Annotated in this window: 51 protein-coding genes, 2 pseudogenes and 1 riboswitch (1 of these 54 cut by a window edge); of the genes and pseudogenes, 38 read left to right on the forward strand and 15 right to left on the reverse strand. The window is 69.8% G+C overall.

Annotated features, from left to right (window positions below; genetic code table 11):
• Positions 1-102 precede the first annotated feature (102 nt).
• The 6 genes from OC490_RS18075 to gcvT form a co-directional block, all read right to left on the reverse strand.
• Positions 103-1002 (reverse strand): nucleotidyl transferase AbiEii/AbiGii toxin family protein, encoded by a 900-nt coding sequence (locus OC490_RS18075; RefSeq protein ID WP_262058998.1) that lies wholly within the window; start codon positions 1000-1002, stop codon positions 103-105.
• The gene (locus OC490_RS18080; protein ID WP_262058999.1) at positions 1002-1616 is read right to left on the reverse strand and encodes a type IV toxin-antitoxin system AbiEi family antitoxin domain-containing protein; all 615 of its coding nucleotides are present in this window, start codon (positions 1614-1616) and stop codon (positions 1002-1004) included. Before OC490_RS18080 ends, OC490_RS18075 begins: the two co-directional genes overlap by 1 nt.
• Positions 1617-1877: 261 nt before the next feature.
• Complete coding sequence (locus OC490_RS18085) at positions 1878-3245, reverse strand: L-serine ammonia-lyase (RefSeq protein WP_262059000.1); 1368 nt, start codon at positions 3243-3245, stop codon at positions 1878-1880.
• 93 nt (positions 3246-3338) lie between these two features.
• A complete protein-coding gene (glyA, locus tag OC490_RS18090; protein ID WP_262059001.1) occupies positions 3339-4598 on the reverse strand; it encodes a serine hydroxymethyltransferase in 1260 nt (419 codons plus the stop codon).
• Positions 4599-4612: 14 nt separating this feature from the next.
• Complete coding sequence (gene gcvH / locus OC490_RS18095; protein WP_262059002.1) at positions 4613-4993, reverse strand: glycine cleavage system protein GcvH; 381 nt, start codon at positions 4991-4993, stop codon at positions 4613-4615.
• Between the two features lie 111 nt (positions 4994-5104).
• Positions 5105-6232: a glycine cleavage system aminomethyltransferase GcvT gene (gene gcvT, locus OC490_RS18100; protein WP_262059003.1), complete on the reverse strand. Its 1128-nt coding sequence runs from the start codon at positions 6230-6232 to the stop codon at positions 5105-5107.
• A gap of 153 nt (positions 6233-6385) precedes the next feature.
• Positions 6386-6485: riboswitch (glycine riboswitch) on the reverse strand.
• A 149-nt stretch (positions 6486-6634) separates the two neighbouring features.
• Here gcvT and OC490_RS18105 point away from each other — a divergent pair.
• From OC490_RS18105 to OC490_RS18150, 10 genes are all read left to right on the forward strand, one after another.
• On the forward strand, positions 6635-7324 hold the full coding sequence (locus OC490_RS18105) for an ATP-binding protein (RefSeq protein WP_262059239.1): 690 nt from the start codon (positions 6635-6637) through the stop codon (positions 7322-7324).
• Between the two features lie 64 nt (positions 7325-7388).
• Positions 7389-8174, forward strand: coding sequence for an enhanced serine sensitivity protein SseB (locus OC490_RS18110; protein ID WP_262059004.1), 786 nt, complete (start codon positions 7389-7391; stop codon positions 8172-8174).
• A gap of 152 nt (positions 8175-8326) precedes the next feature.
• Positions 8327-9115: an enhanced serine sensitivity protein SseB C-terminal domain-containing protein gene (locus OC490_RS18115; protein ID WP_262059005.1), complete on the forward strand. Its 789-nt coding sequence runs from the start codon at positions 8327-8329 to the stop codon at positions 9113-9115.
• 343 nt (positions 9116-9458) lie between these two features.
• Positions 9459-10457, forward strand: coding sequence for an ABC transporter permease (locus OC490_RS18120; protein ID WP_262059006.1), 999 nt, complete (start codon positions 9459-9461; stop codon positions 10455-10457).
• A 53-nt stretch (positions 10458-10510) separates the two neighbouring features.
• Positions 10511-12262, forward strand: coding sequence for an ABC transporter substrate-binding protein (locus tag OC490_RS18125; protein ID WP_262059007.1), 1752 nt, complete (start codon positions 10511-10513; stop codon positions 12260-12262).
• Between the two features lie 75 nt (positions 12263-12337).
• Entirely contained in the window at positions 12338-13345 is a 1008-nt protein-coding gene (locus OC490_RS18130) for an ABC transporter permease (protein WP_262059008.1), read from the forward strand.
• A complete protein-coding gene (locus OC490_RS18135) occupies positions 13342-14439 on the forward strand; it encodes an ABC transporter ATP-binding protein (RefSeq protein WP_262059009.1) in 1098 nt (365 codons plus the stop codon). The genes OC490_RS18130 and OC490_RS18135 overlap by 4 nt, the downstream gene beginning before the upstream one ends.
• Positions 14436-15677 (forward strand): ABC transporter ATP-binding protein, encoded by a 1242-nt coding sequence (locus OC490_RS18140; RefSeq protein WP_410098687.1) that lies wholly within the window; start codon positions 14436-14438, stop codon positions 15675-15677. The genes OC490_RS18135 and OC490_RS18140 overlap by 4 nt, the downstream gene beginning before the upstream one ends.
• Before the next feature lie 97 nt (positions 15678-15774).
• Positions 15775-17166 (forward strand): M1 family metallopeptidase, encoded by a 1392-nt coding sequence (locus OC490_RS18145; RefSeq protein WP_262059010.1) that lies wholly within the window; start codon positions 15775-15777, stop codon positions 17164-17166.
• Between the two features lie 23 nt (positions 17167-17189).
• Positions 17190-17861, forward strand: a complete 672-nt coding sequence (locus OC490_RS18150; protein WP_262059011.1) for a trimeric intracellular cation channel family protein — start codon at positions 17190-17192, stop codon at positions 17859-17861.
• On the opposite strand, the gene OC490_RS18155 is transcribed toward OC490_RS18150, so the two are convergent.
• On the reverse strand, positions 17755-18993 hold the full coding sequence (locus tag OC490_RS18155) for an alpha/beta hydrolase (protein WP_262059241.1): 1239 nt from the start codon (positions 18991-18993) through the stop codon (positions 17755-17757). The two genes, OC490_RS18150 and OC490_RS18155, sit on opposite strands and share 107 nt — an antisense overlap.
• A gap of 151 nt (positions 18994-19144) precedes the next feature.
• Between OC490_RS18155 and OC490_RS18160 the strand changes: the two genes are divergently transcribed.
• On the forward strand, positions 19145-20008 hold the full coding sequence (locus tag OC490_RS18160; RefSeq protein WP_262059012.1) for a thioesterase family protein: 864 nt from the start codon (positions 19145-19147) through the stop codon (positions 20006-20008).
• A 27-nt stretch (positions 20009-20035) separates the two neighbouring features.
• On the opposite strand, the gene OC490_RS18165 is transcribed toward OC490_RS18160, so the two are convergent.
• The gene (locus tag OC490_RS18165; protein ID WP_262059013.1) at positions 20036-20623 is read right to left on the reverse strand and encodes a TIGR03086 family metal-binding protein; all 588 of its coding nucleotides are present in this window, start codon (positions 20621-20623) and stop codon (positions 20036-20038) included.
• A gap of 78 nt (positions 20624-20701) precedes the next feature.
• Between OC490_RS18165 and OC490_RS18170 the strand changes: the two genes are divergently transcribed.
• On the forward strand, positions 20702-21679 hold the full coding sequence (locus OC490_RS18170; RefSeq protein ID WP_262059014.1) for a helix-turn-helix transcriptional regulator: 978 nt from the start codon (positions 20702-20704) through the stop codon (positions 21677-21679).
• 140 nt (positions 21680-21819) lie between these two features.
• Positions 21820-22170, forward strand: a complete 351-nt coding sequence (locus OC490_RS18175) for a hypothetical protein (protein ID WP_262059015.1) — start codon at positions 21820-21822, stop codon at positions 22168-22170.
• Between the two features lie 78 nt (positions 22171-22248).
• Here OC490_RS18175 and OC490_RS18180 read toward each other — a convergent pair whose 3' ends face one another.
• A complete protein-coding gene (locus OC490_RS18180; protein WP_262059016.1) occupies positions 22249-22875 on the reverse strand; it encodes a TetR family transcriptional regulator in 627 nt (208 codons plus the stop codon).
• 142 nt (positions 22876-23017) lie between these two features.
• Here OC490_RS18180 and OC490_RS18185 point away from each other — a divergent pair, with 142 nt between their 5' ends.
• Genes OC490_RS18185 through OC490_RS18195 form a run of 3 tightly spaced genes read left to right on the forward strand, consistent with a single transcriptional unit; the run spans position 23018 to position 24736 of the window.
• On the forward strand, positions 23018-23185 hold the full coding sequence (locus OC490_RS18185) for a hypothetical protein (protein WP_262059017.1): 168 nt from the start codon (positions 23018-23020) through the stop codon (positions 23183-23185).
• 50 nt (positions 23186-23235) lie between these two features.
• Entirely contained in the window at positions 23236-23520 is a 285-nt protein-coding gene (locus OC490_RS18190; protein ID WP_262059018.1) for a DUF4190 domain-containing protein, read from the forward strand.
• Positions 23521-23572: 52 nt separating this feature from the next.
• Positions 23573-24736, forward strand: coding sequence for a cysteine desulfurase family protein (locus tag OC490_RS18195; RefSeq protein WP_262059019.1), 1164 nt, complete (start codon positions 23573-23575; stop codon positions 24734-24736).
• Positions 24737-24750: 14 nt separating this feature from the next.
• On the opposite strand, the gene OC490_RS18200 is transcribed toward OC490_RS18195, so the two are convergent.
• On the reverse strand, positions 24751-26331 hold the full coding sequence (locus OC490_RS18200; protein ID WP_262059020.1) for a multicopper oxidase family protein: 1581 nt from the start codon (positions 26329-26331) through the stop codon (positions 24751-24753).
• 300 nt (positions 26332-26631) lie between these two features.
• On the opposite strand from OC490_RS18200, the pseudogene OC490_RS18205 reads away from it, so the two are divergent.
• A pseudogene (locus OC490_RS18205) lies at positions 26632-26796 on the forward strand (cysteine desulfurase NifS); the annotation flags it as partial.
• A 118-nt stretch (positions 26797-26914) separates the two neighbouring features.
• Here OC490_RS18205 and OC490_RS18210 read toward each other — a convergent pair.
• Together OC490_RS18210 and OC490_RS18215 are read right to left on the reverse strand one after the other, a co-directional pair.
• Positions 26915-28618 carry a multicopper oxidase family protein gene (locus OC490_RS18210; RefSeq protein WP_262059021.1) on the reverse strand — a complete coding sequence of 568 codons (1704 nt, stop codon included), beginning with the start codon at positions 28616-28618 and terminating at the stop codon, positions 26915-26917.
• A gap of 212 nt (positions 28619-28830) precedes the next feature.
• Positions 28831-29502, reverse strand: a complete 672-nt coding sequence (locus tag OC490_RS18215; protein ID WP_262059022.1) for an N-acetylmuramoyl-L-alanine amidase — start codon at positions 29500-29502, stop codon at positions 28831-28833.
• Positions 29503-29562: 60 nt separating this feature from the next.
• Here OC490_RS18215 and mnmA point away from each other — a divergent pair, with 60 nt between their 5' ends.
• Entirely contained in the window at positions 29563-30693 is a 1131-nt protein-coding gene (gene mnmA / locus OC490_RS18220; protein ID WP_262059023.1) for a tRNA 2-thiouridine(34) synthase MnmA, read from the forward strand.
• Between the two features lie 52 nt (positions 30694-30745).
• On the opposite strand, the gene OC490_RS18225 is transcribed toward mnmA, so the two are convergent.
• On the reverse strand, positions 30746-31069 hold the full coding sequence (locus OC490_RS18225) for a DUF427 domain-containing protein (RefSeq protein ID WP_019068638.1): 324 nt from the start codon (positions 31067-31069) through the stop codon (positions 30746-30748).
• A gap of 51 nt (positions 31070-31120) precedes the next feature.
• Here OC490_RS18225 and OC490_RS18230 point away from each other — a divergent pair.
• The 17 genes and pseudogenes from OC490_RS18230 to OC490_RS18310 all read left to right on the forward strand — a co-directional run bounded on the left by OC490_RS18230 (position 31121) and on the right by OC490_RS18310 (position 50412).
• Positions 31121-31691 (forward strand): annotated as a pseudogene (locus OC490_RS18230) (TIGR00730 family Rossman fold protein).
• A gap of 7 nt (positions 31692-31698) precedes the next feature.
• Positions 31699-32397 (forward strand): SDR family oxidoreductase, encoded by a 699-nt coding sequence (locus tag OC490_RS18235; protein ID WP_262059024.1) that lies wholly within the window; start codon positions 31699-31701, stop codon positions 32395-32397.
• Complete coding sequence (locus OC490_RS18240) at positions 32394-32795, forward strand: hypothetical protein (RefSeq protein ID WP_262059025.1); 402 nt, start codon at positions 32394-32396, stop codon at positions 32793-32795. Before OC490_RS18235 ends, OC490_RS18240 begins: the two co-directional genes overlap by 4 nt.
• 46 nt (positions 32796-32841) lie before the next feature.
• Positions 32842-33849, forward strand: coding sequence for a methionine synthase (locus OC490_RS18245; protein ID WP_262059026.1), 1008 nt, complete (start codon positions 32842-32844; stop codon positions 33847-33849).
• A 15-nt stretch (positions 33850-33864) separates the two neighbouring features.
• Entirely contained in the window at positions 33865-36057 is a 2193-nt protein-coding gene (gene ligA / locus OC490_RS18250; RefSeq protein ID WP_262059027.1) for an NAD-dependent DNA ligase LigA, read from the forward strand.
• A gap of 270 nt (positions 36058-36327) precedes the next feature.
• Positions 36328-38589 carry a putative bifunctional diguanylate cyclase/phosphodiesterase gene (locus OC490_RS18255; RefSeq protein WP_262059028.1) on the forward strand — a complete coding sequence of 754 codons (2262 nt, stop codon included), beginning with the start codon at positions 36328-36330 and terminating at the stop codon, positions 38587-38589.
• A gap of 221 nt (positions 38590-38810) precedes the next feature.
• Positions 38811-39107, forward strand: a complete 297-nt coding sequence (gatC, locus tag OC490_RS18260) for an Asp-tRNA(Asn)/Glu-tRNA(Gln) amidotransferase subunit GatC (protein ID WP_007384860.1) — start codon at positions 38811-38813, stop codon at positions 39105-39107.
• 5 nt (positions 39108-39112) lie between these two features.
• On the forward strand, positions 39113-40615 hold the full coding sequence (gene gatA, locus OC490_RS18265; RefSeq protein WP_262059029.1) for an Asp-tRNA(Asn)/Glu-tRNA(Gln) amidotransferase subunit GatA: 1503 nt from the start codon (positions 39113-39115) through the stop codon (positions 40613-40615).
• Positions 40612-40854 (forward strand): hypothetical protein, encoded by a 243-nt coding sequence (locus OC490_RS18270; RefSeq protein WP_262059030.1) that lies wholly within the window; start codon positions 40612-40614, stop codon positions 40852-40854. The genes gatA and OC490_RS18270 overlap by 4 nt, the downstream gene beginning before the upstream one ends.
• A gap of 15 nt (positions 40855-40869) precedes the next feature.
• Positions 40870-42384, forward strand: coding sequence for an Asp-tRNA(Asn)/Glu-tRNA(Gln) amidotransferase subunit GatB (gene gatB / locus OC490_RS18275; RefSeq protein ID WP_262059031.1), 1515 nt, complete (start codon positions 40870-40872; stop codon positions 42382-42384).
• Positions 42385-42564: 180 nt separating this feature from the next.
• Positions 42565-42858 (forward strand): hypothetical protein, encoded by a 294-nt coding sequence (locus tag OC490_RS18280; RefSeq protein ID WP_262059032.1) that lies wholly within the window; start codon positions 42565-42567, stop codon positions 42856-42858.
• A gap of 206 nt (positions 42859-43064) precedes the next feature.
• A complete protein-coding gene (locus OC490_RS18285) occupies positions 43065-45335 on the forward strand; it encodes an MMPL family transporter (RefSeq protein ID WP_262059033.1) in 2271 nt (756 codons plus the stop codon).
• Positions 45313-45888 carry a GNAT family N-acetyltransferase gene (locus OC490_RS18290; protein WP_262059034.1) on the forward strand — a complete coding sequence of 192 codons (576 nt, stop codon included), beginning with the start codon at positions 45313-45315 and terminating at the stop codon, positions 45886-45888. Before OC490_RS18285 ends, OC490_RS18290 begins: the two co-directional genes overlap by 23 nt.
• A 35-nt stretch (positions 45889-45923) precedes the next feature.
• Positions 45924-46565: a hypothetical protein gene (locus OC490_RS18295; RefSeq protein WP_262059035.1), complete on the forward strand. Its 642-nt coding sequence runs from the start codon at positions 45924-45926 to the stop codon at positions 46563-46565.
• A gap of 197 nt (positions 46566-46762) precedes the next feature.
• Entirely contained in the window at positions 46763-46948 is a 186-nt protein-coding gene (locus OC490_RS18300) for a hypothetical protein (RefSeq protein WP_200710225.1), read from the forward strand.
• A 53-nt stretch (positions 46949-47001) separates the two neighbouring features.
• Positions 47002-50124 carry a helix-turn-helix transcriptional regulator gene (locus tag OC490_RS18305; protein ID WP_262059242.1) on the forward strand — a complete coding sequence of 1041 codons (3123 nt, stop codon included), beginning with the start codon at positions 47002-47004 and terminating at the stop codon, positions 50122-50124.
• A 36-nt stretch (positions 50125-50160) separates the two neighbouring features.
• Positions 50161-50412, forward strand: a complete 252-nt coding sequence (locus OC490_RS18310; protein WP_262059036.1) for a DUF6191 domain-containing protein — start codon at positions 50161-50163, stop codon at positions 50410-50412.
• Here OC490_RS18310 and OC490_RS18315 read toward each other — a convergent pair.
• Together OC490_RS18315 and OC490_RS18320 are read right to left on the reverse strand one after the other, a co-directional pair.
• On the reverse strand, positions 50369-51523 hold the full coding sequence (locus OC490_RS18315) for a PQQ-dependent sugar dehydrogenase (RefSeq protein ID WP_262059243.1): 1155 nt from the start codon (positions 51521-51523) through the stop codon (positions 50369-50371). The genes OC490_RS18310 and OC490_RS18315 overlap by 44 nt on opposite strands.
• Positions 51524-51649: 126 nt before the next feature.
• The gene (locus tag OC490_RS18320; RefSeq protein WP_262059244.1) at positions 51650-52648 is read right to left on the reverse strand and encodes an aldo/keto reductase; all 999 of its coding nucleotides are present in this window, start codon (positions 52646-52648) and stop codon (positions 51650-51652) included.
• A gap of 76 nt (positions 52649-52724) precedes the next feature.
• On the opposite strand from OC490_RS18320, the gene OC490_RS18325 reads away from it, so the two are divergent.
• The 3 genes from OC490_RS18325 to OC490_RS18335 form a co-directional block, all read left to right on the forward strand.
• Positions 52725-53672, forward strand: a complete 948-nt coding sequence (locus tag OC490_RS18325) for a 2-hydroxyacid dehydrogenase (RefSeq protein ID WP_262059037.1) — start codon at positions 52725-52727, stop codon at positions 53670-53672.
• A gap of 446 nt (positions 53673-54118) precedes the next feature.
• Positions 54119-57097, forward strand: coding sequence for a putative bifunctional diguanylate cyclase/phosphodiesterase (locus tag OC490_RS18330; RefSeq protein ID WP_262059038.1), 2979 nt, complete (start codon positions 54119-54121; stop codon positions 57095-57097).
• A 237-nt stretch (positions 57098-57334) separates the two neighbouring features.
• On the forward strand, positions 57335-57451 hold the 5' end (the start) of the coding sequence (locus tag OC490_RS18335; RefSeq protein WP_200710221.1) for an acetolactate synthase large subunit. The gene runs 1737 nt beyond the window's last position; only the first 117 of its 1854 coding nucleotides appear in the window; it begins with the start codon at positions 57335-57337; the stop codon falls past the right edge of the window.

Consider the following 57451-nt stretch of genomic DNA (forward strand, 5'->3'; position numbering starts at 1 on the left):
ACGTCACTTGGCAGCACGGCACGGCACCAAACGACATGATCACTCACGGTCTCGTGACACGTAGGTCTCGGATTCGCCCTGATGTGGTCGGTCGGGTTTGGTTCATGACCACATGAGGGTTGCCGAACTCCAAGTGAGAGTGAGGGCCTCGCCGTTGAGAAGTGTGTCCGCGAAGGCGGTGACCTGCCGGACGATGTCGGTGAAGCGTTCGGGGTAGCCGGTTGCAGCGAGACCTTGCCGACGGCGCCAGGCGGTGTACGAGGTCTGGCGACGTTCGCCGAGGTCACTGATGGCGGTGCTGAGGGGTTTCAGAGTGATGCCGCGGTGTGCGGCTGTGGCGGTCAGCGCGGTGGTGAGTTCCTGGCCGTCGAGGTCGTTGAGCGTGAGCAGGCGGTAGAGGTCGCCGTAGTCGCGGTCGCGGGTGTTGAGATCGCCGAGTGAGACGGCGGTGGAGAGTTTCTCGGCGATGACGGTAGCGAGCGGGTAGCCGAAGAGTTGGAAGCTTTCCGTGGTGAGGTGCTGCGGGTAGTTGATGGTCTGAGGTCCAGGGGTGACGGGGTCGCCAAAACTGACGTCCAATTGGAGCTTGAGCCGGGCCCGGGCAATGGAGGCGGCCATAGACAGGCGCAGGCCGTGGTACTCGTCCTCCTCGCGGATGGGCACGGTCTTGAGTGTCGCGGGATCGAATACGACTCCGTCGTCGATCTCGGTAGTGGCGATGGCCCCGATCCTGTGGACGATCTCGGTTTCGGTGCCTGGGAACGAGCGGCCGAGGATGTCGATGTCGCGGGTCATCCGGCGTGCGCCGAACTGGGCGAGGAGCAGGCCACCCTTGAGGACGAAGTGGTCGCGGCCGAGGGGCGATGTGGCCAGGCGGTAGAGGAAGCGTTCGAGGACGTACTCGACCATGATCTCGTCTGTTGACCGGCTGGTGCGTCGGGCCAGGTTGCGAAGGTCGTTGTAGACGCGGCCGGCGGTGGTGTCACGCGTGGGGTTGGCCATCAGGCGAGCACCGCCTCAACGGCAGGGCGGATGACGGAGAGAGCGCCCAACTCGCGCGCGACGTCCTGGAGTTCGCCGACGTTACGGCGTCCGCCCCGGCGCAGATAGCGGCCGAGCGCAGACAGGGCGAGGGTCTCGCCGATGCGGCTGCGGTGGCGCATTGCGTCGACGACGCTGCGGGCGGCGCTGTACACGGGGATGGTTTCTCCAGGGGCTGCTTCGAATCGTTCGACGCCGAGGGCGAAGGTCGTCGGGGCGTACTGCGCCACTACGGTGGGCGGGTAGGAGATCGTGGGGCGGCGTGTACCGCGCGGCACGGCGATGTGTACCGCTGTAGGGATGTCGTCGATGAGTTCATACAGGGCCAGGGCGGACTCACCGCACACCACGGCACGCGGAGCCCGCGCGCACACGGCCAGCAGATCGGCGTGCGCTGTCTCTGGTGCGTCTGCCCGTCGGTAGACCCCCCGGGACAGTTCGTCTATCTCTCCCGCCGCGACCAAGGACGTCAGATCACGGGGGGAAAGCAGGGCCTGACGTGCCTGTGCCGTCGTGAACGTTGGGGCGAGGCCGGTCAGGCGCTGCTCCAGGCGTGAGGTCTCCGCAGCACTCATGTATCGAATGGTACCCCTGTGGTGGCCTTAGGGGATCGATTTGATACAGCTTCGGGGTTGTCGGCGACCCGTGCGAAGCGGAGCAGTAATTGCGGGTGTTGCGATTCCCCAGGTCAGGCGCCTGTTCCGTGGGACAACCCAGGGACTATTCAGGGACTTTCACGCCTGTCCCAGGGAGTTTCCATGGACTTTCCGCCGCGTAGGCAGGGAAGGCCCTGACAGCACTGAAAGACAAGAACGCGCTGTTCAGGGCCTATACCGTCAGCACTCGATGATGTTCACCGCGAGGCCCCCGCGCGCGGTCTCCTTGTACTTCACGCTCATGTCCGCCCCCGTCTCCTTCATCGTCTTGATGACCTTGTCGAGGGAGACCTTGTGGGAGCCGTCCCCCCGCATCGCCATCCGTGCGGCGGTCACCGCCTTCACCGCGGCCATGCCGTTGCGTTCGATGCAGGGGATCTGGACGAGGCCGCCGACGGGGTCGCAGGTGAGGCCGAGGTTGTGTTCCATGCCGATCTCGGCGGCGTTCTCGACCTGCTCCGGGCTGCCCCCCAGTACCTCGGCCAGCGCGCCCGCCGCCATCGAGCAGGCGGAGCCGACCTCGCCCTGGCAGCCGACCTCGGCGCCGGAGATGGAGGCGTTCTCCTTGAAGAGCATGCCGATGGCGCCGGCCGCGAGCATGAAGCGGACCACGCCCTCCTCGTCGGCGCCAGGCACGAAGTTGATGTAGTAGTGGAGGACCGCCGGGATGATGCCGGCCGCGCCGTTCGTCGGGGCCGTGACCACCCGGCCGCCCGCCGCGTTCTCCTCGTTCACCGCCATCGCGTAGAGCGTGATCCACTCCATCGCGTGCGCCAACGGGTCGCCCTCCGCCCGGAGTTGGCGTGCCGACATGGCGGCCCTGCGGCGGACCCGGAGGCCGCCGGGCAGGATGCCCTCCCGCGACATGCCCCGCGACACGCACGCCCCCATCACGCGCCAGATCTCCAGCAGCCCGGCCCGGATCTCCTCCTCCGTGCGCCAGGCGCGCTCGTTCTCCAGCATCAGCGCGGAGATCGACAGACCGGTCTCCTGCGTGAGGCGCAGCAGCTCGTCGCCGGTGCGGAAGGGGTACTTGAGGACCGTGTCGTCGAGCTTGATCCGGTCGGCGCCCACCGCCTCCTCGTCGACGACGAATCCGCCGCCCACCGAGTAGTACGTCTTGGACAGCAGCTCGGCGCCCGCCGCGTCGAACGCCCACAGCGTCATGCCGTTCGCGTGGTACGGCAGCGCTTTACGGCGGTGCAGCTTCAGCTGGGAGTCGAAGTCGAACGGGATCTCGTGCTCGCCCAGCAGCCGGATGCGCCCCGACTCCTTGATCCGCTCGACCCGTTCATCGGCCCCCTCCACATCCACCGTGCGCGGCGACTCGCCCTCCAGGCCGAGCAGCACCGCCTTCGGGGTGCCGTGCCCGTGCCCGGTCGCGCCGAGGGAGCCGTACAGCTCGGTGCGGACGGAGGCGACGGAGTCCAGCAGTTCGTCGTTGCGCAGCCGGCGCGCGAACATGCGGGCCGCCCGCATCGGGCCGACCGTGTGGGAGCTGGACGGGCCGATGCCGATCGAGAACAGGTCGAAGACCGAGATGGCCACGGTGACTCCTCAGAACGCGGGACGAGCAAGGTGATGCAAGGGGGCGGGACGCCGCGCACACCTCCCAGTGTGCGCGGCGCCCCCGGAGGCCGACTACAGCCCGGGATACAGCGGGTACTTCTCCGCCAGCGCGGTCACCCGCGCCTTCAGACCTTCCACGTCGTACGACGGCTTCAGCGTCTCCGCGATGACGTCCGCGACCTCGGCGAAGTCCTCGGCCGTGAAGCCGCGGGTCGCCAGCGCCGGCGTGCCGATGCGCAGGCCGGAGGTGACCATCGGGGGACGCGGGTCGTTCGGGACGGCGTTGCGGTTGACCGTGATGCCGACCTCGTGGAGGCGGTCCTCGGCCTGCTGACCGTCGAGTTCGGAGTTCCGCAGGTCGACCAGGACGAGGTGCACGTCCGTGCCGCCCGACAGGACGTCGACGCCTACGGCCTTCACGTCGTCCCGGACCAGTCGCTCGGCGAGCAGCCGCGCGCCTTCCACGGTACGCCGCTGGCGCTCCTTGAAGTCCTCGCCCGCCGCGACCTTGAACGAGACCGCCTTGGCGGCGATCACATGCTCCAGGGGGCCGCCCTGGAAGCCGGGGAAGACGGACGAGTTGAGCTTCTTCGCGAAGGACTGCTTGGCGAGGATGATGCCGCCGCGCGGGCCGCCCAGCGTCTTGTGGGTGGTGGAGGTGACGACGTCCGCGTAGGGGACGGGGTTCGGGTGGAGGCCGGCCGCCACCAGGCCCGCGAAGTGCGCCATGTCGACCCACAGGTACGCCTCGACCTCGTCCGCGATCCGGCGGAACTCGGCGAAGTCCAGCTGGCGCGGGTACGCCGACCAGCCCGCGATGATGACCTTCGGGCGGTGCTCCTTGGCGAGCTTCTCCAGCTCGGCCATGTCGACCAGACCGGTCTGCGCGTCCACGTGGTAGGCGACCACGTCGAACTGCTTGCCGGAGAAGTTCAGCCGCATCCCGTGGGTGAGGTGGCCGCCGTGCGCCAGGTCGAGGCCGAGAATCGTGTCGCCGGGCTGGGCCAGCGCGAACAGGGCGGCCTGGTTGGCGGAGGCGCCCGAGTGCGGCTGCACATTGGCGTACTCGGCGCCGAACAGCTCCTTGACCCGGTCGATCGCGATCTGCTCGGCCACGTCGACGTACTCGCAGCCGCCGTAGTAACGACGGCCCGGGTATCCCTCGGCGTACTTGTTGGTGAGGACCGAGCCCTGCGCCTCCATGACCGCGACCGGAGCGAAGTTCTCCGAGGCGATCATCTCCAGCGTGGACTGCTGACGGCGCAGCTCGGCGTCGACCGCGGCGGCGATGTCCGGGTCGAGCTCGTGCAGGGGCGTGTTCAGGACGGACATGGATCTACGACTCCTCAGCCGGCGGTGAAAGCGGTGTACTCGTCGGCGGAGAGCAGGTCGCCGGGCTCGTCCGTGATCCGTACCTTGAAGAGCCAACCGCCTTCGAAGGGCTCGGAGTTGACCAGCGCGGGCTCGTCCACGACGGCCGCGTTGATCTCCACGACCTCACCGGTGACCGGCGCGTACAGGTCCGACACCGACTTCGTCGACTCCAGTTCGCCGCAGGACTCGCCCGCGGTCACCGTGGTGCCGACCTCGGGGAGCTGGGCGTAGACGACGTCGCCGAGCGCGTTGGCCGCGTACTCGGTGATACCGACCGTCGAGACACCGTCGACGGCGTCCGTCAGCCACTCGTGTTCCTTGCTGTACCGCAGATTCTCGGGGTGGTTGCTCATGGCGTGAATTCTCCTGTACGCGGGGGAGTGCTGGTGAAGGGGGGAGACGCGGAGGGCGTCGTCGAGCAGGGGCGATCCGCCCCGGTCACGGACTCGACGCTACGACGACTGTCACTTCTGGCGCTTGTAGAACGGCAGCGCCACGACCTCGTAGGGCTCGTGACTGCCCCGGATGTCCACACCGACCCCGGCCGTGCCCGGCGCCGAGTGCGCCGCGTCGACGTAGGCCATGGCAATGGGCTTGCCCAGCGTGGGGGAGGGGGCGCCGGAGGTGATCTCGCCGATCACCTGGCCGTCGGCGACCACGGAGTATCCGGCGCGCGGGACCCGGCGGCCCTCGGCGACAAGTCCGACCAGGACCCGGGGCGGCTGCGCGGCGGCGCGTTCGGCGGCGGCCTCCAGGGCCGTACGTCCGACGAAGTCGCCGTCCTTCTCGAACTTCACGACCCGGCCGAGCCCGGCGTCGAACGGGGTCAGCGAGGTCGACAACTCGTGGCCGTACAGCGGCATGCCCGCCTCCAGGCGCAGGGTGTCCCGGCAGGACAGGCCGCACGGGATCAGCCCGGCCGACGCCCCGGCCTCGGTCAGCGCCTCCCACAGCTTCTCCGCGTCACCGGGGGAGACGAACAGCTCGAAGCCGTCCTCGCCGGTGTAACCGGTCCGCGCGATCAGCGCGGGGACGCCCGCGACCGTGCCGGGCAGACCGGCGTAGTACTTGAGGCCGTCGAGGTCGGCGTCGGTGAGCGAGGCCAGGATGCCGGGGGACTCGGGGCCCTGGACGGCGAGCAGCGCGTACGCGTCACGGTCGTCGCGGACCACGGCGTCGAAGCCCTCGGCGCGCTCGACCAACGAGTCCAGGACAATCTGGGCGTTGGAGGCGTTGGCCACGACCATGTACTCGGTGTCGGTCAGCCGGTAGACGATGAGGTCGTCCAGGATGCCGCCGTCGGCCCGGCAGATCATGGTGTAACGGGCGCGGCCGACGCCCACGGAGGCGATGTTGCCGACGAGCGCGTAGTTGAGGAGTCGGGCCGCGTCCGGTCCGGTGACCGTGATCTCGCCCATGTGGGAGAGGTCGAAGAGGCCGGCCTTCGTGCGGACGGCGAGGTGCTCGTCGCGCTCGGAGCCGTAGCGCAGCGGCATGTCCCAGCCGGCGAAGTCGGTCATCGTCGCACCGAGCGAGCGGTGCAGCGCGTCGAGCGCGGTGCGGCGCTTCTCAGGGGTGGCGGTACTGCTCATCGGTCGGTCTCCCAAGGCATGACGGCGAGGTCGTTCCTCCCCATCTGTCATCGGAACCTGAGAGGTTCGCCATGACCGCGCGGAACACGCACGGGACATGGGTTGCACCTTGGGTGGGACCACCGGGACGGGCGGTCCGCTTTTCAGATGTGCCTCGCCCGCGCGGTAACTGGGCCTGAGAGATTCAAGGGAGGGACTTGCTCCTTCGGCGCCCCAAGCAGCAGCTGGTTGGGGACTCTCCCGCGCGGATTCAAGCGGCCGGTATGCAGTTAGGCGCGCACATCATCGCACAGGCTTTGTAACAGGCCTGTGGCCGGAAGAGAACGGAACCGCGAGACACCGTGCATTACCTTCTCTTTACGTTCGGTGGGGAGAACCTTTCCTGACCCCGCAGGGAGGACGATCACGGTGACAAGGACCACGGTGTACGCCACGACCTCGGCCGTAGTGCTGCCCAAGCAGCCCTCGGTCCCGGCCAGGGAGGCATGCCCGGCCCGCCCGGCACCGGTCGTCCGCGACCTCCGCGAGCGGGCCGGCCGCAGCCCGCACGGACTCCGCTTCGGCCCCCGCGACCTCGTCGTCGTCACCGGTCTGCCCGGCAGCGGCAAGTCCACGCTGATGCGGCGCGCGGTGCCGGGCGACGGCGCCCGCGTCGACAGCCAGGACACCCGGGACCGCTGGGACGTCCGGATGTCCCGTATATCGGGGCTGTTCCCGTACGCGGTCTACCGCCCCGTGGTCCGCCTCGCCCACTACGCCGGACTGCACCGCACCCTGCGCTCCGCGTCCGGAGCAGTCGTGCACGACTGCGGCACCCAGACCTGGGTGCGCGGCTGGCTGGCCCGCGCCGCCCGCCGCCGTGGCGGCACCCTGCACCTGGTGTTCCTCGACGTCAGCCCGGACACCGCACTCGACGGCCAGCGCGAGCGCGGCCGGGGAGTCTCGCGGTACGCGTTCCTGCGTCACCGCCGGGCCGCCGCCCGTCTGTTGCGCGCCGTGGAGCGCGGCGACCTGCCGCACGGTGTGGGCTCGGCGGTCCTCCTGGACCGGGACGCGGCGGACGTGCTGCGCCGGATCGACTTCGCGGACTGAGCCGCTAGCCTTTTCTGTCACAGCACGTTTACAGCAGGCGGTTTCACCAGCAGGCGGTAGGTAGATGGACTTCCCGGCGGACTTCCCCGGTCAGGCGTACCCCCACCCGCATCCGCACGGCGGATGGCCCGGCAACGAGCTGGAGGAGGTGCTCTCGGTCTCCCTCGGCCTGCCCTCGGCCGGTGGCCGGATCATCGAGGTGCTGGCCCGCAGCTTCGTCTGGGTCCCGCTGCCCAGCGGCGGCGGCCCGCAGAGCGGTGCCCTGGACCTGCCCACGCTGGACATCGGCGGGCAGGCCTTCGTCCCGGTCTTCAGCTCCGAGGAGCAGTTCCGCCAGGTCGTCGGCTCGCATCTGTCGTTCACGATCGCGCCCGCGGTGGAGTTCGCCCGCGGGCTGCCCCCGCAGGTGGGTATCGCGGTGAACCCGGACGGCGTGGTCGGCATCCCCCTCCCGCCCCCCGCCGTGGCCGAACTGTGCCGCATCGGCCGTACCGCCCTCGACGGCCCGACCAGCGGCGGCCGGGTCCGCCTCTTCGAGCCCGACTGGCAGGACGACCCGGTCGACTTCCTGGCCGCGGCCTCCGCCGAGTTCGCCGGCACCGGCGTGGTCGGCACGGCCCGCCGCTGCCTGGCCGCGATCGAGACCGCCGACCCGGTGATGTTCGTGGGCGTCGAACTCACCAACTGGGAGGGCGACCTGAGGGCGGTCCCGATGGACGCCCTGTCCCGCGCCCTGACCAGGACCGAGGTCAAGTGGCCGGTCAACCTGGTCCTCCTCGACGTGACGCAGGACCCGGTGGCGGACTGGATGAGGCAGACAGTGCGTCCTTTCTATACACAGGGTCACTAGCAATCTCCGCCAGGGGCGACCAACCCAGGGGTGCGGGGAACTGCGCGACAAGCCACGACGCACCTGCACTCGCCAACGGACACTGAGCCCCCACCCATGGGGCGCTTAAGCTGGACCCCAACGCAGGCCAACCACCAGAAGGGGCGGTACACGTGAGCGCCAGCGGCACCGCGACCGGCCAGGTCGAGCACATGCTGCGCCAGGTGACGCCCGGGCGCTACGACGCCTACGAGGCGCTCCTGCGCGCCCTCGCGACCCCCCACTCCGGCCAGATCTGGATGCTCCTGTGGCACGGCCAGTCCGGCTCCCCGGACGCCCAGTACGGAAACATGCACGTCGAGGGCTACGGCTACGCCCCCTGCGTCACCTCCGCCCAGGAGCTCTCGGCCAGCGGCTGGAACCGCTCCTACGAGGTGGTCGACTGCCTGGACGTGGCCCGCACCCTCTATCCGGACCACTTCGGCCTCTGGCTCAACCCGCACGCCCCCGGCGGCGGCCTCGGCATCCCCTGGCTGGACCTGCGCCGGATCGCCACCGGCCTGGAGCGCCAGCCCGCGGGGCCCCTGCGCCTGACGGAACCGGCGATCGAGGTCCCGCAGTTCTACGGCCTGCTCACGCAGAACGCCCACCGTACCCCGGCGGTCCGCACCCTCCGCCGCGCCTGGGTGCAGCCCGCGCTCGGGGCGCCGTATCTCGCGATCGGTCTGGATGTGTACGACACCAGTCCGCCGGCCGTGGACTCGGTGCGCGCGATGATGCAGCAGTCCATCGGCGCGGTCCCGGACGGGCTGCCGGTGTCGACCGTGGCGATGTCCGACGACTACGACCCGGTGGCGCTGTGGCTGCGGGCGAACGCCCGCCCGTTCTACGACCGTGAGGCCCACGCCGCGCCCGCCCAGGCGGGCGGGTACGGGTACCCGCCCGTCCGTGGTGGATACTGAGCCCGCGAGTCCTCTTCCCAGCTTCTCCGCAGGATTTACGTCTACGGCACATTTCTCCGCGCGTAGACGGCGGTGTGGTGCCCCGAAAGACGCCGAGTTTCCGTTGTGTCCCAAGTGTCTGGCGTCCGGGGGGCGTTACCCACTGTTCGGATAACGGAATCCCTAGTTAAGCATCACGGTTGCGCATACTTTCGCCGTCAGACCTGGCGGGTGATCGCAGCCACGCTGAAGACTCGCGACTCAGACACAGGGTCGAGGACCCCGTGTCCACTGCAAGTCGACAAAGCCGCTAATCCGCGGCAGGCGTAAGCCGGTAACCACCGGCGAGAGGGGTCGGGTCACAGTGACCGCACCGATCGAGACCACGGGAGCGGAAGCCGGGGCGCAGCCGGAGGCTGTGCTCGTCGGCGCCGAGAAGGGGCAGATCGAGGGCCGTTCCCTTGGACAGATCGCCTGGACCCGGTTCAAGAAGGACAAGGTCGCCGTCGCAGGCGGCGTCATCGTCGTCCTGCTGATCCTGGTCGCGGCACTCTCCCGTCCCATCCAGGCGATGTTCGGCCTGGACCCCGATGCCTTCCACCAGAACCTGATCGACGCCAACACCTCGCTGCCCAAGGGCGGTTGGGGCGGCATGAGCTGGGACCACCCGCTCGGTGTGGACCCGCAGTTCGGCCGGGACGTCGCCACCCGCATCCTCGAGGGATCCTGGGTGTCGCTGGTGGTGGCCTTCGGCGCCACGATCCTGTCGAACGTGATCGGCACGATCCTCGGCGTGGTCGCGGGGTACTACGGCGGCCGGGTCGACTCGATCATCAGCCGCCTGATGGACACCTTCCTCGCCTTCCCCCTGCTGCTCTTCGCCATCGCCATCTCGGCGACCCTGCAGGGCGGTGCCTTCGGCCTCAGCGGTCTGCCGCTGCACCTGAGCGTGCTGATCTTCGTCATCGGCTTCTTCAACTGGCCCTACCTGGGCCGTATCGTCCGCGGCCAGACCCTCGCCCTGCGCGAGCGCGAGTTCGTGGACGCCTCCCGGGGCATGGGCGCCAAGGCGCCGTACATCCTCTTCCGGGAGCTGCTGCCCAACCTCGTCGGCCCGATCATCGTCTACTCGACGCTGCTCATCCCGACGAACATCCTCTTCGAGGCGTCCCTCAGCTTCCTCGGGGTCGGTATCCAGCCCCCGCAGGCATCCTGGGGCGGCATGTTGCGGGACGCGGTCACCTATTACGAGGTCGACCCCGCGTACATGATCGTTCCCGGCCTCGCCATCTTTGTGACCGTCCTGGCGTTCAACCTGCTCGGCGACGGTCTCCGCGACGCTCTCGACCCCCGCAGCCGCTAGGGCCCGCACCCGAGAGTTCATCAAGTTTCCGACAATGGAGGAAGCAGACCATCATGCGAAGGTCAGCGCTGGCCGCAGTTGCGGCCATCGGCTCTGCGACACTGCTCATGGCAGGTTGCAGCAAGGCCGATGACAACAAGAGTGACAACGGTGGGACGAAGGCGGCTGGGGCCAACGCAGCGACCAAGGACGTCGTCAACGCCTCCACGCACAAGGGCGGGACGGTCACCTACGAACTGTCCGACGTTCCGGACTCGTTCGACCCGGGCAACACGTACTACGCGTACATGTACAACTTCAGCCGGCTGTACGCCCGTCCGCTGATGACGTTCGAGCCCGGCCCCGGTTCCAAGGGGAACACCCTGGTCCCGGACCTCGCCGCGAGCAAGGGTGTCTCCAGCGACGGCGGCAAGACCTGGACGTACAAGCTGCGTTCGGGCCTGAAGTACCAGGACGGCACGGCGATCACGTCCAAGGACGTCAAGTACGCCGTGGAGCGCTCCAACTTCGCGCGTGACGTGCTCTCCCTCGGCCCGAACTACTTCCAGCAGTTCCTGGTCGGCGGCAAGGACTACAAGGGCCCCTACAAGGACAAGAGCGCCGAGGGCCTGAAGTCCATCGCGACGCCGGACGACACCACGATCGTCTTCCACCTGAACACGGCCTTCCAGGAGTTCGACTACCTGGTCGCGGCGCCGCAGACGGCTCCGGTTCCGCAGGCGAAGGACACGGGCGTCGACTACGTCAAGAACATCGTGTCCTCCGGCTCGTACCAGTTCCAGAGCTACCAGGACGGCAAGCAGGCCGTCCTCGTGCGCAACAAGAACTGGGACGCGGCGACGGACCCGCTGCGCAAGCAGTACCCGGACAAGATCGTCGTGAACCTGAAGGTCAACGCCGACACGATCGACAAGGACGTCCTCGCGGGCAACGCGATCGACATGGGCGGTACGGGTGTCCAGGCCGCGACCCAGGCGCAGCTGCTGACCTCCGCCGACAAGAAGGCGGGCACGGACAACACCTTCGGTGGCCGTCTCGTCTACATGGCGATCAACACCAAGGTCGCGCCGTTCACCAACGTCGAGTGCCGCAAGGCCGTCGAGTACGCCATCGACAAGGTCTCGGTGCAGACCGCCGAGGGCGGCCCGATCCGCGGTGAGATCGCCACCACCGTCCTGCCGCCGGACATCACCGGTTACGTCAAGGACGACCAGTACGCCACCACGGGCAACAAGGGTGACGTCGCCAAGGCCAAGGCGGCCCTGACGGCCTGTGGCAAGAAGACGATCTCCACCAACCTGTCGGCCCGCAGCGACCGCCCGCAGGAGATCTCCGCGGCCACCGCGATCATCAACTCGCTCAAGGCCGTCGGCATCAACGCCAGCCTGAAGCAGTACCCGTCGGGCAAGTACTTCACCGACTACGCGGGTGTCCCGAAGTTCACCGAGCAGCAGAACATCGGCCTGATCATGATGCAGTGGGGTGCCGACTGGCCCTCCGGCTACGGCTTCGAGCAGCAGATCCTGAACGGTGCGGCGATCGGCGCCTCGGGTAACACCAACCTGTCGCAGTACGACAACAAGACGGTCAACGAACTCCTCGCCAAGGCCATCGGCACCGAGGACGTCGCCACCCGCAACAGCATGTACGCGCAGGTCGACAAGCAGACCATGAGTGACGCGGTGCTCGTCCCGCTGACCTACTTCAAGGTTCTGCTCGCGCGTCCGGCGAACTACAGCAACCTGGTGTCTACGGCGGCCTTCAGCGGCCAGTACGACTACCTCAACATCGGCACCACGAAGTAGTCGTAGCCCCGGAAGGCAGGTGAAGGCATTGGTGCCCGTGGGCTCAGCGGCCCACGGGCACCAGCGCCGATCCCCGTGATCTCGTACATTCTCCGTCGGACAATCGCAGCGGTGATCCTGCTGCTGGTCGTCTCCGCGGTCACCTTCGGCATCTTCTTCCTGCTGCCACGGCTCGCCGGCCAGACCGCGGACCAACTGGCCCAGCAGTACATCGGGAAGAGCCCGTCGGCGGCGGACATCGCCGCGGTCAAGCACAACCTGGGTCTGGACCAGCCCCTTTACCTGCAGTACTGGCACTTCATCAAGGGGATCGTGGCGGGCGCCACCTACAACCTCGGCCCCACCACGGTGCACTGCGACGCGCCCTGCTTCGGCTACTCCTTCAAGGACCACGTCGAGGTCTGGCCGCAGCTCACCTCCCGCCTTCCGGTCACCATCTCGCTAGCCTCCGGCGCCGCCGTCCTGTGGCTCGTGTCCGGTGTCACGGTCGGTGTGATCTCCGCGCTCAAGCCGCGGTCGTTCTTCGACCGCGCCTTCATGGGCGTCGCACTCGCGGGTGTCTCGCTGCCCATGTTCTTCACGGGCAACCTGGCGATCCTGCTCTTCACGTACCAGTGGCCGATCTTCGGCCGCACCTACGTCCCGTTCACCGAGAATCCCGCGCAGTGGGCCAACACGCTGTTCCCGGCGTGGTGTTCGCTCGCGCTTCTCTACTCCGCCATCTACGCGCGGCTCACCCGCTCGGGCATGCTGGAGACGATGAACGAGGACTTCATCCGTACGGCCCGCGCCAAGGGCCTGCGGGAGCGCAACGTCGTCGTCAAGCACGGTCTGCGGGCCGCCCTGACGCCGATCATCACCGTCTTCGGCATGGACCTCGGTCTGCTGCTCGGCGGTGCGCTGATCACCGAGTCGGTGTTCTCCCTGCACGGCATCGGGCAGTACGCGGTGCAGTCGATCGAGAGCAACGACCTGCCCCCGATCCTCGGTGTGACCCTGCTCGCAGCGTTCTTCGTAGTGATCGCAAATCTTCTGGTGGACCTGTTGTACGCCGCCGCCGACCCGCGGGTGAGGCTCTCGTGACCGACCTTTCGAAGACCGGCGCCGCGGTCGGCGAGCCCGTCAACGCGCCCTCCGACGCCCCGAACGCGTTCCTCGAAGTCCGCGACCTCAAGGTGCACTTCCCGACCGACGACGGTCTGGTCAAGTCCGTCGACGGGCTCAGCTTCTCGCTGGAGAAGGGCAAGACCCTCTCCATCGTGGGCGAGTCGGGCTCCGGCAAGTCCGTCACCTCGCTGGCGATCATGGGCCTGCACCGGCTCGGCGCGCGCGGCAAGAACGTGCAGATGTCCGGCGAGATCTGGCTCGACGGCCAGGAGCTGGTCAACGCCTCGCCGGACGACGTGCGCAAGCTCCGCGGCCAGCAGATGTCCATGATCTTCCAGGACCCGCTGTCCGCGATGCACCCGTACTACAAGATCGGCGACCAGATCGTCGAGGCGTACCGGGTGCACCACAACGTCAACAAGAAGGTCGCCCGTACGCGGGCCATCGAGATGCTCGACCGGGTCGGCATCCCCGAGCCGGCCAAGCGCGTCGACGGCTACCCGCACGAGTTCTCCGGCGGTATGCGCCAGCGCGCCATGATCGCGATGGCCCTGGTCAACAACCCCGAACTGCTCATCGCGGACGAGCCGACGACCGCCCTCGACGTGACCGTCCAGGCGCAGATCCTCGACCTCATCCGGGATCTGCAGAAGGAGTTCGGCTCCGCGGTCGTCCTCATCACGCACGACCTCGGTGTCGTCGCCGAGATCGCCGACGAGGTCCTGGTGATGTACGGCGGCCGGTGCGTGGAGCGCGGTCCGGTCGACGAGATCTTCGAGAAGCCCCAACACCCGTACACCTGGGGTCTGTTGGGCTCGATGCCGCGGATCGACCGGGAGACCTCGGACCGGCTCATCCCGGTCAAGGGCCAGCCGCCGAGCCTCATCAACGTCCCCTCGGGCTGCGCCTTCCACCCGCGCTGCCCGTACGCGGACATCCCCAAGGGCGACGTCACGCGAACCGTGCGCCCCGAGCTGGAGCTGGTCCCCGGCGGGCACTGGTCCGCCTGCCACCTCCCGGCCGCGGACCGCACGCGGATCTGGACCGAAGAGATTGCGCCGAAGCTGTGAGCGATACGAAGAAACCGGCCGCCACCGCGGTCGTCCCGGAGCAGGTGGCCTCCTCGGAGGACCGTGAGGTACTGCTCAAGGTCGAGGGCCTGAAGAAGCACTTCCCCATCAAGAAGGGGATCCTGCAGCGTCAGGTCGCCGCGGTGAAGGCCGTCGACGGCATCGACTTCGAGGTGCGCAAGGGTGAGACCCTGGGCGTCGTCGGGGAGTCGGGCTGCGGCAAGTCGACCATGGGCCGGGTCATCACCCGGCTCCAGGACCCGACGGGCGGCTCGATCCACTTCGAGGGCCAGGACATCACCCGCCTCAACTCGGCCGGGATGCGCCCGCTGCGCCGCGACATCCAGATGATCTTCCAGGACCCGTACGGCTCCCTGAACCCGCGCCACACCATCGGCTCGATCGTCTCGGCGCCGTTCCGGCTCCAGGGCGTGGAGCCCGAGGGCGGGGTCAAGCGCGAGGTCCAGCGCCTGCTGGAGCTGGTGGGCCTGAGCCCCGAACACTTCAACCGCTACCCGCACGAGTTCTCCGGCGGTCAGCGCCAGCGCATCGGCATCGCCCGCGCGCTCGCCCTGAAGCCGAAGCTCGTGGTGGCGGACGAGCCGGTGTCGGCCCTGGACGTGTCGATCCAGGCGCAGGTCGTGAACCTGATGGACGACCTCCAGACGGAGCTCGGCCTGACGTACGTGATCATCGCGCACGACCTGTCCGTGGTCCGGCACGTCTCGGACCGGGTCGCGGTGATGTACCTCGGCAAGATCGTCGAAATCGCCGACAGCACCAAGCTGTACGAGTCGCCGATGCACCCGTACACCAAGGCCCTGATGTCGGCCGTGCCGGTCCCGGACCCCAAGCGCCGGGGTGCCAAGAGCGAGCGCATCCTGCTCAAGGGCGACGTCCCCTCGCCGATCTCCCCGCCCAGCGGCTGCCGTTTCCACACGCGCTGCTGGAAGGCGACGGAGATCTGCCGGACGGCGGAACCCCAGCTGATCGAGTTGCGTCCCGGCCAGCAGGTCGCCTGCCACCACCCGGAGAACTTCGCGGACCAGGCCCCGCAGGACACGGTCCTGCTGACCGCTGCGAAGGAAGCGGTGGAGCTGGTGGGCGAGGCGGTGCTGGAGAAGGCGGCCGAGATTTCCGAGGCGGAGACCCCCACGGCGGAGACCCCCGAGGAGCCTGCTGCCGAGGTGCCCGCCCCCGAAGCGGAATCCGGCGATCAGGAGTCAACTCCCAAGTAGCGCATGACAAGTTGGTAAAGCCATGTCCATGGCGAAACGGGAGAGTGCAGAGTCGAGCGTGTCCGACTGATCGGAAACGCACCCGAAGGGACGACTCATGGCACTCTCCCGTTCGGCACGTTTAGGGGCCCTCGCGACCGCGGCGGCCTCTTTTCTTGTCATAGCCGCCTCCTCCGCCCCCACTCCCGGCGCCGACGGAATCGGTGACACCTACTTCCCCCAGCTCGGCAACGGCGGCTTCGACGCCCGCCACTACGCCCTCGACGTGGCCTACAACCCCGACACCGACCGCCTCGACGGCCGTACGACCCTCACCGCCCGCGCCACCCAGAACCTCTCCTCCTTCGACCTGGACCTGCAGAAACTTGAGGTCACCAAGGTCGAAGTGAACGGCAGACGGGCCCAGTTCACCCGCACCGGCGACGAACTGCGCATCACGCCACGGGACTTCCTCCGCAAGGGCAAGGACTTCACGGTCGCCGTCACCTACGGCGGGGTGCCCGAACCCCTCAACGGACCCATCGTGTTCGGCTCCGACTACGGCTGGATGAAGACCGCCGACGGAGTCTTCGTCGCCTGCGAACCCAACGCCGCCTCCACCTGGTTCCCCTCCAGCGACCACCCGTCCGACAAAGCCACCTACGACATCCGCATCAAGGCCCCCAAGGGCCTCACCGGAGTCTCCAACGGCCGCCTCGTCTCGACGTACGACAAGGGCGACTCGACGTACACCCACTGGCGCGAGAGCAAGCCGATGGCGACCTATCTCGCCACCGCCACCATCGGGAAGTTCGACGTCAAGACGGGGACGACCGCGGGCGGCACCCCGATCTACGTCGCCATCGACCCGGTCCTCGCCAACAGCAACAGCGTCGACGTGTACGCCGTGACGGCCGCCGCCACCGACTACTGGTCGCAGGTCTTCGGGCCGTACCCCTTCGAGGAGACCGGCGCGATCGTCGACGACATGCCGGAGGCCGGGTTCTCGCTGGAGGTGCAGAGCAAGCCCGCCTACTCCGCCGTGCGCAACGAGACGACGATCGTGCACGAGCTGGCCCACCAGTGGTTCGGCGACTCGGTGTCGGTCGCGCACTGGAAGGACATCTGGCTCAACGAGGGCTTCGCGACCTACGCCCAGTGGCTGTGGGCCGAGCACCAGGGCACCCGCACCGCCCACGACTCGTTCCTGGCCGGCTACAACGCCCGCCCCGCCGACAGCGCCTTCTGGCAGACCGTCGTGGCGGACCCGCAGCGCGACACGATGTTCGCCTCCGCCGTCTACCAGCGCGGCGCGATGACCCTCCAGATGCTCCGCGAACGCATCGGCGACACCGCGTTCTTCAAGCTCCTGCCGACCTGGACGAAGCTGCACCGCTACGGCAACGTGAGCACCGAGCAGTTCATCGAGCTCGCCGAGAAGATCAGCGGCCAGCAGCTCGACGACCTGTTCCAGACCTGGCTCTACACGACAGGCAAGCCCACCCTGTGACGACCCACGGGTAACAATGCGGTGTGCTTCAGCAACTGTTCAGCCCCTCCGTCCAGCACACGCTCGACCTCGTCGGCATCTTCGTGTTCGCCATCTCCGGCGCGCTGCTGGCCGTCCGCAAGAACTTCGACGTGTTCGGCATCGCCGTGCTCGCCGAGGTCACCGCGCTGGGCGGAGGGCTGTTCCGGGACCTCATGATCGGTGCGGTACCCCCGGCCGCCTTCACGGACCTGGGGTACTTCATCACCCCGCTCTTCGCCGCGCTCCTCGTCTTCTTCCTCCATCCGCACGTGGAGCGCATCCAGGCCGGCGTCAACGTCTTCGACGCGGCAGGACTCGGCCTGTTCTGTGTCTCGGGCACGGTGAAGGCGTACGACTACGGGCTCAGCCTCACCTCCTCGGCCGCCCTCGGTCTCGCCACCGCCGTCGGCGGCGGTGTACTGCGGGACGTCCTCGCCAACGAGACCCCGTCCCTGCTCCGCTGGGACCGCGACCTGTACGCGGTCCCGGCGATCGTCGGCGCCACCATCTCCGTGCTGTGCATCCACTACGACGCGCTGACCCCCCTCACCAGTGGGCTCGCGATCGTCACCGCTTTCGTGTTGCGCCTGCTCGCGATGCGGTTCCACTGGCGAGCTCCGCGTGCGTGGAACCGGAGGTCGAACGCCCGCGAGGATCCGACGTCGACTTCGTGATCCTCGGGTGGTTCTGGCCCAACTCCAGGGTCAGCCAGCGGAACACGGTCTTCACCTGGGGCCGCCACAGCGCCATGGTGTGCCCGCCGTCGCTGCGCGGCAGGAACACCACGTGCACGCTCGTCGGCGCCTTCGCGATCTGTTCGAGGGCCACGCCCGCCTGGTAGCCGTCGCCGGACTCGCCGGACAGGTACATCGTGATCGGCGGCGGCGTGGCCGCCTTCTTGAGCAGCAGGTAGGGGTTGTTCGCCTCCCGCAGGGCCACGCTCTGCGCGGCCAGCGAGTTGCGTTCGCCGATCGGGTCGTTGTAGCCGGACATGCTCACCGCGGCCTGGTAGCGGTCGGGGTGGGCGACGGCGAGCTTGACCGCGCAGTGCGCGCCGGCCGAGTAACCGGCGACCCCCCAGCCCTTGGGCGCGGGCTGGGCGCGGAAGTTGTCCGTGACCATCTTCGGTACGTCGACGCTGAGCCAGGTGTCGGCGTTGACCGTGCCGGGGATGTTGGCGCACCCGGTGTCCACGCCGGCCAGCAGGTTGTAGCGCGGCGCGACCAGGATGAAGGGCGCGATCCGCCCGCTCCTCATCAGCGGCTCCAGCTGCTGGGTCACGTGCATCGACCCGAACCAGGCCTTGGCGGAGCCGGGCCAGCCCGGCAGCAGTTCCACGACGGGGAACTTCTTGTGGCGGTAGGCCGCTTCCTTGTACTGCGGCGGGGTCCAGACGTAGACCTCGGCGTTCACGCCCGACACCCGGCCCTTGAGCTGGGTGACCTCCACCTGGCCGGCGGAGCTCATACCGGGACCGGTGGCGGGGGAGAAGTCCTGCTTGACCTTGGGCAGCCGGTTCAGCGAGATGTTGCCGGTGCCGTTCTTGCCGAGGTCGGCGGCCTGCTGGACGTGGTTGCCGGTGCCGAGGAGGTCGGCCCAGTTGTCGTACAGGTTGTTCTGGTTGTTGACCATCACGAAGACCAGGGTGACGGCCGTGGCCTGCGCGAACAGCAGCATCAGGGCCCGGGCCGCCACGCGTACGGCCTTGGGGCCGCGCAGCCGCGACCACAGCACGAGCGGCAGTATGAGGGCGACGATCGTCAGCACGACGGCGGTGTAGAGGAACGGAGTCCCGGTGAGGCTCATGTCCCCAAAGAGGGGGATCACGGGCCGTGGGTCACGGACGAGTACGGACACTTACCAAGAAATTGCCGGGCGCTCACCCGACCGGCGGTAGTTTCATATGGCCGCAACACCAAAGCTACCGCTTAGTAATCAACTGTTGTACGGTTCATCCATGCGAGAAGCAGCTTCCGCACCGACGGCCACGCGGGCCGTGATCGGTGACAGCGAGTTCGACCGCGACACGGCGGTCACCCGTCGCGCCCCGGGCGTCTACGACATCGACCTCTCGGCCGGCTGGACGATCATCAACGCCGTCAACGGCGGCTATCTCCTCGCCGTCCTCGGCCGAGCCCTCGCGGACGCGCTCCCGCACACCGACCCGTTCACGATCTCCGCGCACTACCTCACGGCGTCCCAACCGGGCCCGGCGGTCATCCGCACGGACGTGGTCCGCACCGGCCGCACCCTCTCCACCGGCCAGGCCTCCCTCTTCCAGTACGACGACGAGGGCCGCGAGGTCGAACGCATCCGCGTCCTCGCCTCCTACGGCGACCTGGACGCGCTCCCGGACGACGTCCGCACGACGGCGAAGCCGCCCGCGTTCCCGCCCATGGACCAGTGCTTCGGCCCCGAGGACGGTCCTGCCCCCGTCCCCGGCAGCTCGGCGATCACCGACCGCCTGATGCTCAAGCTGGACCCGTCCACCCTCGGCTGGGCCCTGGGCGCCCCCTCCGGCAAGGGCGAGATGCGCTCCTGGTTCGGCCTCGCGGACGGCCGCGACGCGGACCCCCTCTCGCTCCTCCTCGCGGTGGACGCGCTGCCCCCGACCGCGTTCGAGATCGGCCTCAAGGGCTGGGTCCCCACGGTCGAACTCACGGTCCACGTCCGCTCCCGCCCGGCCCCGGGCCCCCTCCGCATCTCGATCACCACCCGCAACCTGGCCGGCGGCTTCCTGGAGGAGGACGCGGAGGTCTGGGACAGCGCGGACCGACTGGTGGCCCAGTCACGGCAGTTGGCGCGGGCGAGACTTGGCTGAGCTCAGGGGTTCGCGTCCCCGCCCGACTCAGCCGACCGGCTTCCGTCCCAGCCAGGCCGCCAACTGGCCGTAGGCGTCCGCCTTTTCGGGTGCGGGCTGCGCCGAGGCGAAGGGGGTGTCCGCGTCCCGTTGTTCGTCCGGCAGGACCCGGCGGGCGATCGTGAGCGCGAACTCGGCCAGTTCCGGGTCGAGTTCGAGGGGGTGGCCCAGGGCCTCGGAGAGGTCCCAGGTGTGGGTGACGTTCTCCATGACGTAGCCGGAGAGGGCCGCCCGGCCCGGTGCCTCGCCCCACGGGACCCGGACCAGCGCGTCCAGCCGGGCGTCGTCCGCCCAGGCGTTGCGGACGCGGACGCGGGCCTCGTCGTACGCGGCCGGCCAGCCCTCGTCGGCGACTCCGTCCACGAAGGGGTGTACGGCCATGCCGTCGCCGCCCTCGCCGACCGTCGCGATGCGCAGGGTGCCGCCGACGAGATGGCTCAGCAGGGTCCGTACGTCGAACTCCGTGCACGGGGTGGGACCGGCGAGCTGCTCCGGTCGTACCGTCCTGATCAGCGCGGCGACCTGCTCGGTGGCGCGGGTGTAGACGGGGCGGGGGTCCGTGGTGTCTGTGTTCATGACGCCGATGCTGGACCCATAACCTGACAGTTTCCGTCAACATTTGCGTCGGCTTTCCGGGCGGCGGATCCTGGGGGAGTGAAGGCCGACCGACTCCTCTCGATCCTGCTGCTCCTGCAGACCCGGGGCCGCGTCCCCGCGCACGAACTCGCCGACCGGCTCGAGGTGTCGGTGCGGACCATCTACCGGGACGTCGAGGCGCTGTCCGCCTCCGGGGTGCCGGTCTATGCCGAGCGCGGGCGGCACGGCGGGATCGAGCTGCTCGCCGGGTTCCGCACCGACGTCACGGGACTGACCGCCGACGAGTCGCGCGCCCTGTTCATCCTCGCCGCGCAGGGCGCCCACGCGGCGCTCGGTCTCGACGCCGCCCTCGGTTCAGCGCTGCGCAAGGTGATGGCCGCGCTGCCGGCGCCGTACCGCCCGGCCGCCGAGGTGACCTCCCGGCGCATCCTCGTCGACGCCACCCGTTGGAAAGGCGGGCCCCAACCCGCCGTGGATCTGGACGTGTTGCAGGACGCGGTCTTCACCGACCGGCGGCTGCGGCTGCGCTATCGGCACAGCGGCGCGAAGGAGCCGAGCACGTACACCGTCGACCCCTACGGCCTGGTCTCCAAGGCGGGCGTCTGGTACCTGATCGCCGACCGCCGTGCGAGCCCCCGCCTCTTCCGCGCCGACCGCGTGCACTCGGCCGCCCTCCTGCCCGACCCGGTGAAGCGCCGCCCCGGCGTCGAACTCGCCGACGCCTGGGAGGAGTTGCGCCGTCAGGTGGAGGAACGCCCCGGCGGACTCGACGTCACCGTCCGGGTCCGCCGCTCCCGCCTCGACATGTTCCTGCGCCTCAACGCCTCCTCGCTGGCCGAACTCCCCGACGACGAGGGGGAGAACGAGTGGGTGACGGTCCGGCTGTCCTACGGTGTCGTCCACGAGGCGCGTCAACTGCTGCAGTTCGCCGACGCGTTGGAGGTCGTATCGCCGCCGGAGGTACGCGCGGAAGTGGCCGCGGCGGCGGCTTCTGTCACGGAGCTGTACCAGCGAGTAGGCAGGCTGTCTTCGTGAACTCGCAGGTCAGAGAGGTCTCTTGGGCTGCCCTTTACTTGGTGCACAGGGTGAGGACAGGGCGCGGACAAGGAAGCCCTAAACGGCGTTGATTGAGTTCCCGCCACAAGGCATCCTCATCGTTTTTGGAGCTGTTTCTCATGAAGCGTGCGCGTCTCCTTCCCGCAGTGGCCCTGCTGGCGCTCTCGCCCCTGGCCCTCGCGGCCTGCGGGTCGAGCGACTCCTCGTCGTCCTCCGGCAGCGCCAACTCCGGCTCCACACAGTCCTGTTCCGCGCCGACCGGCAACGCCACGGCACGGCCCAGCGGTGCCCCCTCCGGTGCGCCCACGGGCGCCGCGGCCTCGGGCCGGCCGACGGGCATGCCGACCGGCAACGCCTCCGGCATGCCGTCCGGTGGTCCCGGTGGCGGCGGCCAGGGCGGCGGCCCTGGTGGCGGGTGCGGCGGCGGCCCGGGCGGCGGCCAGATGAGCGGGGCCCCGCAGCAGGGCTGACCGCGCTCCGTACGACAGGGGCGGCGCACTCGAACACCGGGCGCGCCGCCCCTGTCGTATGTCCGCGGCGTGTACCGCTCAGCCGAGCCAGTGCCGGCGGCCGACGCTGATCAACCGCATCTGGCGGGTGGCGAGTCGAGTCACCCGGTCGCGCTCCTCGTCCGAGGTCTCCCGCGCCTCCATGAAGAGCGAGGCCGTGATGAGCATCTGGTCGACGTAGAGGTGGGCCAGCATCATCAGGTCGGAGTCGTCCCAGCCGCCGGACTCCGGGTCCTTGGCGAGTTCCGCCTTCACCTCCTCGGCGAACCGGGCGAGTTGGTCCCGGATGGCCTCCCGCACCGGCTGGACCCCGCCGTGCCGCTCGCGGGCGAGGAAGCGGACGTGGGCCGGATAGGTGTCCACATGGTCGGCGATCAACTGGACGGCGCGCGCGATGCGTTGGTCGCTGTCCTCCGCCGTCGCCACCGTCTGCCGGATCATCGGGTGCAGGCTGCCGAGCGCCTCCTCGACGAGCGCCACCCCGAGGTCGGCCGTGGAGCGGAAGTGCCGGTAGAAGGCGGTCGGCGCCACCCCGACGGCGCGGGTGACCTCGCGCAGGCCCAGGCTGCTCAGGCTCTGCTCCTCCAGCAGCCCCAACGCGGCGTCCAGCAACGCCTGTCGGGTCTTCTGCTTCTGTACCTGCCGGATGCCGAGGGTGTGACTCATGTCATCCAGTTAACAACTGTTCTCCGGAATTGAAAAGCCGCCGGAGACGCTAGACTCAAAGTCAGTGAACAAGTGTTACTACAACCGTTCACCGAAACGTAACGAGAGTCTTCTCGAGTCATCTCGGAGGGGGATTCATCCCATGCTGGTCCTCGTCGCAGCGCTCCTGCTGTTCGGCGTCGTGATGGGCACCGTGGCCCACGCGTCGTTCGCCTTCACCGCCGTCGCCGCCACCGTCATCGCCGTATGGCTGGGCATCTTCGCGCTCCGCGAGCGGCACGGCCGCCGGAGCCGTACGTCCACCAACTGACCGCCACCCATCCGCTGTCCGCCCACCCGATCCTCGGGAGCCGAACCACCATGCAACTCACCGCACCGGCAACCAGCACCACCACCGATTTCAAGGCCACCGGCCGCCGTGACGCCGACGGCATGGCCGTCGCGTCCTTCATCCTCGGCCTTGTCGGCCTGCTCGTCCTCAACGTCTTCCTCGGCCCCATCGCCATCGCCCTGGCCGGCGTGGCCCTGTGGCGCGGCACCGCCCGTCGCGGCCGGGCCCTCCTCGGCCTCGGACTCGGCATCGCCGATCTGCTGGTCCTCGTCGCCTTCATGCAGCTGGACAGCACGGTCTCCTGGAGCTTCTAGACCTGCCCACCCCTCCGGGGTGCCCGCCGGGGACCGTAGAATCGGCGGCACCATGGCATACCTCGACCACGCCGCGACCACCCCGATGCTTCCCGAGGCAGTCGAGGCGATGACGGCCCACCTGAGCATCACGGGCAACGCCTCCTCCCTCCACGCTTCCGGCCGCAGAGCCCGCCGTACGGTCGAAGAGGCCCGGGAGACCCTCGCCGAAGCGCTCGGCGCCCGCCCCAGCGAGGTGGTGTTCACCTCCGGCGGCACCGAGGCCGACAACCTCGCGGTGAAGGGCCTGTACTGGTCCCGCCGCGACGCCGACCCGGCCCGCACCCGGGTGCTGGCCAGCCCCGTCGAGCACCACGCCGTCCTGGACGCCGTCCACTGGCTGGGTGAACACGAGGGCGCCACCGTCGAGTACCTCCCGGTCGACTCCTACGGCCGTGTCCACCCCGAGGTGCTGCGCGAGGCCATCGCCCGCAACCCGGACGATGTCGCCCTGGCCACCGTGATGTGGGCCAACAACGAGATCGGTACGGTCCTGCCGGTGCGTGAACTCGCCGATGTGGCAGGGGAGTTCGGCATCCCGCTGCACGCCGACGCGGTGCAGGCCTTCGGCCAGGTGCCGGTCGACTTCGCCGCCTCCGGGCTCGCCGCGATGACGGTCTCCGGCCACAAGATCGGGGGACCGTACGGCATCGGTGCCCTGCTGCTGGGCCGCGAGTACACCCCCGTACCCGTCCTGCACGGCGGCGGCCAGGAACGCCATGTCCGCTCCGGCACCCTCGACGTCCCCGCGATCGCCGCCTTCGCGGTCGCCGGCCGCCTCGCCGCCGAACAGCGCGAGTGGTTCGCCCGCGAGATCGGCGCCCTCCGCGACGACCTCGTCACCGCCGTCCGTACGGCGGTCCCGGACGCGATCCTCGGCGGGGACCCGGTGGACCGGCTGCCGGCCAACGCCCACTTCACGTTCCCCGGCTGCGAGGGCGACTCCCTGCTGCTCCTGCTGGACGCCCAGGGCATCGAGTGCTCCACCGGCTCGGCCTGCACCGCGGGCGTCGCCCAGCCCAGCCATGTCCTGCTCGCCACCGGGACCGATCCGGACCTGGCCCGTGGCACCCTGCGCTTCTCCCTCGGCCACACCTCGACGGAGGCCGACGTGGAGGCCGTGGCGAAGGCGATCGGCCCGGCGGTGGAACGGGCACGCGCCGCCGGGCTGACCTGAGAGAACCGCTCCGGCTAGGCCTCCGTCACCATGAGGGAGGCCATCATGCCCTCGTCCTCGTGCTGCAGCAGGTGACAGTGGAGCATGTACATATAGGTGTCGTCGGAGAAGTCGGTGAACTCCATGGCGATCTTGATCGAACCGCCGCCGACCACTTCGTAGGTGTCGTACCAGCCGAGTTGGACCCCAGTCGGATCCTCGCCGTTGATGGAGATCAGCTGATACGGCACGTCGTGCAGGTGGAACGAGTGTTCCAGCTGGGTGGCGTTCTGGATCGTCCAGATCTCCTTGGCGCCGACCGTCGTACTGATCATCGCCATCGCGGCCATGCTCGTGCCCGCCGAACCGTTGATCAGCATGGTGGCGCCGCTCTGGCTCAGCGTGATCGTCCTGGCGGTGAAGTCGCTCGTGTCGTACCGGTCGATGGTGTTGAGGGTGCTGGGCAGGTCGGCCGGGGTGTCGGAGCCGCTGGCCGTGATCGCGAGGAAGTCGTAGGTGCCGCTGCCGCCGCGGATCCAGCCGGTGGTGATCACGGCCTGGAGGGTGGCGTCCGCGGTGAGGTCCATCGTGAACTCGGCGCGGGCGCCGGCCACCAGGCGGATCGTGGTCACCTCGGCGGCCTCGGCTAGATAGCCCTGGTCGGTGGTGATCTGCGTGAGGGTGCCGCCGTCGCTGCGCTGGATGGTGATGATGTCGGACGGCGAGGCGTTCAGCGCGCGGAACCGGGTCCGGGTCTTGGTGGCGGTGAAACCGAGCGTGGTGGAGTCCACGTTGGTCCCGTTGACCAGCAGGGGGAAGGTCGTCGTGCTCAGCCGGTAGCCGGCCGCGTCGTACTTGATGTCTCCGGCGGTGTCCACGGCGAGGGACTGGAAGATGAGCGGGATGTCGTCCACGCCGTAGTCGCTGGGCAGCGCGGCCGACGCGTCCGAGGAGTCCTCGACGATGATCATCCCGGCCAGGCCGTGCACGGCCTGCTTGGCGGTGGTGCCCAGGGCGTGCGGGTGGTACCAGAGCGTGGTGGCCGGGTCCTTGACCGTGAACGTGGGGGACCAGGTCTCGCCGTCGGCGAACGCGACCTGCGGGCCGCCGTCCATCTTGGCCGGGACGTGGGCGCCGTGGAAGTGGACCGTCGTGTCCTCACCGATGTCGTTGGTGATGTTGAGGAGGACCACGTCGCCGTTGGTCCACTTCATGGTCGGGCCCAGGAAGTCCTGGTTGTAGCCCATCGTGGTGCTGGTGACGCCCGAGATCACCTCGTGGGTGCCGGACTTGGCCTCCAGCGTGAAGGTGGTGACGCCGCTGGAGGTGGTGCCCTCCAGCAGATCCGGGATGGTGAGGGTGGAGTCGGCGGCGGACGCCTTGTTCTTCGCCGCGTCGTTCAGCAGGGAGAAGGCACCTCCGGCGGCGGCCACCGCCGCGATGCCGGCCCCGGCCATTCCGCCGAGGAACTTGCGCCGGTGCAGACCCTTGCCGCCCCGGGCCACGCCGGCCTTGCTGTGCTCGCGCTTCTCAGCGGCGGATTTGCGGTGGTTGCCCTTGGCGTCTCTCGTTTCGTCGGACGCGGACGCGGACGCGGGCTCGCTGGTGTGTGTCATGCAGCGGAGATTTGACCTAAGGGCTGTGTAAAAACTGAGTGGTAGTTAGCAGCAGGCAAGGCAAGCTGTGAAAGATAAGACTGCACGGTCTCTCTCCAACTGCCCTTACAGGTAAGACGAGTTGACGTGCCGCAGGTCACCTCCTGACCAGGGGACGCATTGGACACCGCCGTTACTGAAACGACTCATAGCCAAAGTCGAATGTGACCTGGGTCATGCCCCTGTCCGGTGTGCCCGCCTTACGAGTGCCATGTACCGGTCCCAGTCCAGTACCGCCCGGGGGCCGTGTGGTCGGTCCCCGGCACCTCTGCCACTGGCGCCCACTTCATGTTCCCCGGCTGCGAGGGCGACTCCCTGCTGCTCCTGCTGGACGCCCAGGGCATCGAGTGCTCCACCTCCACGGAGGCCGTCGTGAAGGCGATCGCTCCGGCGGTGGAACGGGCCCGTGTCGCCGGGCTGACCTGACACGACCCGCACATGCGAAGAACCGGGGAGAGTCCGCCGACTCTCCCCGGTGCAACGTGTCCGGCGTCCACGGGGGAGGGCGACCCCGGACAGAGGGGAAGCCTCGCTCCCCGTCGAACTAGTCGTCCGTCGCGCTGGCGCTGGCGCTCGCGGTCGCCGTGGCGGTCGAGTCGTCCGTCGCGGTCGCTGAGGCACTGGCGCTCGCGGAGGCGCTCGCACTGGCCGTGGCCGTGGAGTCGTCGGTGTCGGTGGTGGTGCTCGTATCGTCGCCCGTCACCATGAGGCCGGCCATCATGCCTTCGTCCTCGTGCTGCAGGAGATGGCAGTGGAGCATGTACATGTAGGTGTCGTCGGAGAAGTCCGTGAACTCCATGGCGATCTCGATCGAGCCGCCGCCGACCACCTCATAGGTGTCGTACCAGCCGAGCTGGACCCCGGTGGGATCCTCGCCGTTGACTGATATCAGCTGATATGGCACGTCGTGCAGATGGAACGAGTGTTCCAGCTGGGTGCTGTTGGTGATCGTCCAGATCTCCTGGGAGCCCAGCGTGGTGCTGATCATCGCCATGGAGTCCATGCTGGTGCCGGCCGAGCCGTTGATCAGCATGGTCGTGCCGTCCTGGCCGAGTGTGATGGTGCGGGCCGTGAAGTCGCTCGTGTCGTACCGGTCGATGGTGTTGAGGGTGCTGGGGAGGTCGTCGGGGGTGTCGGTGCCGCTGGCGGTGACGGCGAGGACGTCGTAGGTGCCGCTGCCGCCGCGGACCCAGCCGGTGGTGACGACGGCCTGGAGCGTGGCGTCCGCGCTCAGGTCCATCACGAACTCGGCGCGGGCGCCGGCCACCAGCCGGATGGACGTGACATCGGTCGCCTCGGTCAGATAGCCCTGGTCGGTGGCGATCTGGGAGAGCGTCCCGCTGTCGCTGCGCTGGATGGTGATGATGTCCGAGGGGGAGGCGTTCAGCACCCGGAATCGGGTGCGGGTCTTGGTGGCCGTGAAGCTGAGCGAGGCGGAGTCGACGTTCGTGCCGTTCAGCAGCAACGGGTAGCTGAGGTCGCTTTCGAGGTAGCCCGCCAGGTCGTACTTGATGTCCCCGGCGCTGTCGGTGGCGAGGCACTGGAAGATGAGCGGGACGTCGTCCACGCCGTAGTCGCTGGGCAGGTCCGACGAGGCGGTCGAGTCGTCCTCGACGATGATCATCCCGGCCAGCCCGTGCACCGCCTGCTTGGCCGTGGTGCCCAGCGCGTGCGGGTGGTACCAGAGGGTCTTCGCGGAGTCGTCGACGGTGAACGTCGGGGCCCAGGTCTCGCCGTCGGCGAAGGCGACCTGGGGGCCGCCGTCCATCTTGGCCGGAACGTGGGCGCCGTGGAAGTGGACGGTGGTGTCCTCGCCCAGGCTGTTGGTGATGTTCAGCAGGACCGTGTCGCCGTTGGTCCACTTCATGGTGGGGCCGAGGAACGACTGGTTGTAGCCCATGGTGTCGCTGGTGACCCCGCTCAGCACTTCGGCGGTGCCGGTCTTGGCCTCCAGGGTGAACGTGGTGGTGCTGTCCGAGGTGGTGCCCTCCAGGAGGTCGGGGATGGTGAGGGTGCTGTCCGCGGCGGACGCCTTGTTCTTCGCCGCGTCGTTCAGCAGGGAGAAGGCACCTCCGGCGGCGGCCACCGCCGCGATGCCGGCCCCGGCCATTCCGCCGAGGAACTTGCGCCGGTGCAGACCCTTGCCCCGGGCCGCACCGGCCTTGCTGTGCTCGCGCTTCTCGGCTGTGCTCTTGCGGTGGTTGCCCCTGCCGTTCTCTCCGGACGCGGGCTCGCTGGTGTGTGTCATGCGGCAGAGATTTGACCTAAGGACTGTGTAAAGACTGGGGAGCTTTTAGTAGCCAGCGGGGCAAACTGTGAAGGTGGGAGTGCGCGATCATGCTCCAACTCCCCTTGACGAGACGCCGAGTTGACGTACCGCAGGTCACCTCCGGAGCAGGGGACGCATTGGACACCACCGTCACGGAAGCAACTCATAGCCAAACCCGAGTGTGACCAGGGTCACGCTTGCGTCCGGTGTGCCTGCCTTACGAGCGCCATGTACCGGTCCCAGTCCCAGTACCGACCGGGGTCCGTGTGATCGGTCCCCGGCACCTCCACGTGCCCGATGACGTGCTTCCGGTCGACCGGGATTCCGTAGCGCCGGCATATCCCGGCCGTCAGCCGCGCGGAGGCCGCGTACATCGCGTCGGTGAAGGACGACGCCTGCTCCACGAAGCCCTCGTGCTCGATGCCGACACTGTGTTCGTTGTACTCCCGGTTGCCCGCGTGGAAGGCCACGTCCAGCTCGCGGACCATCTGCGTGATGTGCCCGTCCTTGCGCACGATGTAGTGCGCCGCCGCCCTGTGCGCCGGGTCCTGGAAGACCTTCACCGCGCTGCGGAAACCGCCCTGGGTGACATGGATGACCACCATGTCTATCCCGTAGTCGTCCGGCCGGTCCGCCCGCCGGTAGTTCGCCGGGGACGCCGACACCCACTGCGCGCCCCGGAAGTCCACCGCGCCCGCCACCCGCGGCTTCTCCACCCCGGGCAGCCGCCACCACAGCCGCGCCAACTCGTCCCGCGCCAGCGCCGCCGTCCCCACGGCGGCCACGGCACCGCCGATCAGCAGCGCCCGCCGGCCCGTGACCCCTCGCGGTGTCCCCGTGGGCCCGCCCTGTGTCTCCCCCATGCGATCTTCAACGGATACTCGCGGGTCCCGGTTCCCGCCGACCCGTACCCTGGAAGGGTTATGACTGAGACCTCGCAGCGCCCCCGCCCCCTCCGCGTACTCGCCGCCATGTCCGGCGGCGTGGACTCCGCCGTCGCCGCCGCCCGCGCCGCCGAAGCCGGCCACGACGTGACCGGCGTCCACCTCGCGCTCTCCGCGAACCCGCAATCGTTCCGCACGGGCGCGCGTGGCTGTTGCACCATCGAGGACTCACGGGACGCCCGCCGCGCCGCCGACGTCATCGGCATCCCGTTCTACGTCTGGGACCTCGCCGACCGCTTCCGCGAGGACGTCGTCGAGGACTTCGTCGCCGAGTACGAGGCCGGCCGCACCCCGAACCCCTGCCTGCGCTGCAACGAGAAGATCAAGTTCGCCGCGCTCCTCGACAAGGCCCTCGCCCTCGGCTTCGACGCGGTCTGCACCGGCCACTACGCCCAGGTGATCGTCAACGAGGACGGCACCCGCGAACTGCACCGCGCCTCCGACATGGCCAAGGACCAGTCCTACGTCCTCGGCGTCCTGGACGAGCGGCAGCTCGCGCACGCCCTGTTCCCGCTCGGCGACACCGTCACGACGAAGGACGAGATCCGCGCGGAGGCCGAGCGCCGCGGCCTCGCCGTCGCCAAGAAGCCCGACTCGCACGACATCTGCTTCATCGCCGACGGCGACACCCAGGGCTTCCTCGCAGGCCGCCTGGGCAAGGCCGAGGGCGACATCGTCGACGAGTCCGGCACGGTCGTCGGCTCGCACGAGGGTGCGTACGGCTTCACCATCGGCCAGCGCAAGGGCCTGCGCATCGGCACCCCGGCCGCCGACGGCAAGCCGCGCTACGTCCTGGACATCTCCCCGGTCGACAACACGGTGACGGTCGGCCCGGCCGCCTCCCTGGACGTCAGCGGCCTCACGGCCGTCAAGCCGCGCTGGTGCGGCACAGCGCCCTCCGGCCCCGGCATCTACACCGCCCAGCTCCGCGCCCACGGCGGCGAGACCGAGGTCACCGCCGAACTCGTCGACGGCATCCTGGAGGTGACGTTCACCGAGCCGGTACGCGGTGTGGCCCCCGGGCAGGCGATCGTGCTCTACGACGACACGCGCGTGGTGGGATCGGCGACGATCGCCACGACCACGCGGGCGGCGACGGCGATGGCGTGACCCTCCGGGCTGCCCCGGAGGGGACACGATCAATCGCTCACGGCACTTCTGCTCACAGCACTTCTACTTCGTAGAAGCACAGGTGGTCCTTGATCTGCGCCACGTCCGGCTTGGGGTCGGGGTACGCCCACACCAGGTCGGTCGCGTCCGGCAGTGACCAGTAGGACGCGTCGCCCTTGAAGGGGCAGTGGGTGTGGGTCTCGGAGGGGGTCAGGAGGTCCAGGCGTACGTCCTCCGGGGGGAGGTAGTAGCGCACGGGACAGCCGGTCTCCTTCAGGACGAGGGGCCGGTCGCTCTCCGCCAGCACCTGGTCGCCGTGGACGACGCGTACCCGCCGGTCGCCCTGCTCGATCGTGATCGTGTGTCCGTCAGCCATACCGGAAAAGCACTCGCGGGCCCTCGGTTCTTCCCGCGTACGGTGACGGATATGAAGATCTGTGTCTTTCTCTCCGCCGCCGACCTGGACGAGCGCTACACGCGCCCCGCGCGGGAGTTCGCGGAACTGCTCGGCAAAGGCGGGCACACGCTCGTGTGGGGCGGCTCGGACGTCGGGCTGATGAAGGTGGTCGCGGACGGCGTACAGGCCGCCGGTGGACGGCTGGTGGGTGTCTCGGTGACCTTCCTGGCGGCGAAGACCCGCCCGGGCGCCGACGAGATGGTGATCGCGGCCGACCTTGCCTGGGGGTCCCCCCACGCCTTTTAGGCAGTGGGGGAGCAAGAGGCTGCTCCTGGAGAAGGCCGACGGCGTGGTGATCATGGTGGGCGGCACCGGCACGCTGGACGAGGCGACGGAGATCCTGGAGCTGAAGAAGCACGGCCACACCGCCAAGCCGGTCGTCCTGCTCAACACCGCGGGCTTCTACGACGGCCTGAAGACCCAGTTCCGGCGCATGGAGGACGAGGGGTTCCTGCCCGTCCCGCTCACCGACCTGGTGTTCTTCGCGGAGGAGCCGGTGGAGGCACTGGCCTACCTGGAGGAGTCTCTGGGCATCCACTGATGCGAGCATGGCGGGCATGGCTACACATGTGATCACCGGGGCCGGTTCCGGCATCGGCGCGGCCGTCGCCCGCCGACTGCACGCGCGCGGGGACGACCTCGTGCTGCACGCGCGCGACGCGGGCCGGGCGAAGGAACTGGCGGCGAGCTATCCCGGAGCGAGCACCCTGGTGGGCGACCTCGCCGCCCCGGACCGGCTCAGCTGGGCGTTCTCCCACCAGAGCCTCCCCGACCGGGTGGACACGCTCCTGCACATCGCGGGGGTGGTCGACCTGGGCCCGGTGGGCGACCTGACCCCGAAGACCTGGCACCACCAGCTCAACGTCAACCTCGTCGCCCCCGCCGAACTGACCCGGCACTTCCTGCCCCAACTCCGGGTGTCCGGCGGCCATGTGCTCTTCGTCAACTCCGGCGCGGGACTGCGGGCGAGCGCCGACTGGTCCGCGTACGCCGCCTCCAAGCACGGCCTGAAGGCCCTGGCGGACGCCTTGCGCCACGAGGAACACCCCAACGGCGTCCGCGTCACCTCGGTCTACCCCGGCCGCACCGCCAGCCCCATGCAGGCCAAGGTCCACCAGCAGGAGGGCAAGGAGTACGACCCCGCCCAGTGGATCGACCCCGAGTCGGTCGCGACGACGATCCTCATGGCCATCGACCTCCCGGCGGACGCGGAGGTCAACGACCTGTCGGTGCGGCCGGGACGATGAACGGGCCGGAGCGGAGGAACAGGGCGAACGGCCCGGAGATCCGGGACTGGCTCGACGAGGTCTGGGGGCGCACGGAGGCCGCGGTCGTCCTCGAAGGCGGCGACTACAGCGGACCGCTCGCCGGACGCAGGATCTGCGGCGAGGTGTTCGACCCCGAGGACGTCGCGGAACTGCGGGCTCTCACCACGACCGGTGAGTTCGCGAACGACATCTGCCGCTGCCACGGCAGCGTGACCATCGCGCTGCTCGACGCCGAGGCCGAGTTCATCGGGAGCGGCAGCGTGCACGGCGAGACGGACGTCTCCTGGGAGCGCGGCCGATTCCGGAACAACCTGGAGGTGGCGGATCCGGAGGGGCTGGTCGCGTTCTTGGAGCGGCACGGCATCCGGATGCGCTGAAGCCCAGGGGCGTCACCCCTGCCCAAGGGTTCCGTAGGCTGCCCGGGTGAGCAACAAAACTACGTTCAGCTTCGGCGCAGCCACGGGTGTCGGTTCCCTGCCCGGCACCGACGCCCGGGAGGCCGCGAAGACCGCGACCGGGGCCTTCGAGGACTTCCCGTTCCTGCCCGAACTGCCGGCCCGGGGACCCGGCGCGGACATGATCGGGCGGACCGCCGGGCTGCTCGTCGAGGTGTACGCGCGCGTGGAGCCCAGCGGTTGGCGGATCGGGGACCGGCCGGGGCGGGACACGAAGCGGGCGTGGGCGTGGCTGGGGGAGGACCTCGACGCGTTCGAGGAGTTCACGCAGGGGTACGAAGGCCCGATCAAGGTGCAGGCGGTGGGACCTTGGACGCTCGCCGCAAGCCTGGAGTTGAGGAACGGCGAGGCCGTGCTCTCCGACCCCGGAGCCTGCCGCGACCTCGCCGGCTCGCTCGCCGAGGGCCTGCGCAACCACCTCGCCGACGTCCAACGCCGTGTCCCCGGCGCCCAGATCGTGCTGCAACTCGACGAGCCGTCCCTGATCGGCGTACTGCGCGGACAGGTCAGGTCCGCCAGCGGCTACCGCACCTACCGCGCCGTCGACCGCCAACTCGTCGAGGGCACGCTCCGCGACGTCGTCGGGGTGCACGCCAACGGCCCGGTCGTCGTCCACTCCTGCGCACCGGACGTGCCGTTCGCGCTGCTGCGCCGGGCGGGTGCGGCCGGGGTCTCCTTCGACTTCTCCCTCCTCACCGAGCGTGACGACGACGTGATCGGTGAGGCGGTCGAGGCCGGCACCCGGCTCTTCGCCGGTGTCGTGCCGGGCACGGACACCGCATTGTCAGACCCTGCCGGTAGCGTCATGGGTGTCAGGACGCTGTGGCGCAGGCTGGGGCTGCGACCGGGACTTCTCGCGGAGTCGGTCACCATCACCCCGTCGTGCGGACTCGCGGGGGCTTCTCCCGAGTACGCGCGCCATGCTCTCGCCCACTGCGTCCGGGCGGCGAGATCCCTCGCGGACAACCCTGAGTGACGGAAGGACAACACGGTGGCCGGCGACAGGCAGGCGGAGACGACGGTGCCCGCAGAGGCACGGGAGAAGCACGCGCAGCTCGCTGAGCAGATCGAGGAGCACCGCTTCCGGTACTACGTGAACGACGCCCCGGTCGTCAGCGACGCGGAGTTCGACCAACTCCTGCGCGCCCTGGAGGCGTTGGAGGAGGAGCACCCCGAGCTGCGCACGCCCGACTCGCCGACCCAGAAGGTCGCGGGGGCGTACGAGACGGAGTTCACCTCCGTCGTCCACCCCTCACGGATGCTCTCCCTGGACAACGCGTTCGACGACCTTGAGCTGGCGGCCTGGGCCGAGCGCGTCCACAAGGACGTCGGCGCCTCCGACCACCACTTCCTGTGCGAGCTGAAGGTCGACGGCCTCGCCGTCAACCTGACGTATGAGCACGGCCGTCTCACGCGCGCGGCGACCCGCGGCGACGGCCGTACGGGCGAGGACATCACGCCCAACGTCCGGACGATCGCCGACATCCCGGACCGGCTGACCGGCGACCGCGTGCCCGACCTCGTGGAGATCCGCGGCGAGGTCTACTTCCCGATGGAGAAGTTCGAGGAGCTGAACGCCCGCCTGGTCGAGGCCGGCGACAAGCCCTTCGCCAACCCCCGTAACGCGGCGGCGGGTTCACTGCGCCAGAAGGACCCGCGCGTCACCGCCGGCCGCCCCCTGCACATGGTCGTCCACGGCATCGGCGCCCTGGAGGGCTTCGACCCCCTCACCCGTCTCTCCGAGGCGTACGCCCTGCTGAAGACCTGGGGTCTGCCGACGTCCACGCACAACAGGGTGGTCGACGACCTCGACGGCGTACGGGAGTTCATCAGGTACTACGGCGAGAACCGCCACTCCGTCGCGCACGAGATCGACGGCGTGGTCGTCAAGCTCGACGAGATCCCCCTCCAGGGACGCCTCGGCTCCACCTCCCGCGCCCCGCGCTGGGCGATCGCGTGGAAGTACGCGCCCGAGGAGGTCAACACCAAACTCGTCAACATCCGCGTGGGCGTGGGCCGTACGGGCCGGGTCACGCCGTACGCCCAGGTCGAGCCGGTCACGGTGGCCGGCTCGGAGGTCGAGTTCGCGACGCTGCACAACCAGGAGGTCGTCAAGGCCAAGGGCGTCCTCATCGGCGACACGGTGGTGCTGCGCAAGGCCGGTGACGTGATCCCGGAGATCCTCGGCCCGGTCGCCGATCTGCGGGACGGCAGCGAGCGGGAGTTCGTGATGCCGGCCGAGTGCCCCGAGTGCGGTACGCCGCTGCGGCCGATGAAGGAGGGCGACATCGACCTCCGCTGCCCGAACGCCCGTGCCTGCCCTGCCCAGTTGAGGGAGCGGCTCTTCTACCTCGCGGGCCGCAAGGCGCTGGACATCGACCACTTCGGCTATGTGTCGGCCGCCGCCCTCACCCAGCCGCTGGAGCCGGCGGACCCGCCGCTGAAGGACGAGGGCGACCTGTTCGACCTCACCATCGAGCAGTTGCTGCCCATCAAGGCGTACGTCCTCGACCAGAACAGCGGGCTGCCCAAGCGCGACCCGAAGACCGGCGAGGAGAAGATCGCCACGGTCTTCGCCAACCAGCAGGGCGAGCCGAAGAAGAACGCGCTGGCGATGCTGGAGACCATCGCGGCGGCCAAGGACAGCCCGCTCGCGCGCGTCCTCACGGGTCTGTCGATCCGTCATGTCGGCCCGGTCGCGGCCGAGGCGCTGGCCCGCGAGTTCCGCTCGATCGAGCGTATCGAGCAGGCCACCGAGAAGGAGTTGGCGGACACCGACGGTGTCGGTGACATCATCGCCGCCTCCCTCAAGGAGTGGTTCGCCGAGGACTGGCACCAGGAGATCCTCCGCAAGTGGCGGGCCGCCGGGGTCCGCTTGGAGGAGGAGGGTTCCGCCGAGGACGAGGGCCCGCGTCCGCTCGAAGGGCTGACCGTCGTCGTGACCGGCACACTCGAACACTTCACGCGGGACGGGGCGAAGGACGCCCTGCAGAGCCGGGGAGCGAAAGTGACCGGTTCTGTTTCGAAGAAGACGTCTTTCGTCGTCGTAGGTGACAATCCTGGTTCCAAGTACGACAAGGCGATGCAGGTCAAGGTGCCGGTTCTGAACGAGGACGGCTTCACCGTGCTGCTGGAACAGGGCCCCGAGGCAGCCGCCGAAGTCGCGCTTCCGGTCGAGGAGTAGCGAGGAGCAGCGGTTGAAGGCCACCCGATCGGCGCATACCAGATGCATACGGGTGGCCGGGTCGCATTCGGGCAACCGTCTACGACCGCTGCCCGTGGAAGCCTTCTGCGGCCTACTGTTGAGGTGTGCACCTGCCGTGCCCAGCTGCGGTTGGGGCAACCCCCTGCTCTTGGAGAGCCGGGGGAAGGGTTTTCCAAACGCGGTGCCGTTGGTGGAAGTCGGGCATCGGACCGCGTGGCGTGGGCACCGCCGGCTGTGAGAGGGACGGGAATGGAACCGACCGAGAGCGCCCCCCCGGACTCACTCCTGCGCCGGCTCACCGGCGCCTGGCGGGAGAGCCGTTGGGGAGCGCGCCCCGTGGAGCGTCCGGGCAGCACCCAGCCGCGCGCCACCGGACAGTACTCCACGCCGGACGCGCGCCACGACGCACCGCTCTCCGCCAACCACACCTCAGGTCTGCCCGGCGGCGAATCCGGACGGCATCTGACCTGGCCCGCGCTGCCCACGGCGGTGGTGGCCGCGGCCGGCTTCGTCCTGGGCGCCGGCTTCTTCCGGGCGTTCACCGGCGACCACGCGCTCTTCCCGTTCGGCACCGTCGGCTGGTCGCTGGCCGTCCTCACCGGCATCATCGTCGGCCACCTGGTCGCCCTCGGCCGCGCCCGCTGGTGGGGCGGCACCGGCTCGGGCGCCGCCCTCACCCTCGGCGTCCTGCTGCTCTACGGCTGGGTCGCCGCCGGCATGGTCAGCCTCACCGTGGTCGTCCTGGTCGGCATAGCCCGCCGCAACCGCTGGCGCCAGGGCGTGCTGCACGGCGCGGTGGACATATTGGGCATAGCCGCCGGAGCCCTCGTCCTTGGCGCCTTCGGCCGGGTGCCGTCCGTCGAGAAGCCCTGGAACCCGGACACCTGGACGGTCTACACCGCCCCCGAAGTGATCCTGGTCGCCCTCGCCTATCTGGCCGTCACCCGCACCCTGCTCTGGTATCTGCACGCCCCGCGCCACGGCGGACTGCCCACCGTCGCCCGCACCGCCCTGCTCAGACAGGGACTGGTCGCGGTCGCCCTGCTCGGCATCGCCCCGCTGATCTGTGTGGTCGCCGTGGCCCAGCCGGTGCTGCTGCCCCTCTTCTCGATCCCGCTCATCGCCCTCGACTCCACCCTGTGGATGGCCCGCGCCAGGGCCGAGGAGCAGCTGCGCGACCCGCTGACCGGCCTGCCCAACCGGCAGTGGCTCCTGGAGCGCATCTGGACCGCCCTGGACGACGCCGAACGCATCGGCGCCAAGGCCGCGCTCATGCTGATCGACCTCGACCGCTTCCGGTCGGTCAACGACACCCTCGGTCATCTGGCCGGTGACCGGCTGCTGTTGCAGATAGCCGACCGGCTGCGGGTGGCGCTGCCGCGCGGGGCGGAGGCCGCGCGGCTCGGCGGCGACGAGTTCGCCGTACTGCTGCCCGTGGCCGACTCCACGACGTCCGCGACCCGGGTCGCCCGCAACCTCGTCTCGGCGCTCAGCTCCCCGCTCGACCTCGACGGGCTCACCCTCGTCCTGGAGGCCAGTGCGGGCGTCGCCGTCTTCCCCGACCACGCCCTCGACGCCGAGGGACTGCTGCGCCGGGCCGACGTCGCGATGTACCAGGCGAAGCGGGACCGTACGGGCGTAGAGGTCTACGAGTCCAAGCGGGACTCCAACACCCCCGACCGGCTCGGCCTCCTCGGCGATCTGCGCCGCGCCCTCGACGCGCACGAGGTGCAGGTCCACTACCAGCCCAAGGTGCGCTTCGACGGCCAGGTCGCCGGCCTTGAGGCGCTGGTGCGGTGGGTGCATCCGGAGCGCGGGAAGGTGCCGCCGGACGAGTTCATAGCGATCGCCGAGTCGTCCGGACTGATGCCCCATCTGACGGAGTACGTCCTCGACACGGCCCTCGCCCAGGTCGCCAGGTGGCGGGCCCAGGGCCTGTTCGTGCCGGTCGCGGTGAACGTCTCCCCGCGCGATGTGCACACCCCCGGATTCGCGGGCTCGGTCGCCGCGCGCCTCGCCCGGCACGGCGTCCCGGCGGGCTCGCTCCAGCTGGAGATAACGGAACACGTCCTCCTGGAGGACCCCCAGCGCGCCGCCGACACCCTCAACGGCCTCACCGGACACGGCGTGAAGATGTCCCTCGACGACTTCGGCACGGGCTACTCGTCCCTCGTGCATCTACGGCGGCTGCCGGTCAGCGAGTTGAAGATCGACCGGTCGTTCGTGGCGCGGCTCGCGGTGGACACGGAGGACGCGGAGATCGTGCGGTGCACGGTGGATCTCGCGCACTCGCTCGGACTTCTCGTCGTGGCGGAGGGTGTCGAGGACGACGAGACGTGGGAGCGGTTGCGGGACCTCGGGTGTGACGCGGTGCAGGGCTGGCTAGTCGCCGCGGCGATGCCTCCGGAGGACATGACGGCCTGGTTGCTGGCGCGGGGGTCTCGGGGGTGGCAGCGGCCTCGGGCCGCGTTGCCCGCCGCTGCCGCGGACGATCCCGGGAGGATCGGCTGATTGGCTGCGCCCATGGGGGAGGGGCTTCTGCGGATTTGCGGCTGCGGGTCCGCTGTGGCTGGTCGCGCAGTTCCCCGCGCCCCTCACGACGCAACCCTCGTTGCGAAGTGGACGATCAGCAGCCGTAGGCGAGGCCTCGCGGAAACCGTTTAACGGCTACGGCCCCCCGCCCCATAGGATTGGCCCCAAACCACACACTCTCACCCCCAGAGGAACGCTGCATGCCTGGCATCACGCGCGAGGAGGTCGCCCACCTCGCCCGGCTGGCGCGTCTGGAGCTGAAGCCCGAAGAGCTCGAACACTTCGCGGGACAGCTGGACGACATCATCGGCGCGGTCGCCCGCGTCAGCGAGGTCGCCGACCAAGACGTACCGCCGACCTCCCACCCGCTGCCGCTGACGAACGTCATGCGCGCGGACGAGGTCCGTCCCTCGCTCACCCCCGAGCAGGCGCTCTCCGGCGCCCCGGCCCAGGAGCAGCAGCGTTTCAAGGTGCCGCAGATCCTGGGGGAGGACTAATCACCATGACGGACCACAGCAGCATCATCCGGCTCACCGCCGCCGAGACCGCCGCGAACATCGCGTCCGGCGTCCTCACGGCCGTCGAGGTCACCGAGGCCCACCTCGCCCGTATCGAGGAGGTCGACGCGAAGGTGCACGCCTTCCTGCACGTCGACCGCGAGGGTGCCCTCGCGCAGGCCCGTGCCGTCGACGCGAAGCGGGCCAGGGGCGAGGAATTGGGACCGCTCGCCGGCGTCCCGCTCGCGCTCAAGGACATCTTCACCACCGAGGGCATCCCGACCACGGTCGGCTCGAAGATCCTCGAAGGCTGGATCCCCCCGTACGACGCGACCGTCACCAAGCGGCTGAAGGCCGCCGACGTCGTCATCCTCGGCAAGACCAACATGGACGAGTTCGCCATGGGGTCCAGCACCGAGAACAGCGCGTACGGGCCTACCGGCAACCCGTGGGACCTCACCAAGATCCCCGGCGGCTCCGGTGGCGGTTCCTCCGCCGCGCTCGCCTCCTTCCAGGCACCGCTCGCGATCGGCACCGACACCGGCGGCTCGATCCGTCAGCCGGCCGCCGTCACCGGCACGGTCGGCGTCAAGCCGACGTACGGCGCGGTCTCCCGCTACGGCATGGTGGCGTTCTCGTCCTCCCTCGACCAGGGCGGGCCCTGCGCCCGTACGGTCCTGGACGCGGCCCTGCTGCACGAGGTCATCGCCGGGCACGACCCGCTGGACTCCACGTCGATCGACGCCCCGGTCCCGCCGGTCGTCGAGGCCGCCCGCAACGGCAGCGTGCAGGGCATGCGGGTCGGCGTCGTCAAGCAGTTCCGCGGCGAGGGCTACCAGGCCGGGGTCATCCAGCGCTTCGACGAGGCCGTGGCCGTACTGAAGGAACTGGGCGCGGAGATCGTCGAGTTGGACTGCCCGTCCTTCGACCTCGCCCTCTCGGCGTACTACCTGATCGCGCCCTCCGAGTGCTCGTCGAACCTGGCCCGTTTCGACGGTCTGCGCTACGGCCTCCGTACCGGCGACGACGGCACCCACTCCGCCGAGGAGGTCACCTCCCTCACCCGTGAGGCGGGCTTCGGCCCCGAGGTGAAGCGCCGCATCATGCTCGGGACGTATGCCCTCTCCAGCGGTTACTACGACGCGTACTACGGCAGCGCGCAGAAGGTCCGTACGCTCATCACCCGCGACTTCGAGAAGTCGTTCGAGAGCGTCGACGTGATCGTGTCGCCGACGACGCCGACCACCGCCTTCCCGATCGGCGAGCGTGCCGACGACCCGATGGCGATGTACCTCGCGGACCTGTGCACCATCCCGACCAACCTGGCGGGCAACTCGGCCATGTCGCTGCCCTGCGGTCTCGCACCGGAGGACGGCCTCCCGGTCGGGCTGCAGATCATCGCCCCGGCGCTGAAGGACGACCGGCTTTACAAGGTCGGCGCCGCCGTCGAGGCCGCCTTCGTGGAAAAGTGGGGCCACCCGCTGCTTGAGGAGGCACCGTCGCTGTGAGCAACGCACTGTCGAAGGCCAAGGGCTTCAAGAAGTCCAAGTCCGGCACCTATGTGTCCATGGTCACCACCGCGTTCGGCGCGCTGAGTGTCGCCAAGCAGATCAAGAAGGCGCGCACCGAGCACGACACGCTCCGTCTGATCGACGCCTCGGTCTCCGCCGTCGCGCTCGTCACCGGCTTCGCCATCCTGTACCGCGAGTTGAAGCGGCTGGGCGACGACGACGTCCTGCTGGGCTGAGAGGGAAAGTTCACCGTGACCACCACGACCGACCTGGAGTCGTACGAGGACGCTCTCGCGTCGTACGACCCCGTCATGGGCCTTGAGGTCCATGTCGAACTCGGCACCAAGACCAAGATGTTCTGCGGCTGTTCGACCGAACTGGGTGCCGAGCCCAACTCGCAGACCTGCCCGACCTGCCTCGGCATGCCCGGCGCGCTCCCGGTCGTCAACGCGATCGGCGTCGAGTCCGCGATCAAGATCGGCCTCGCGCTGAACTGCGAGATCGCCGAGTGGTGCCGCTTCGCCCGGAAGAACTACTTCTATCCGGACATGCCGAAGAACTTCCAGACCTCCCAGTACGACGAGCCGATCGCCTTCAACGGCTATCTGGACGTCCAGTTGGAGGACGGTGAGACCTTCCGGGTGCAGATCGAGCGCGCCCACATGGAGGAGGACACCGGCAAGTCGCTGCACGTCGGCGGCGCGACGGGCCGTATCCACGGCGCCTCGCACTCGCTGCTCGACTACAACCGCGCCGGCATTCCGCTCATCGAGATCGTCACCAAGCCGATCGAGGGCGCCGGTGAGCGCGCTCCCGAGGTCGCGAAGGCCTACGTCGCCGAGCTGCGCGAGCTGATCCGGGCGCTCGGTGTGTCGGAAGCCCGCATGGAGCAGGGGCAGATGCGCTGCGACGTGAACCTCTCGCTGCGTCCGCACGGCCGCGAGAAGTTCGGCACCCGCAGCGAGACGAAGAACGTCAACTCGCTGCGCTCCGTGGAGCGTGCCGCCCGCTACGAGATCCAGCGCCACGCCGCGGTGCTGAACTCCGGCGGCACGATCATCCAGGAGACCCGCCACTTCCACGAGGACACCGGGTCCACGACCTCGGGCCGCGTGAAGGAGGAGGCGGAGGACTACCGGTACTTCCCGGAGCCGGACCTGGTGCCGGTGGCCCCCTCGCGCGAGTGGGTCGAGGAGATCCGCACCGGACTGCCCGAACTGCCGCTGGCCCGCCGCAACCGGCTGCAGGCCGAGTGGGGCATCTCGGCCTTCGACATGCAGTCCATCATCAACGCCGGTGCGCTGGACCCGATCGTCGCCACGATCGACGCCGGTGCCGACTCGGCCTCCGCCCGCAAGTGGTGGATGGGCGAACTGGCGCGCAGCGCCAACGAGTCGGGCACCTCGATCGACGAGCTGGCCATCACCCCGGAGCAGGTCGCCCGGGTCACCGCCCTGGTGACCGCAGGTGAGCTGAACGACAAGCTGGCCCGCCAGGTCATCGAGGGCGTTCTCGCGGGAGAGGGCACCCCGGACGAGGTCGTCGAGAAGCGCGGTCTGAAGGTCGTCTCCGACGACGGCGCCCTCACCACCGCCGTCCAGGAGGCCATCGCAGGCAACCCGGGCATCGCCGACAAGATCCGCGGCGGCAAGGTGGCCGCGGCCGGTGCCCTGGTCGGCGCGGTCATGAAGGCGACCCGGGGCCAGGCCGACGCGGCCCGCGTCAAGGAACTGATCCTGGAGCAGCTGGGCGTCAGCGAGGGCTGAGACGCCGTAGGAAATCGACATCCCCGGGTGACGCATCGGCGAGATGCGTCACCCGGGGATGTTCGGTGAACGGGCCCCTCCGGTTCTGCGTAGCTCCCTGTGGGAGAGCAACGAGATTGTGGAGGACGTCGGTTGGCCGTGCACGAGGTCTCTCAGGAGGACGCGCTACTCTCGCCCGCCATGGACGGACGCGGAGAATCCGAGACACCGGACTTCGATGATCCCGCACTGGACGCGCGGCGGGCCCGCTGGACTGCGGTCCTGACCGGCGCCCTGCTGGCCCTGGCCGGTGTGGCCGCGGCGGCGCTCCGGGCCACCGGTTCCGAACCGGTGCTCGTCCCGGCCGCCTATGCCGTGGGTGCCGCGCTGTGCGCGCTCGCGTCGGTCCTCGGCTCCCGTGGCCGTACCAGACGGGCGTTGTGGCTGCTGGTCGTCGGCGCGATGGTGATGGCGCTGGGGGACCAGTTCGACTGACGCGCCCGCTGGGGTGACAGAGTCGCCGTTACTGTCCTGTGATCTGGCTCCCACTCTCGTGACGAAGCCCACGAACGCGATGAACGATCACTTTCGGCTGCAAGAGTGGGCCGCGTATTGCTCATGCGTTCTTTGCGGGCTGTTCATCCTTCGGACGATGTTTCCCGGTCAAAGATCCACAATTCGCCTTCCCCGGGAGCACGTTCGTGGCAGCCCTTGCCCGCTGGTGTGTTCGGCACCGCCTCGCCGCCGTCCTGTTGTGGCTCCTCGCGTTCGGCGGGGTCACCGCTGCCGCCGCCGTCACCGGCTCGGCGTACTCGAACGACTACGAGGCCCCCGGCACCGAGTCGGGCCGCGCCACCCAACTGCTCAAGGAGAGCTTCCCGGGCCTCGGCGGCGACAGCGACACCGTCGTCTGGCGCACCTCACCCGGCTCCGTCCGCGCCGCCGACGTCGAACAGACCATGACCGGCGCCCTGGACAGGATCGCGAGCCTCCCCGGAATCGCCTCCGTGGTCAGCCCGTACGACGGCCAGGGCACCGGCCGGATCAGCGCCGACGGGCGGACCGCCTACGCCACCGTCACCTTCGCGCACCAGGCCGAGGACATCGACAAGTCCGAGGCGCAGGCGGTCGTCCGCGCCGCCAAGGCCGCCGAGACCGACGGGCTCCAGGTCGAGTTGGGCGGCAGCGCCATCGCGCTCACCGAGTCGTCGAGCGGGCACACCGCCGAGATCGTCGGGGTGGCCGTCGCCGCCCTCGTGCTGTTCCTCGCCTTCGGCTCGCTCGCCGCCTCGCTGCTGCCCATCGGCACCGCCCTGGTGAGCGTCGGCACCGCCTACGCGGCGATCGTGCTCCTGGGGCACGCGATGACCGTCGCCGACTTCGCGCCCATGCTCGGCATGCTGGTCGGACTCGGCGTGGGCATCGACTACGCCCTGTTCATCGTGACCCGGCACCGACGCGGGCTGAAACGCGGACTGTCCGTCACCGAGGCCGTCACCAATGCGGTCGTCACCACCGGACGCGCGGTCGTCTTCGCGGGCGCCACGGTGTGCATAGCCCTCCTGGGGATGCTGATCCTGCGGCTCGGCTTCCTCAACGGGGTAGCCGTCGCCGCCTCGTTGACCGTGGTGCTCACCGTCGCGGCCTCCGTGACGCTCCTCCCGGCCCTGCTCTCCTTCATCGGCCCGCGCGCCCTCAGTCGCCGCGAACGGCGCCGGTTGGCCGAACGCGGGCCCCAGCCGGAGCTGCCCACCGGCCTCGCCGCCCGCTGGTCCGCGTTCGTCGAGCACCACCCCAAACTCCTCGGCGCCCTCGCCCTGGTCGTCATCACCGTCCTCGCCCTGCCGACTCTCTCGCTCCACCTGGGCACCTCCGACCAGGGCAACGACCCCAAGTCATCGACCACACGGCAGGCCTACGACCTCCTCGCTGGGGGCACCTCCCGCTCGAAGAGTGGGGGAGGCTTCGGCCCCGGCCTCAACGGTCCGCTCACCCTCGTCACCAAGATCGACGGGGCGGAGGACAAGCTCACCCTCGACAACCTCGCCGCCACCCTCCGCACCACCGAGGGCGTCGCCTCCGTGACCCCGGTGACCTACGACGCCGGCGGCTCCACCGGGTACTTCTCGGTCGTCCCGGACTCGGCACCGCAGTCCCAGAAGACCAGCGACCTCGTCGACCGGCTGCGCACCGAGGTGCTGCCGAGGGCCGAGACCGGCACCTCGCTCGACATCCACGTCGGTGGCGTGACGGCGAGCTACGACGACTTCGCGGACGTCATCGTCGGCAAGCTCCCGTTGTTCGTCGGGGTCGTCATCTCGCTCGGCTGTGTACTGCTCCTGCTCGCCTTCCGGTCCGTCGGTATCCCCCTCAAGGCCGCCGCGATGAACGTCGCCGCCGTGGCCGCCGCCTTCGGAGTCGTCGTCGCGATCTTCCAATGGGGCTGGGGGAGCGAGTTCCTGGGCCTCGGCCGGGCCGGGCCGATCGAACCCTTCCTCCCGGTGATCATGGTGTCGGTCCTCTTCGGGCTCTCCATGGACTACCAGGTCTTCCTGGTCAGCCGGATGTACGAGGAATGGCTGGAAACCGGCGACAACCGCCGGGCCGTCCGCGTCGGCCTCGCCGAGACCAGCCGGGTCATCAACTCGGCCGCCGTCATCATGATCTCGGTCTTCCTCGCCTTCGTGCTCAGCGGCGACCGCGTGATCGCCATGTTCGGCATCGCGCTCGCCTCCGCCGTCGCCCTGGACGCCTTCGTGCTCCGTACGTTGCTGGTGCCCGCCCTCATGCACCTGCTCGGCGGCGCCAACTGGTGGCTGCCCCGCCGTCTGGACCGCGTCCTGCCCCGCATCAGCATCGAGCCCCCCGAGTGCCGCGCCGCCCATGAGAGGCTGGCCGCTGCGACGGACGCCGAGGTGGCGGACGTACTGGCGAAGGAGCGGGAACAGGATGTACGCGATATCCCTGGGTGACGACGGAGCCGAACTGCGTCCCCTGGAGACGTGGCACGCCGAGGAGTTCCTCGCCCACCTGGACCGCGGCCGGGAGTTCATCGGACAGTTCATCTCCTTCGGCTCGAAGGCCACGGATGTCGAGTCCACGCGGGACATGCTTCAGCGCTACGCCGACCTGCGCGCCGCCGACAGCGCGTCCCTGCACGGCATCTGGCTGGACGGCAAGCTCGTCGGCGGCGTCCTCTTCCTCAACTTCCATGCCGACCAGGGCAATTGCGAGGTCGGCTGCTGGCTGGAACCCGCCGCTGCCGGGCGCGGACTGATCACGCGTGCGATGCGGATCCTCATCGACTTCGCGATCGAGCAGCGCGGTGTCCACCGGGTCGAATGGCATGCCGCCGCGGGCAATGAGAAGAGCCTGAATGTTGCCCGCCGCATGGGCATGACCAGGGACGGGGTCCTGCGCCAGTCACACCCCTACGGGGGCGTACGGCACGACATCGAGGTGTGGTCCGTGCTCGCCCCCGAGTGGCGCGAGGCACGCGCGCGTGTCCCGCACGCCGATCTTTAAGGAACTTCTCATAGTTCACCCTTACCGTGCGCACCATGGGTACCAAGACTGTTGACGAGGCCGCGAACGAGGCCACCGAGGTGAAGAGCGACGCGGAAACCGTCGACGTCACCAAGACCGATGTGACGAAGACCGATGTCACCAAGACCGACGAGGAAGTGACCGAGACCGAGCCGGAGACCGCAGCCGCCGAGGCCGCAGCCGCCGAGGACGAGGACGACCTCACCGAGGAGGAGTACGCGGCCGAGCTCGCGAAGCTCGGCCTGGAGGAGCCGGAGAGCGCCTCCGGCGTCGGCCAGGGTGCCGCCGCCGTGGTCTCCGCCGCGCTCGGCTTCATCTCGCTCTCCGGCGGCTGGATCGGCACCCTCGCCGGCGCCCGCGCGCAGCTCAACGGCCAGCTCCACACCGCGTCCACCGCGAGCGTGGCCACACAGATCAAGGAGGTCTACGGCACCTCCTGGCACGCCACCGCGATCTGGGCCGGTCTTTTCGCGCTCGTGGCCGCCCTCGTGGGTGTCGGCGCGCTCATCCGGCCCGCGTTCGGCACCCCGGGCAAGCCGCAGGCCACCTGGATCAAGTCGGTCGCCTGGGCGGGCGTCGTGCTCGGCGTCGTAGGCCTGCTGCTGGCCGTCCTCAAGTACACGGACGCCCTGCTCGCCATGCCGTCCGCGACCTGAGTCACCGCAGTTCATCAGGGGTCTTAGGTACTCCGTAAGCACCTTACGGAGGACCTGAGGCCCCTTACGCGCGTCTAAGGCCCGCCCGGCCCCGCAAGATGCGGAACTCTCCCGATGTGGCGGACCCCCCTTGGAGACGAAGGTTGAGGCATCGCAGAAAGCGAAGCCCGAAAACCGCCTCCACCAAGGGACTTGAGATGTACGAGTACGAGATCCACCAGCTCCGTTCCGCCGAACTCCGCCGACAGGCCGCCAACGAGCGGCTGGCCCGCGAGGCCGTCCGCAGCCGCCGCGCCGCCCGCCGCGAGCAGGCCCGGCAGGCCGCCGAGAGCGAGGTGCATACCGAACGCCCGCGCAGGCACCTGTTCGCCCGCGCGTCGTGACCGGCCGGGCGCGGGAGGGCGGCCGTACCGCGCCCGTCCTGCAGGTCGGCGCGATGCTCCTGCGTGCGACCGCCCTCCCGAAAACGGGTGCCGCGTTGTCAGACCCGCGTGACATCCTCGGGACCGTGGAGACCAGGTCCGTCAGTCCGGTCTTCGTCGGCCGCGCCGACGAACTGGACACGCTGAACGACGCGCTCGCCCGCGCTGCCGCGGGCGAGCCGCAGGCGTTGCTGCTGGGCGGCGAGGCCGGCGTCGGGAAGACCCGGCTCGTCGAGGAGTTCGCCACCGCCGCCTGCCGCCGGGGCGCCGTCGTCGCGCTCGGCGGCTGCGTCGAGATCGGCGCGGACGGCCTGCCCTTCGCCCCGTTCTCCACGGCCCTGCGCGCCCTGCGCCGCGAACTCCCCGCCGAGCTGTCCGCAGCCGCCGCCGACCAGGAGGAGGAACTCGCCCGGCTGCTCCCCGAGTTGGCGCAGACCCCCAGCGCACACCGGGCCCGCCGCAGCGACGAGGAGGGCATGGCCCGCCTCTTCGAACTCACCGCGCGTCTCCTGGAGCGCGTCGCCGCCGACCGCACGGTCGTCGTCGCCCTGGAGGACCTGCACTGGGCCGACGCCTCCACCCGCCACCTCCTCGCCTACCTCTTCCGCACCCTGCGCACCGGCCGCCTCCTCGTCCTCGCCACCTACCGCGCCGACGACATCCACCGCCGCCACCCGCTGCGCCCCCTGCTCGCCGAGCTCGACCGGCTCCGCACGGTCCGCCGTATCGAACTCGGCCGCTTCAACCGGCAGGAAGTGGGCCGCCAGATCGCCGGCATCCGCGCCGCCGAACCCGACCCCGCCCAGGTCGACGAGATCTTCGAACGCTCCGACGGCAACGCCTTCTTCGTCGAGGAACTCGCCGTCGCCGCCCAGGACGGCTGCCGCACCGGCCTCACCGACTCCCTGCGCGACCTGCTCCTCGTCCGCGTCGAGTCGCTGCCCGAGAGCGCCCAGCGGGTCGCCCGGATCGTCGCCGAGGGCGGCTCCACCGTCGAGTACCGACTGCTCGCCGCCGTCGCCCGGCTCGCCGAGGACGACCTCATCGAGGCGCTGCGGGCAGCCGTCGGCGCCAACATCCTCCAGGCCGCGCCCGCCGGCGACGGCTACCGCTTCCGCCACTCCCTGGTCCGCGAGGCGGTCGGCGACGACCTGCTGCCCGGCGAGCGCTCCCGCCTCAACCGCCGCTACGCCGAAGCCCTTGAGGCCGACCCCACGCTGGTCCCCGCCGATCAGCGCGTCATGCGGCTGGCGAGCTACTGGTACCACGCCCACGACCCCGCCAAGGCCCTCCCCGCCGTCCTGGACGCCTCCGTCGCGGCCCGCGGCCGGCACGCCCACTCCGAGCAACTGCGGCTCCTGGAGCGGGCGATGGAGCTGTGGGACGTCGCCCCCGAGGCCGTGCGCGCGGAGCTGCGCCCCGTCGACTACACCGAGGTCTATCCTCCCTGCGGCTGCGAGCCGGAGACCACACCCCTGCGCTACCTCGACCTGATGGCGGAGGCAGCCGTCGCCGGGCGGCTGAGCGGGGAGCGCGAGCGCGCCCTGAAGATCACCAAGCGGGCGCTGCACCTCCTGGAGGACGAGGCGGACCCGCTGCGGGCCGCCTGGTTCTGGGTGCAGCGCTCCATCCTGGTCCGGCACCAGGACCGCGGCGACGGCTGGCCGGAACTGGCCGCCGCCCAGGAACTCGTCCGCGGCCTGCCGCCCTCCGAGGTGCACGCCGAGGTTCTGGCCCAGGTCGCCGGCTGGTCCATGATCCATGTGCCGGGACCCGACGCCTACGTGGCCGCCGAGCGCGCGGTCGAGTACGCGCGGATGGTGGGCGCCCGCGAGATCGAGATGGACGCCCGCCTCACCCTGGCCGGCCTCATGGTCGCGTCCGGCGACGTCGAAGCGGGCCTCGCCGAACTGACCGAGGTGAACGAACGGACGGTCGCCGAGGGCATCACCACCGTCGCCGGCCGCAGCTTCGTCAACCTCCCGTCCTTCCTCGAAACCGTCGGCCGCTCCCGCGAGGCCGTGCCGATCCTGGAGGCGGGGCTCGCCTACGCCAAGGAGTTCGGCCAGTTCGACAAAGAGGCGTGGATCTGGGGAAACCTCGCTGAATCCCTGTTCACCCTGGGCCGCTGGGACGAGGCCACCGAGGCCGTGACCAAGGCGGAGCGCGTGAGCCGGCGGTCCAAGCCGCGCGGCTTCAACGCCACGCTCCGCGCCGAACTCGCCCTCGCCCAGGGCGATGTGGCCGAGGCCCGCCGCCAACTCGCCGCGGCCCGCGAGTACTTCGGCACCCTTGACCTCGTACCCCAGCACCACCAGCCCCTGGAGCGGATCGCGATCCAGATCGCCGCCGCCGAAGGTCACCTCCTGGACGCCCGGGCCGCACTCGAACGGGCCCTGGACTCCGGCTTCCGACCCGGCTCCCAGTTCGACGTCTGGCCCCTGCTGCTCACCGCGGCCATCGCGGAGAGCCAGGCCATCGGCCTGCCCGTCGCCGACCCCGGCCGCCCCGAGGCCGTCGAACGCATCCGGGAGACCGCCAGGCGGGCCGCCACCAACGTGCCCGTCTGGCAGGCGCACGAACGCTGGCTCCGCGCCGAACTGCTGCGCGCCGAGGGCCGCTGCACCCCGGACGACTGGTCCGAGGCGGTCGTCATCTTCGAACGCCTGGACCGCCCCTACGACCTCGCCCGCGTCCGCCACCGCCTGGCCGAGGCGCTCCTGTCCGACGCCCACGGCGGTGACGACGAGCGCGACCGCGCCACCGAACTGCTCCGGCTGTCCGGTGCCGTCGCCGAGCACCTGGGCGCCCGCCCCCTCGCCGACTCCGTCGCCCTGCTCGCCCAGCGGGCCCGGCTGACGCTCACCAGGGTCCCGGCACCGAGAGCCGTCCCCGCCGACCCCGTCGAGGCGCTCGGCCTCACCAGCCGGGAGCGCGATGTCCTGCGCCTGGTCTCCGCCGGTCGCACCAACCGCCAGATCGCCGAGGAGCTCTTCATCTCCCCGAAGACCGCGAGCGTCCACGTCTCGAACATCCTCGGCAAGCTGGGCGTCTCCGGCCGGGGCGAGGCGGCGGCCGTGGCCCACCGGCTGGGGCTGTTCCCGCCCGACCCGCTCACCGTGCGTTCGGCCGGATGAGTCGTACGCTGTAGGAGACCGGCCAGGGGAGGCCCCGTGTTCAACATGTTCGAGGAACTGTTCTCACCGGGCCGCAAGCACACCCAGGACGAGGCCAACCGACTGGAGCTGACCAGGGTCGACGTCGCCGACGGCGACCCCGGACGCGGCCCGATAGACCTGGAGTCCGGCAAGGTCGTCGTACGCCTGGCCGAAGTCGAAGCCGACCCCTCCGCCGAAGCCGACTCCTCCGGCGACGCGTCCGCTACGACACCTGAAGCTCCAGAATCCGGTCGTCCCCCGACTTAGGTGTGCCCCGGCCGTCCGTGTTGCTGGTCACCAGCCACAGCTTGTCGCCGCCGGCCGACACCACCGTGCGCAGTCGGCCGTACTCGCCGGTGAGGAAGGCCTGCGGGGCGGCCGACGCCTTCGTGCCGTCCAGCGGGATGCGCCACAGGCGCTGTCCCTTCAGGCCCGCCATCCATATGGAGCCCTCGGCATAGGCGATGCCGCTGGGGGAGGCGTCGTCGGTGTGCCACTGGGTGATCGGGTTGTGGTACTTGGGGTCGTTCCCCTTGCCTTCCGCGTTCGGCCAGCCGTAGTCGTCGCCCGGTGCGATCGTGTTCAGCTCGTCCCAGGTGTCCTGGCCGAACTCCGAGGCGAACAGCCGCTGCTTGGAGTCCCAGGCCAGGCCCTGCACATTGCGGTGGCCGTAGGTGTACACCGGCGAGTTCGGGAACGGGTTGCCCGGCGCCGGGTCGCCCTCCGGGGTCAGCCGCAGGATCTTGCCGCCCAGGGACTTCTTGTCCTGCGCCAGGCCCCGCTGACCGCTCTCGCCCGTGCCCGCGTACAGCATGCCGTCCGGGCCGAAGGCGATCCGGCCGCCGTTGTGGATATAGCCCTTGGGGATGCCCTTGAAGATCGTGTCCGGGGCGCCCAGCTGCTCACCGGCCGGCTTCTTCTCGTCGTACAGCATGCGGACGATGCGGTTGTCCGAGGCGGAGGTGAAGTAGGCGTAGATCATGTGGTCCGAGGCGTAGTCCGGGGAGAGCGCGATGCCTAGGAGGCCGCCCTCGCCCGCCGGGGAGACCCCGGAGACCGTGCCCAGCTCGGTCTTCCGGCCGGTCTTCTCGGTGATCCGGGTGATCGTGCCGTCGTCGCGGGAGGAGACGAGGAGGTTCCCGTCGGGCAGCGGGGCCAGACCCCAGGGGGTCTTCAGGCCCTCGGTGACCGTGCGCAGCACCTTCACTGTGCCCTTGGCCGGCGGGACCTGCGCGGCGGGCTCTCCGGAGGGCGACGACGACCCCGTGGCCGTACCGGCGCTGCCGGAAGACGTAGCTGTGCCGTAGCGCGGGTCTCCGCCGCCGGAGGAGCAGCCTGCCGTCAGCAGGAGCGCGGTCACGGCCAGGGCGGCCGACACGACTCGACGTTGCACGATCAGGTCCCTTCGACGGGCGGGTTCTCCTTGTCATACACCGCTCGCGCCGGACAGGTTCCCGATCATCGACGACCGACGCAGGATCGAGCCCTGTCCCCCCGTACGACGTCAGTCCCAGGAGCCCAGTGCCCCCGGCAGTTCCGCCACCTCCGTGAGGTCCTCCGGGGTGAGGCGGAGTTCCGCCGCCCCCGCGTTCTCCGTCACCCAGCGTTCCTGCTTGGTGCCCGGGACCGGCACCACGTGCGGGCCCTGCGCCAGCGTCCAGGCCAGGGCCACCTGGGCCGGGGTGACCTCCGGGCCGTGGCGGCGGGCCACGCGGCGCAGACCGGCCACGATCGGCTGGTTCGCGGCGGTCATCTCGGCGGTGAAGCGGGGGTGGCGGGCGCGCACGTCGTCCCGTTCGAAGCCCTCGCCCGGGGTCAGGGTGCCGGTGAGGAAGCCGTTGCCGAGGGGCATCGCCGCGAGGAAACCGACGCCGCGCGCCGCGCACCACGGCAGCAGCGCGTCCAGCGCCTCCGTCGACCACACCGACAGCTCGGCCTGCACCGCCGTCACCGGGAACACCTGTTGTACGCGCTGGAGTTGGCGGATCGTTCCGTCATGCAGCCGTGCTCCGGGGCGGCGCGCGGCGCGGGCACCGACCGCGCACACCCCCAACGCCCTTACTTTTCCCGCCTGTACGAGATCCGCCATCGCACCCCAGGTCTCCTCGACCGGGACCTCGGGGTCGGCGCGGTGCAGTTGGTAGAGGTCGATCACCTCGGTCTGGAGGCGGCGCAGCGAGGCGTCGCAGGCGCGTTTCACATAGCCGGGGCGGCCGTTGGCCACGATGTGCTGCTCGCCGACCAGCAGGCCGACCTTGGTCGACACGAACGCGTCCCGGCGCCGATCCTTCAACACCCGCCCCAACAGCAGCTCGTTGGTGAACGGGCCGTACATGTCGGCGGTGTCCAGCAGCGTCATGCCCAGATCGAGCGCCCGGTGCACGGCCCTGACCGACTCGTCGCCCCGCTGCCGAGACCCGCTGTAGGCCCAGTTCATCGGCATGCAGCCGAGCCCGACGGCCCCCATCGAGAGCGCCCCCGCACCGATCGTCCTGCGCTCCACCTGCTCGTGACCCTCCCTCTCCTGGCCCACCAACCTAACCTCTACGCGCGCGTGGCCCTGACATAGCCTCCTGACCATGACTGTCGACGTGTGGCTGCCCATCCCGCCGGAGGAGATCGAAGGGCTCCCCGAGGGGCCCGACTACCTGTTCTGGGACGGAGGTGAGGACTTCCCCGCGGACCCGGCCGACTGTGCCTTCTACGTCGTGCCCTACATGAAGAGCAGCGAGACCGGCGTACGGCCGCTGCCGGCGATGGGCTCCGTGGAGGTCGTGCAGACGCTGTCGGCCGGTATCGACCATGTGCAGCCGGGGCTCAAGTACCTGCGCCCCGGTGTGCGGTTGTGCAACGCGCGGGGCGTGCACGAGGCCAGCACCGGTGAGTTGGCGCTGACCCTTGTCCTCGCCTCGCTGCGGGGCGTCCCCGACTTCGTGCGGGCGCAGGACAAGGGGGAGTGGCTCGGCGGGTTCCGGCCGGCCCTCGCCGACCGGTCCGTTCTCATCGTCGGCTACGGGTCCATCGGTTCCGCCATCGAGGACCGGCTCACTCCGTTCGAGCTCGCGCGGGTGGCGCGCGTGGCGCGCTCCGGTCGCACCACGGAGCGCGGGCCGGTGCATCCGCTCACCGAGCTGCCCGCCCTGCTCCCGGACGCGGACGTCGTCATCCTGTCCACGCCGCTCACCGAGACCACGCGTCACCTGGTCGACGCCGAGTTCCTGGCCCGCATGAAGGACGGGGCGCTGCTGGTCAACGTGGCCCGCGGTCCCGTCGTGGACACCAAGGCGCTGCTCGCGGAGCTGGAAAGCGGCCGTATCACCGCCGCGTTGGACGTCACCGACCCCGAACCGCTGCCCCAGGGGCACCCGTTGTGGCAGGCGCCGGGCGTGCTGATCAGTCCGCATGTCGGCGGGCCCACGTCGGCGTTCCTGCCGCGTGCGAAGCGTCTGGTTGTGGACCAGTTGGGACGGTTCGTGAACCATGAGCCGCTGCGCAACGTGATCCTTACGACAGGACCGACGGAGTAGTCGCAACAGCCGTGCAATCCGCTTCCGGTACCCTCCGCAACCCTCCGGAAGCGGGGCGTGCACACATCTCCGCTGGTCGTCACGGAGCGTAGAGGAACTATGTCCCTGAGTGACGAGACTGGTGTATCGTCCCGGCAGGGGCTGCGCCGCGCACCGTTCGGCGCCGGGGATGGACATTTCAGACTGTGAGGGGGGCGACGGGCGATGCACGGCCTATGGACGAGCGATCCGACGCGGCGGGGCCGCCGACGGCGACCCTGGCGCACCGCCGCGCGCAGACGCGGCCACCACGGCAATCACAGCGGTCACGGCAGCCGCAGCGGTCATGGCGGACAGCACAGCCACCCCAGCCATCACCACCGCAGGCTCAACAGCCGCCGCAGGCACGCCCATTCGGCACACCGGGGCCTGCGGGACCCGGGAGCGACGCGGACCGGGAGGGCCCGGTGAGTTCGCCACCGTCTGTGACGACCACCCTCAACGGGGCGCTCCGGGACCGGACTTCACCGGGAGCCCGGCAGCCACGCCCGCCGGGTTCCGGCGGTGGCTGGAGCCTGGTCCAGCAACTCGTCCTGGCCCTGGTGTGCGCGGGATACGCCGTCGGTTCCGCGCTCGACTGGGGTTCCCACCAAGTCGCCCTGATCATGGGCGACTTCGGGCTCAGCGCGGCGGCCGGTACCGCCGCCGTCTCATGCTTCCTCTACGCGCGAAGCCGCCGTATCCGCTTTCGACCCGCCTGGCTGCTGTTCTCGCTCTCCTCTGCGATGGCGGCACTGGGCAACGGAGTCTGGGGGTGGTACGAGGTCGTGCTCGAACGGACCGTCCCCAGCCCCAGCTTCGCCGACCTGTTCTTCCTGTGCTTCGCGCCGCCCGCCATCGTGGGCCTGCTCGTTCTCGCCAAGCGGCCTGTCACGAAGGCCGGTTGGGTCTGTCTGGCGCTCGACGCCTGGCTGATCGGCGGCTCGCTGCTCACGCTGTCGTGGAGCCTCGCGCTGGCCCAGGCCGCCAAGTTCGACGGGCCGAGCGTGGCCCACACCGCGCTGTCGCTGGCGTACCCGCTGCTCGACATCGCCCTGGTCAGCATGGTGCTCGCGCTGCACTTCCGGCGCTCCTCGGTCAACCGCACCGCCGTGAACACCGCGATCGGCGCGCTGGCCCTGACCGTGATGTGCGACGCCCTGTTCACCTCGCCGCTGCTCCACAACAACTACCACTCAGGGCAGTTGCTCGACGCGGGCTGGTTCGCCGGCTCACTGCTCCTCGCCTACGCGCCGTGGGCCGCGCCCCGGCACACCCAGCCCGAGGACGACGGGCACACGCGCGTGGTGCACGAACACCGGCCCGGACAGCGCAGCGGCGTCCAGCACCCGGCAGCCGCGCCGGGCGCCGACCAGGGCCGCTATCCGGCGACCCGGCCGATCGCCGGTTCGCTGGCCGCGCTCACCCCGTATCTCGCCGCCGCCGTCTGCACGTTGGGGATCCTCTACAACGTCCTCAACGGCCGCAGCCCCGACCGCGTGGTGCTCATCACCGCGGGCTGCGTGGTGCTCGCCCTCGTGGTCCGCCAGGGCATCATGCTGCTCGACAACATCACCCTCACCCAGGAACTGGCCCAGAAGGAGAACCACTTCCGCTCCCTGGTCCAGGGCTCCAGCGACGTCATCATGATCGCCGCCCCGAACGGCATCCTGCGCTACGTCTCCCCGGCCGCCGCCGGTGTCTACGGCAAGGCCGCGGAGGAACTCGTCGGGAACGAACTCGCCTCGCTCATCCACCCCGAGGACCTGGGCTGTGTGGTGCACGAGGTGCGCCGCTTCCTCGCCGCCAGCCCCTTCGAGGAGTCCACCACCCGTATCGAGTGCCGCTTCCGGTCCGGCGACGGAGGCTGGCTCAACGTCGAGTCGACGGTCAACCGCCATCACGGCGGCCTGATCTTCAACAGCCGGGACGTCACCGAACGGGTGCGCCTCCAGGCGCAGTTGCAGCACAACGCCGAGCACGACCCGCTCACCGACCTGCCCAACCGCGCCCTGTTCACCAGGCGCGTCCAGCAGGCCCTGTCCGGCCGCCGCTCCACCGACCGCGGCACGGCCGTGCTCTTCATCGACCTCGACGGCTTCAAGGCCGTCAACGACACCATCGGCCACCAGGCCGGGGACGAACTCCTCATCCAGGCCGCCCGCAGGCTCGACGGCGCGGTCCGGCACGGGGACACCGCCTCCCGGCTCGGCGGCGACGAGTTCGCGGCCCTGATCGTCGGCGACGGCACCCGGGACCGGGCCGCCCGCGAGCGGCACATCATGGAACTCGCCGACCGCCTGAGAATCACCCTGTCCCAGCCGTACCTGATCGACGGCAACGATGTCCGTGTCGCCGCCTCCATCGGCGTCGCCTTCGCCGAACCGGGCCTGGGCGCGGGGGAGTTGCTGCGCAACGCCGACCTCGCGATGTACCGCGCCAAGGGGGCGGGCAAGGGCCGGGTCGAGCTGTACGCCCCACAGATGCAGCAGGACGTCGTACGGAAGGCGGAGTTGGCCACGCGGCTGCGGGCCGCGCTGCACGACGGCGAGTTCGCGCTGCTGCACCAGCCGGTGGTGTCGCTGACGGACGGCCGGATCACCTCGGTCTCCACGCAGGCGCGATGGCGTTCGTCGCAGGGGGTGCTGTTCACGCCGGCCGAGTTCCTGCGGGTGGCCGAGGACAGCGACAGGACCGCCGAGCTGGGGCGCTGGATGCTGGAGGAGGCCGTGGAGCAGGCCGCCGAGCGCATCGCGGCCGGGCCCGCCGTGTCCGTGGCCGTCCGGATGAGTGCCCGGCGGCTGCTGGACAAGTCGATGCCGCTCGGCTCGATCGAGGCCCTGCTGACCCGGCACGGCCTGCCGTCCGGGTCCCTGGTCATCGAGCTGTCCGACACCGACCCGCGGGTCTCCCTGGACGAGCTGGAGCGCCGGTTGACCGCCCTGCGCCGGCTGGGCGTCCGGATCGCCCTGGACGGCTTCGGCAGCGGCTACGCGACCATCACGACGCTACGGCGGCTGCCCGTCGACGTACTGAAACTGGACCGCAGTCTGGTCGAGGGCGTCGTCGAGTCCGCGCGGCTGCACAAGATCACCAGCGGGCTGCTGCGGATCTCCGGGGACCTCGGGCTGCAGTCCGTGGCCGACGGGGTCGACCTGCCGGAACAGGTGGTCGCCCTGCGCGCGATGGGCTGTACGCACGGGCAGGGCATGGCCTTCTCCGGGCCGCTGGACGAGTACCGGCTGCGCCGGGCCCTGTCCTGCGGCCACTATCCGGTGCCGCACGGGCCCGCCGAGCCCGCGTTCGCGGGCGGCGCCCCGGGGGTGTACACCAGTGGTGTGCCCGTCGTTTTCGGGGGCGGAACGGCCCTCCGCTCACATAATGAGACTCCCGTCCCACCCACTTGACAGTCGGTGCGTGCCGGGGGGAGGGTCAGTCCCATGCGCACCCGAATTCTCGTACTTGGAAAGCGCGTCGGCTGAAGCTGGTGACGTCCGGACGGACCCGGAACTCCCAGCGACCGCACCCGGCGCGCTCCCCTCGCTTGCCTCACGGCACGAGGGGTTTTTTGTTGCACAGGATCCAGTCGTGCAGCAGTAGAACCCCGCACAAACCTCGCAAAAACCCTCAGCATCGAGAAGAGAATGACGATGACCGAGCAGGCCACCGGGGCCCATCCGCAGCCGCGGCCCCGATCCGGAGGACAGCCGTCCGCCCCCGAGCACGTCACGGGCGCGCAGTCCCTCATCCGCTCTCTCGAG

The sequence above is a fragment of the Streptomyces sp. STR69 genome (assembly GCF_024519455.1).
Lineage (GTDB): Bacteria > Actinomycetota > Actinomycetes > Streptomycetales > Streptomycetaceae > Streptomyces.

What these genes read in the sequence shown, in the direction of transcription:
- OC490_RS18075 (WP_262058998.1), bottom strand. Translation starts at nt 1,002, where the DNA reads ATGGCCAACCCCACGCGTGACACCACCGCCGGCCGCGTCTACAACGAC.
- OC490_RS18080 (WP_262058999.1), bottom strand. Translation starts at nt 1,616, where the DNA reads ATGAGTGCTGCGGAGACCTCACGCCTGGAGCAGCGCCTGACCGGCCTC.
- glyA (WP_262059001.1), bottom strand. Translation starts at nt 4,598, where the DNA reads ATGTCCGTCCTGAACACGCCCCTGCACGAGCTCGACCCGGACATCGCC.
- gcvH (WP_262059002.1), bottom strand. Translation starts at nt 4,993, where the DNA reads ATGAGCAACCACCCCGAGAATCTGCGGTACAGCAAGGAACACGAGTGG.
- gcvT (WP_262059003.1), bottom strand. Translation starts at nt 6,232, where the DNA reads ATGAGCAGTACCGCCACCCCTGAGAAGCGCCGCACCGCGCTCGACGCG.
- OC490_RS18110 (WP_262059004.1), top strand. Translation starts at nt 7,389, where the DNA reads ATGGACTTCCCGGCGGACTTCCCCGGTCAGGCGTACCCCCACCCGCAT.
- OC490_RS18125 (WP_262059007.1), top strand. Translation starts at nt 10,511, where the DNA reads ATGCGAAGGTCAGCGCTGGCCGCAGTTGCGGCCATCGGCTCTGCGACA.
- OC490_RS18145 (WP_262059010.1), top strand. Translation starts at nt 15,775, where the DNA reads ATGGCACTCTCCCGTTCGGCACGTTTAGGGGCCCTCGCGACCGCGGCG.
- OC490_RS18155 (WP_262059241.1), bottom strand. Translation starts at nt 18,993, where the DNA reads ATGAGCCTCACCGGGACTCCGTTCCTCTACACCGCCGTCGTGCTGACG.
- OC490_RS18160 (WP_262059012.1), top strand. Translation starts at nt 19,145, where the DNA reads ATGCGAGAAGCAGCTTCCGCACCGACGGCCACGCGGGCCGTGATCGGT.
- OC490_RS18165 (WP_262059013.1), bottom strand. Translation starts at nt 20,623, where the DNA reads ATGAACACAGACACCACGGACCCCCGCCCCGTCTACACCCGCGCCACC.
- OC490_RS18175 (WP_262059015.1), top strand. Translation starts at nt 21,820, where the DNA reads ATGAAGCGTGCGCGTCTCCTTCCCGCAGTGGCCCTGCTGGCGCTCTCG.
- OC490_RS18180 (WP_262059016.1), bottom strand. Translation starts at nt 22,875, where the DNA reads ATGAGTCACACCCTCGGCATCCGGCAGGTACAGAAGCAGAAGACCCGA.
- OC490_RS18185 (WP_262059017.1), top strand. Translation starts at nt 23,018, where the DNA reads ATGCTGGTCCTCGTCGCAGCGCTCCTGCTGTTCGGCGTCGTGATGGGC.
- OC490_RS18190 (WP_262059018.1), top strand. Translation starts at nt 23,236, where the DNA reads ATGCAACTCACCGCACCGGCAACCAGCACCACCACCGATTTCAAGGCC.
- OC490_RS18195 (WP_262059019.1), top strand. Translation starts at nt 23,573, where the DNA reads ATGGCATACCTCGACCACGCCGCGACCACCCCGATGCTTCCCGAGGCA.
- OC490_RS18200 (WP_262059020.1), bottom strand. Translation starts at nt 26,331, where the DNA reads ATGACACACACCAGCGAGCCCGCGTCCGCGTCCGCGTCCGACGAAACG.
- OC490_RS18210 (WP_262059021.1), bottom strand. Translation starts at nt 28,618, where the DNA reads ATGACACACACCAGCGAGCCCGCGTCCGGAGAGAACGGCAGGGGCAAC.
- OC490_RS18215 (WP_262059022.1), bottom strand. Translation starts at nt 29,502, where the DNA reads ATGGGGGAGACACAGGGCGGGCCCACGGGGACACCGCGAGGGGTCACG.
- mnmA (WP_262059023.1), top strand. Translation starts at nt 29,563, where the DNA reads ATGACTGAGACCTCGCAGCGCCCCCGCCCCCTCCGCGTACTCGCCGCC.
- OC490_RS18225 (WP_019068638.1), bottom strand. Translation starts at nt 31,069, where the DNA reads ATGGCTGACGGACACACGATCACGATCGAGCAGGGCGACCGGCGGGTA.
- OC490_RS18235 (WP_262059024.1), top strand. Translation starts at nt 31,699, where the DNA reads ATGGCGGGCATGGCTACACATGTGATCACCGGGGCCGGTTCCGGCATC.
- OC490_RS18240 (WP_262059025.1), top strand. Translation starts at nt 32,394, where the DNA reads ATGAACGGGCCGGAGCGGAGGAACAGGGCGAACGGCCCGGAGATCCGG.
- OC490_RS18255 (WP_262059028.1), top strand. Translation starts at nt 36,328, where the DNA reads ATGGAACCGACCGAGAGCGCCCCCCCGGACTCACTCCTGCGCCGGCTC.
- gatC (WP_007384860.1), top strand. Translation starts at nt 38,811, where the DNA reads ATGCCTGGCATCACGCGCGAGGAGGTCGCCCACCTCGCCCGGCTGGCG.
- gatA (WP_262059029.1), top strand. Translation starts at nt 39,113, where the DNA reads ATGACGGACCACAGCAGCATCATCCGGCTCACCGCCGCCGAGACCGCC.
- OC490_RS18280 (WP_262059032.1), top strand. Translation starts at nt 42,565, where the DNA reads ATGGACGGACGCGGAGAATCCGAGACACCGGACTTCGATGATCCCGCA.
- OC490_RS18290 (WP_262059034.1), top strand. Translation starts at nt 45,313, where the DNA reads ATGTACGCGATATCCCTGGGTGACGACGGAGCCGAACTGCGTCCCCTG.
- OC490_RS18295 (WP_262059035.1), top strand. Translation starts at nt 45,924, where the DNA reads ATGGGTACCAAGACTGTTGACGAGGCCGCGAACGAGGCCACCGAGGTG.
- OC490_RS18300 (WP_200710225.1), top strand. Translation starts at nt 46,763, where the DNA reads ATGTACGAGTACGAGATCCACCAGCTCCGTTCCGCCGAACTCCGCCGA.
- OC490_RS18305 (WP_262059242.1), top strand. Translation starts at nt 47,002, where the DNA reads ATGCTCCTGCGTGCGACCGCCCTCCCGAAAACGGGTGCCGCGTTGTCA.
- OC490_RS18325 (WP_262059037.1), top strand. Translation starts at nt 52,725, where the DNA reads ATGACTGTCGACGTGTGGCTGCCCATCCCGCCGGAGGAGATCGAAGGG.